This window comes from Rhodobacterales bacterium HKCCA1288 (genome assembly GCA_015693905.1).
GTDB lineage: Bacteria > Pseudomonadota > Alphaproteobacteria > Rhodobacterales > Rhodobacteraceae > M30B80.
Window position 1 is genome coordinate 967444 of record CP065161.1, and the last position, 57671, is coordinate 1025114.

The 57671-nt window shown below is 56.9% G+C and carries 52 protein-coding genes (2 of these 52 only partly in view); 14 read left to right on the forward strand and 38 right to left on the reverse strand.

Going from position 1 to position 57671, the window contains the following annotated elements; translation table 11 throughout:
- Positions 1-164, forward strand: the final stretch of a protein-coding gene (locus tag I3V23_04735; protein QPI86281.1) for a hypothetical protein. Its footprint begins 430 nt before the window's first position; the window shows 164 of its 594 coding nt (coding positions 431-594); its start codon lies beyond the left edge, outside the window; it ends in the stop codon at positions 162-164.
- 129 nt (positions 165-293) lie between these two features.
- Positions 294-2036: a hypothetical protein gene (locus I3V23_04740; GenBank protein QPI86282.1), complete on the forward strand. Its 1743-nt coding sequence runs from the start codon at positions 294-296 to the stop codon at positions 2034-2036.
- Here I3V23_04740 and mgtE read toward each other — a convergent pair.
- The 10 genes from mgtE to I3V23_04790 all read right to left on the reverse strand — a co-directional run bounded on the left by mgtE (position 2033) and on the right by I3V23_04790 (position 14755).
- Entirely contained in the window at positions 2033-3421 is a 1389-nt protein-coding gene (gene mgtE / locus I3V23_04745; protein QPI86283.1) for a magnesium transporter, read from the reverse strand. The two genes, I3V23_04740 and mgtE, sit on opposite strands and share 4 nt — an antisense overlap.
- Positions 3422-3529: 108 nt before the next feature.
- The gene (locus I3V23_04750; GenBank protein QPI86284.1) at positions 3530-4873 is read right to left on the reverse strand and encodes a phosphoglucosamine mutase; all 1344 of its coding nucleotides are present in this window, start codon (positions 4871-4873) and stop codon (positions 3530-3532) included.
- Between the two features lie 4 nt (positions 4874-4877).
- The gene (folP, locus tag I3V23_04755; protein ID QPI86285.1) at positions 4878-5897 is read right to left on the reverse strand and encodes a dihydropteroate synthase; all 1020 of its coding nucleotides are present in this window, start codon (positions 5895-5897) and stop codon (positions 4878-4880) included.
- A gap of 50 nt (positions 5898-5947) precedes the next feature.
- Positions 5948-6874 (reverse strand): dihydroneopterin aldolase, encoded by a 927-nt coding sequence (locus tag I3V23_04760; GenBank protein ID QPI86286.1) that lies wholly within the window; start codon positions 6872-6874, stop codon positions 5948-5950.
- A 115-nt stretch (positions 6875-6989) separates the two neighbouring features.
- The gene (locus tag I3V23_04765; protein ID QPI86691.1) at positions 6990-7586 is read right to left on the reverse strand and encodes a cell wall hydrolase; all 597 of its coding nucleotides are present in this window, start codon (positions 7584-7586) and stop codon (positions 6990-6992) included.
- 287 nt (positions 7587-7873) lie between these two features.
- Positions 7874-10405: a pyruvate, phosphate dikinase gene (locus tag I3V23_04770; protein ID QPI86287.1), complete on the reverse strand. Its 2532-nt coding sequence runs from the start codon at positions 10403-10405 to the stop codon at positions 7874-7876.
- Positions 10406-10488: 83 nt separating this feature from the next.
- Positions 10489-12567, reverse strand: a complete 2079-nt coding sequence (locus I3V23_04775; GenBank protein ID QPI86288.1) for a glycine--tRNA ligase subunit beta — start codon at positions 12565-12567, stop codon at positions 10489-10491.
- 24 nt (positions 12568-12591) lie between these two features.
- Complete coding sequence (locus tag I3V23_04780; protein QPI86289.1) at positions 12592-13284, reverse strand: FkbM family methyltransferase; 693 nt, start codon at positions 13282-13284, stop codon at positions 12592-12594.
- The gene (locus I3V23_04785) at positions 13281-13805 is read right to left on the reverse strand and encodes a histidine kinase (protein ID QPI86692.1); all 525 of its coding nucleotides are present in this window, start codon (positions 13803-13805) and stop codon (positions 13281-13283) included. Before I3V23_04785 ends, I3V23_04780 begins: the two co-directional genes overlap by 4 nt.
- Positions 13806-13816: 11 nt before the next feature.
- On the reverse strand, positions 13817-14755 hold the full coding sequence (locus tag I3V23_04790) for a glycine--tRNA ligase subunit alpha (protein ID QPI86290.1): 939 nt from the start codon (positions 14753-14755) through the stop codon (positions 13817-13819).
- A gap of 184 nt (positions 14756-14939) precedes the next feature.
- On the opposite strand from I3V23_04790, the gene I3V23_04795 reads away from it, so the two are divergent.
- The 5 genes from I3V23_04795 (at position 14940) to I3V23_04815 (ending at position 21992) form a co-directional block, all read left to right on the forward strand.
- Positions 14940-16718, forward strand: coding sequence for a peptidoglycan-binding protein (locus I3V23_04795; GenBank protein QPI86291.1), 1779 nt, complete (start codon positions 14940-14942; stop codon positions 16716-16718).
- 128 nt (positions 16719-16846) lie between these two features.
- Positions 16847-17833 (forward strand): cobaltochelatase subunit CobS, encoded by a 987-nt coding sequence (gene cobS, locus I3V23_04800; GenBank protein ID QPI86292.1) that lies wholly within the window; start codon positions 16847-16849, stop codon positions 17831-17833.
- A 17-nt stretch (positions 17834-17850) separates the two neighbouring features.
- Positions 17851-19761, forward strand: a complete 1911-nt coding sequence (gene cobT / locus I3V23_04805) for a cobaltochelatase subunit CobT (GenBank protein QPI86293.1) — start codon at positions 17851-17853, stop codon at positions 19759-19761.
- Positions 19685-21577, forward strand: a complete 1893-nt coding sequence (locus I3V23_04810; protein ID QPI86294.1) for an aminopeptidase P family protein — start codon at positions 19685-19687, stop codon at positions 21575-21577. The genes cobT and I3V23_04810 overlap by 77 nt, the downstream gene beginning before the upstream one ends.
- 70 nt (positions 21578-21647) lie before the next feature.
- On the forward strand, positions 21648-21992 hold the full coding sequence (locus I3V23_04815) for a DUF427 domain-containing protein (protein QPI86295.1): 345 nt from the start codon (positions 21648-21650) through the stop codon (positions 21990-21992).
- A gap of 11 nt (positions 21993-22003) precedes the next feature.
- Here I3V23_04815 and I3V23_04820 read toward each other — a convergent pair whose 3' ends face one another.
- From I3V23_04820 to I3V23_04830, 3 genes are all read right to left on the reverse strand, one after another.
- Entirely contained in the window at positions 22004-23671 is a 1668-nt protein-coding gene (locus I3V23_04820; protein ID QPI86296.1) for a chloride channel protein, read from the reverse strand.
- 113 nt (positions 23672-23784) lie between these two features.
- Entirely contained in the window at positions 23785-25497 is a 1713-nt protein-coding gene (locus I3V23_04825) for a methionine--tRNA ligase (protein QPI86297.1), read from the reverse strand.
- 82 nt (positions 25498-25579) lie between these two features.
- A complete protein-coding gene (locus tag I3V23_04830; GenBank protein ID QPI86298.1) occupies positions 25580-26239 on the reverse strand; it encodes a hypothetical protein in 660 nt (219 codons plus the stop codon).
- Positions 26240-26354: 115 nt separating this feature from the next.
- On the opposite strand from I3V23_04830, the gene I3V23_04835 reads away from it, so the two are divergent.
- From I3V23_04835 to I3V23_04850, 4 genes are read left to right on the forward strand one after another with little or no spacing between them, the layout of a single operon-like run.
- Entirely contained in the window at positions 26355-27401 is a 1047-nt protein-coding gene (locus tag I3V23_04835) for an aldo/keto reductase (protein ID QPI86299.1), read from the forward strand.
- Positions 27401-27892 carry a lipocalin family protein gene (locus I3V23_04840; protein ID QPI86300.1) on the forward strand — a complete coding sequence of 164 codons (492 nt, stop codon included), beginning with the start codon at positions 27401-27403 and terminating at the stop codon, positions 27890-27892. Before I3V23_04835 ends, I3V23_04840 begins: the two co-directional genes overlap by 1 nt.
- A 42-nt stretch (positions 27893-27934) precedes the next feature.
- Positions 27935-28846 carry a DMT family transporter gene (locus tag I3V23_04845; GenBank protein QPI86301.1) on the forward strand — a complete coding sequence of 304 codons (912 nt, stop codon included), beginning with the start codon at positions 27935-27937 and terminating at the stop codon, positions 28844-28846.
- Positions 28847-28855: 9 nt separating this feature from the next.
- The gene (locus I3V23_04850; protein ID QPI86302.1) at positions 28856-29803 is read left to right on the forward strand and encodes an AEC family transporter; all 948 of its coding nucleotides are present in this window, start codon (positions 28856-28858) and stop codon (positions 29801-29803) included.
- Here I3V23_04850 and I3V23_04855 read toward each other — a convergent pair whose 3' ends face one another.
- From I3V23_04855 to I3V23_04880, 6 genes are all read right to left on the reverse strand, one after another.
- Positions 29804-30646, reverse strand: coding sequence for an ATP-binding protein (locus tag I3V23_04855; protein QPI86693.1), 843 nt, complete (start codon positions 30644-30646; stop codon positions 29804-29806).
- 15 nt (positions 30647-30661) lie between these two features.
- The gene (gene tatC / locus I3V23_04860) at positions 30662-31555 is read right to left on the reverse strand and encodes a twin-arginine translocase subunit TatC (protein QPI86303.1); all 894 of its coding nucleotides are present in this window, start codon (positions 31553-31555) and stop codon (positions 30662-30664) included.
- Positions 31552-32157: a twin-arginine translocase subunit TatB gene (gene tatB, locus I3V23_04865; protein QPI86304.1), complete on the reverse strand. Its 606-nt coding sequence runs from the start codon at positions 32155-32157 to the stop codon at positions 31552-31554. Before tatB ends, tatC begins: the two co-directional genes overlap by 4 nt.
- A gap of 83 nt (positions 32158-32240) precedes the next feature.
- On the reverse strand, positions 32241-32462 hold the full coding sequence (locus I3V23_04870; protein QPI86305.1) for a twin-arginine translocase TatA/TatE family subunit: 222 nt from the start codon (positions 32460-32462) through the stop codon (positions 32241-32243).
- A gap of 204 nt (positions 32463-32666) precedes the next feature.
- Positions 32667-33770 carry an ABC transporter ATP-binding protein gene (locus tag I3V23_04875; GenBank protein ID QPI86306.1) on the reverse strand — a complete coding sequence of 368 codons (1104 nt, stop codon included), beginning with the start codon at positions 33768-33770 and terminating at the stop codon, positions 32667-32669.
- An 87-nt stretch (positions 33771-33857) separates the two neighbouring features.
- Positions 33858-34637 (reverse strand): SDR family oxidoreductase, encoded by a 780-nt coding sequence (locus I3V23_04880; protein ID QPI86307.1) that lies wholly within the window; start codon positions 34635-34637, stop codon positions 33858-33860.
- Positions 34638-34808: 171 nt separating this feature from the next.
- Between I3V23_04880 and I3V23_04885 the strand changes: the two genes are divergently transcribed.
- From I3V23_04885 to I3V23_04895, 3 genes are all read left to right on the forward strand, one after another.
- A complete protein-coding gene (locus I3V23_04885) occupies positions 34809-35828 on the forward strand; it encodes a Hint domain-containing protein (GenBank protein QPI86308.1) in 1020 nt (339 codons plus the stop codon).
- A gap of 68 nt (positions 35829-35896) precedes the next feature.
- A complete protein-coding gene (locus tag I3V23_04890) occupies positions 35897-37516 on the forward strand; it encodes a peptide chain release factor 3 (GenBank protein ID QPI86309.1) in 1620 nt (539 codons plus the stop codon).
- 139 nt (positions 37517-37655) lie between these two features.
- Positions 37656-39341, forward strand: a complete 1686-nt coding sequence (locus tag I3V23_04895; GenBank protein ID QPI86310.1) for a DEAD/DEAH box helicase — start codon at positions 37656-37658, stop codon at positions 39339-39341.
- A 26-nt stretch (positions 39342-39367) separates the two neighbouring features.
- On the opposite strand, the gene I3V23_04900 is transcribed toward I3V23_04895, so the two are convergent.
- From I3V23_04900 to I3V23_04990, 19 genes are all read right to left on the reverse strand, one after another.
- Positions 39368-41047: a ribonuclease J gene (locus I3V23_04900; protein QPI86311.1), complete on the reverse strand. Its 1680-nt coding sequence runs from the start codon at positions 41045-41047 to the stop codon at positions 39368-39370.
- The gene (locus I3V23_04905) at positions 41047-41823 is read right to left on the reverse strand and encodes a type III pantothenate kinase (protein QPI86312.1); all 777 of its coding nucleotides are present in this window, start codon (positions 41821-41823) and stop codon (positions 41047-41049) included. Before I3V23_04905 ends, I3V23_04900 begins: the two co-directional genes overlap by 1 nt.
- 12 nt (positions 41824-41835) lie before the next feature.
- The gene (locus tag I3V23_04910) at positions 41836-42534 is read right to left on the reverse strand and encodes a biotin--[acetyl-CoA-carboxylase] ligase (protein ID QPI86694.1); all 699 of its coding nucleotides are present in this window, start codon (positions 42532-42534) and stop codon (positions 41836-41838) included.
- Positions 42535-42580: 46 nt separating this feature from the next.
- A complete protein-coding gene (gene nuoN, locus I3V23_04915; protein QPI86313.1) occupies positions 42581-44017 on the reverse strand; it encodes an NADH-quinone oxidoreductase subunit NuoN in 1437 nt (478 codons plus the stop codon).
- A 10-nt stretch (positions 44018-44027) separates the two neighbouring features.
- The gene (locus I3V23_04920) at positions 44028-45572 is read right to left on the reverse strand and encodes an NADH-quinone oxidoreductase subunit M (protein QPI86314.1); all 1545 of its coding nucleotides are present in this window, start codon (positions 45570-45572) and stop codon (positions 44028-44030) included.
- Positions 45573-45581: 9 nt separating this feature from the next.
- Positions 45582-47723, reverse strand: coding sequence for an NADH-quinone oxidoreductase subunit L (gene nuoL, locus I3V23_04925; GenBank protein ID QPI86315.1), 2142 nt, complete (start codon positions 47721-47723; stop codon positions 45582-45584).
- A 4-nt stretch (positions 47724-47727) separates the two neighbouring features.
- On the reverse strand, positions 47728-48036 hold the full coding sequence (nuoK, locus tag I3V23_04930; protein ID QPI86316.1) for an NADH-quinone oxidoreductase subunit NuoK: 309 nt from the start codon (positions 48034-48036) through the stop codon (positions 47728-47730).
- A gap of 68 nt (positions 48037-48104) precedes the next feature.
- Positions 48105-48719 carry an NADH-quinone oxidoreductase subunit J gene (locus I3V23_04935; protein ID QPI86317.1) on the reverse strand — a complete coding sequence of 205 codons (615 nt, stop codon included), beginning with the start codon at positions 48717-48719 and terminating at the stop codon, positions 48105-48107.
- Positions 48720-48722: 3 nt separating this feature from the next.
- Entirely contained in the window at positions 48723-49139 is a 417-nt protein-coding gene (locus I3V23_04940) for a carboxymuconolactone decarboxylase family protein (protein ID QPI86318.1), read from the reverse strand.
- Positions 49140-49162: 23 nt separating this feature from the next.
- A complete protein-coding gene (nuoI, locus tag I3V23_04945) occupies positions 49163-49657 on the reverse strand; it encodes an NADH-quinone oxidoreductase subunit NuoI (GenBank protein QPI86319.1) in 495 nt (164 codons plus the stop codon).
- A gap of 3 nt (positions 49658-49660) precedes the next feature.
- Entirely contained in the window at positions 49661-50698 is a 1038-nt protein-coding gene (gene nuoH / locus I3V23_04950; GenBank protein QPI86320.1) for an NADH-quinone oxidoreductase subunit NuoH, read from the reverse strand.
- Positions 50699-50705: 7 nt separating this feature from the next.
- Positions 50706-51092 (reverse strand): hypothetical protein, encoded by a 387-nt coding sequence (locus tag I3V23_04955; protein QPI86695.1) that lies wholly within the window; start codon positions 51090-51092, stop codon positions 50706-50708.
- A 49-nt stretch (positions 51093-51141) separates the two neighbouring features.
- Positions 51142-53163 (reverse strand): NADH-quinone oxidoreductase subunit G, encoded by a 2022-nt coding sequence (locus tag I3V23_04960; GenBank protein ID QPI86321.1) that lies wholly within the window; start codon positions 53161-53163, stop codon positions 51142-51144.
- A 70-nt stretch (positions 53164-53233) separates the two neighbouring features.
- Complete coding sequence (locus I3V23_04965; protein ID QPI86322.1) at positions 53234-53677, reverse strand: DUF5333 domain-containing protein; 444 nt, start codon at positions 53675-53677, stop codon at positions 53234-53236.
- A 117-nt stretch (positions 53678-53794) separates the two neighbouring features.
- Positions 53795-55081, reverse strand: coding sequence for an NADH-quinone oxidoreductase subunit NuoF (gene nuoF, locus I3V23_04970; GenBank protein ID QPI86323.1), 1287 nt, complete (start codon positions 55079-55081; stop codon positions 53795-53797).
- A 3-nt stretch (positions 55082-55084) separates the two neighbouring features.
- The gene (locus I3V23_04975; GenBank protein QPI86696.1) at positions 55085-55339 is read right to left on the reverse strand and encodes a DUF5337 domain-containing protein; all 255 of its coding nucleotides are present in this window, start codon (positions 55337-55339) and stop codon (positions 55085-55087) included.
- Between the two features lie 144 nt (positions 55340-55483).
- The gene (locus tag I3V23_04980; protein ID QPI86324.1) at positions 55484-56173 is read right to left on the reverse strand and encodes a hypothetical protein; all 690 of its coding nucleotides are present in this window, start codon (positions 56171-56173) and stop codon (positions 55484-55486) included.
- Positions 56174-56364: 191 nt separating this feature from the next.
- Positions 56365-57222 (reverse strand): NADH-quinone oxidoreductase subunit NuoE, encoded by an 858-nt coding sequence (gene nuoE, locus I3V23_04985; protein QPI86325.1) that lies wholly within the window; start codon positions 57220-57222, stop codon positions 56365-56367.
- 66 nt (positions 57223-57288) lie between these two features.
- A protein-coding gene (locus I3V23_04990) for an NADH-quinone oxidoreductase subunit D (protein QPI86697.1) crosses the window boundary here: on the reverse strand, positions 57289-57671 show its end. The gene runs 838 nt beyond the window's last position; only the last 383 of its 1221 coding nucleotides appear in the window; its start codon lies beyond the right edge, outside the window; it ends in the stop codon at positions 57289-57291.

Consider the following 57671-nt stretch of genomic DNA (forward strand, 5'->3'; position numbering starts at 1 on the left):
GTGCAATTTTGATGATCTGTGCATGGGTGATAGCGCCCAACGCAGAATTTGGGCTTTCAGCACTTTTTGAATTGGCGGCTGTCGCACTGTTTGATGCATGCCTGCTGATGAGTGTGCTGTTGATCGCCCTGGCCCTGACACGCGCCTACGAGCAATGGCGCTGATCTCGTTCAAATTTTTATAAATATAGCGCTTATCTGGTTTATGCCCCCTGCAACTATCGTATAGAGTTGGGCGCAAGGAGGGAAAAATACCTCCCCTTTGGCCCACTTAACGAGAAGCGCATCGGTATTTTGAGCACGGAGTTCACGCTACACCTGTCGCCCGAGGCCATTAGCCTTGCTTCACGCCGCTCTGATGATGCGTGGGAGGTAGTCGTTCGCACCGCGCCAGATGCAGAGGATCTCAGCGCCGCTTTCGCGCAGATGAAATCTCTGATTGAGGCCAAAGACAACGCCCAAGTTTTGGTGATTGTCCCGCGCGAGCAAGTTCTGTTTACAAGCTGCGAAGCCCCTGATGAGGCCACCCCCGCCGCTGAGCGGCGCGCAGTCGAGGCTAAACTGGATGGCCTCACCCCCTATGAATTGTCGGAATTGCAATATGATTGGCTGCGCACGGATTCCGTGATCCAAATCGCCGCCATTGCAGCGGAAACCATCCAAGCCGCGCAAGAGTTTATAAAATCCTACGGGATCACGGCTGTGGCATTGACCGTGGAAACACTGCCAGATGATTATGATGGAACGCCCATCTTTCGTTTGGCAAAGCGCCCCAAACCGACACCGCATGTGCAAAACCTTGCGACCATTCCTGCCCCCAAGCGCAAAATTCGCCTGGAGGACATCGCGCTCTTCGTGCCGCGTTTTCGCAAAGGAATGGCCCTTGGTCTTGGCGGGGGGCTTGCCGTGATTGTTGCGGCATTTCTCCTGATGCCTTCTGTCCCAGAGCAGGATGTGACGCCTGAAGCCCCCGCTGTTGTCGCAGCAACGCCCACAGTTACCGAACCAGCCCCAAGCGCGCCTGCGGCAAGCGGCCTGCCTGCGCCCGATGTGGCACTTATGGCGACAGCGCCTACCCTGACTGCGCCAAGGCCACGGCGTGACGGCACCATCCTTGCCGCGATTGACCCGATCTTGACCCAACAAGATGCACTGGCCCTACGCCCCCCCTTGGGCGGTATCGGCGATGATGCCCCGCCGCCAATCCTCTCGCCGATCCCCTTTGGCGCGGGCAGCGTTTTGAACAGCGCGGGTCTTGTCGATCCAACCCCTGAGGGGGCGTTGAACCCCGATGGTGTATTGGTCTTTGATGCGGCGCCCCCCGTTGCGGCAATCCCGCGCCCCGATGCCATCCTAGAGGCGGCCCGTGCAGCACGGCTTGAACAAATCGAAACATTGGCAGCCACACTGCCGCGCCTCAGACCTGAGAATTTCGCAGAAATCCTTGAGCGCCAGCAATTAAACGGCTTTACGCGCAGCGAATTAAGCAGCATCACGCCGCAACTGCGCCCTGCATCGCTTCAAGAAATTGCCGAAGCGGCCCGCGCCGCCGAGGCAGCAGCCCTCGCCGTCAGTGAAGGACGCAGCGCCAATCAGGCCTTGATCAGCAATTTGGCTGTCGCACGTTCGCTTTTGCCACAGGCCCGCCCCTCGGGCTTTGAGGCGGTGGTGGCCGCTGCAACACCTGCAAGCGCCGCTGCACCAAATGGTGTTGCTGCAGAGGCTGCGGCACAATCAGGCGCAGATGAGGAAATTGAGGCGGAAATTGCCGCCGTCAGCACCGACACCCCATCCGGCGAACGGGTGACCCGCGCCGCGACCAATCGCAATGCCATAAATTTGCGCGACACGAATTTGATTGGTGTCACTGGCCCTTCGAGCAGCCGCCGCGCCTTGGTGCGCCTGCCATCGGGTCGGTTTGTTACGGTCGAAGTTGGAGATCGTCTTGACGGGGGGCGGGTCGCCGCGATTGGCGATGACAGCCTTCAATACATCAAGGACGGCGAAAACATCACGCTAGAGGTGCCAAACGGCTAAATCAGGACAAGTGCTGCGAGGCCAAGAAAGGCGAAGAAGCCCACAACATCGGTGACCGTGGTCACGAATGTGCCAGAGGCGAGCGCAGGATCCGCGCCAAAGCGTTCTAACGCAACGGGGATCAATATCCCCGCCAATCCCGCCACAACAAGATTAACCACCATTGCGCCTGCAATCACGCCGCCCAAGAGAACGGAATCGAACCAAACATAACCCACAATGCCCATCACAAGGGCAAAGGCGAAACCGTTCAAAGCCCCCACGCCCGCCTCACGCATTACAACCCGCCACAGGTTGGCGGAGGTGAGGTCGCGTGTTGCAAGCCCACGCACAGCCAAGGCAAGGCTTTGCGTTCCGGCATTGCCGCCCATAGAGGCGACAATCGGCATCAACACGGCCAAGGCCACCAATTGCGCAATCACCGCTTCGAATTGTGCAATCACCACCGAGGCCAAAATCGCCGTGCCCAAATTGACAAACAACCAAGGAAAACGTTGACGCACAGTTTCAAAGGTCGTGTCGCTAAGGCTTTCATCCACGCCCAAACCTGCAAGGCGGCGCAAATCCTCTTCATTGACCTCATCAAGAACGCTCATCGCGTCATCAATGGTGATCACGCCCACCAATCGCCCATCATCATCGACAACGGGCGCAGAGATCAGGTGATACTGGTTAAAGGCGTAGGCGACATCATCCTCATCCTGCTTGGCAGGGATGGTGCGAAAGCTGTCTTCCAGAATGTCCTTCAATGATGTTGCCCGCGCACTCGACAACAACCGCCCAAGCGAGACATAACCCACAGGTTTCATCGCAGGGGTCACGAGGATGATGTGATAGAATTGTTCGGGCAATTCCGCTTTTTCGGAACGCAGATAGTCAATCATCTGCCCGACATTCCAATGTTCGGGCGCGCGCACCACCTCGCGCTGCATAAGACGCCCAGCAGACCCTTCTGGAAAACTCAGCGCCTGTTCAACCGCGACCCGATCCGCATCGTCAAGCGCGCCAAGAATGGCCCCTTGCTGATCTTCTTCTAGGTCTTCGACCAGATCAACAACATCATCCGAGTCCAACTCGCGCACAGCATCGGCCAGAACATCGCTTGGCAAAAGCGGCAAAATGTCTTCGCGGATTGACCAATCAAGTTCAGAGAGAACCTCACCATCAATCCCTCGCGACCAAAGCGCCAGAAGGGCTGCGCGCTCACCGCTGGAGATTTGTTCAAGAATATCAGCGATGTCAGCAGGGTGTAGCGGCTCCATCAACGCATCGATGGCGTCTACATCCTCGGCACTAACCGCACGCCGCAATTGCGCGCGCAAACTATCGTCCAACGCATAAGCGTCACGATCATCATCTAGATGGAGGTCTTGTTCGTCCAACATGATCCACCTCGCGCAACAAGATCAGGCGTTGCGCGGGGTATGACATTGCAAAGCCGATCTGAAAAGGTGGTTTTGCGAAAAATCCCAAAAGGGACAGTCAGCGCGGGGTTACAGCTCGGCGCGAATGGCCGCTGCAATATCCCCCACCACAGCCGCCATTAGCCCCTCATCCTCGGCTTCGGCCATAACGCGAATAAGGGGTTCTGTGCCTGATTTACGGATCAAAATACGCCCCGCCTGCCCCAATCGGGCTTCTGCCTCGGCGATGGCGGCCTTGACGGATGCTGCCTCTAACGGGGCTTTGTCGGGTGAAAAGCGCAGATTCTCTAACATCTGCGGAACGGGATCAAAGCTGCGGGCAAGCGCGCTTGCAGGTTTGTTCTGGCGCACCATTTCAGCCAAGAATTGCAAACCTGCCATCAACCCATCACCCGTGGTGGCATGGTCGCTCATGACGATATGGCCTGATTGCTCACCGCCAAGATTGTAGCCACCTGCGCGCATCGCCTCGACAACATAGCGATCCCCAACAGCCGTGCGGTGTAGGCCAATCCCGCGCCCGCCCAAAAACCGTTCCAATCCCAAATTTGACATCACAGTGCTCACCAATGCACCACCTTTGAGACGGTTCTCATCCGCCCATCGCGCCGCCAACAGCGCCATGATCTGATCCCCATCCGCAACTTGGCCCGCCTCATCAATGATCACAATGCGATCAGCATCGCCATCAAGGCACAAGGCCACATCGGCCCCTGTTTCCTTGATCTTGGCAATCGCGGCTTGCGGCTTTGTTGACCCGACATTTTCGTTGATATTGAACCCATCAGGGCTCACGCCAATCGCCACGACTTCGGCGCCCAATTCCCAAAGCACTTCGGGGGCGGCGCGATATGCGGCACCATTGGCGCAGTCGATGACAACCTTCAAACCTTCAAGGCTTAGACCGTGGGGGAATGTGCCTTTGACGCGTTCGACATAGCGGAAACGACCATCATCAATGCGCCGCGCGCGCCCGATATTGCCCGCTTGTGCAGGTTGAATATCCCCAAACACAAGGGCTTCGATCTCGGCCTCTGCCTCGTCTGACAGTTTGAATCCATCAGGGCCAAAAAACTTAATCCCATTATCTGAGGCGGGGTTGTGGCTTGCGGATATCATCACACCAACATCCGCCCGCATGGAGGGGGTCAAAAGGCCCACAGCAGGGGTTGGCACAGGCCCCAGCAACAGAACATCCATGCCCGTGGAGGTGAAGCCCGCCGTCAGCGCATTTTCCAACATATAGCCCGACAGGCGCGTGTCTTTCCCGATCACAACACGATGGCCGCGCTCCATATCGCGGCGGAAATAGCGCCCCGCCGCCGCCCCCAATTTCAGCGCCATATCGGCGGTCATGGGATAGCTGTTTGCCTGACCCCGCACCCCATCTGTGCCAAATAATTTTCGTGCCATTTTATTACCCCTCCCCAAGGGTCAAACCGCTTGCTGCCATATAGGCAGAAATCATCGCTTGATGCACGGCTATATCATGGACACGCAGCATCTGAACCCCCTGCGATATGGCCCATAGGCCGATTGCCGCCGATGCGGCATCACGCTGATCTGCCTGTTTGATCCCCGTCACATGGCCCACAAACCCTTTGCGCGATACGCCCAAAAGCAACCCACAGCCAAGCCCGTGGAACAGGCTGATGTCACGCAACAACGCGCGGGTTTGCGCAAAGGTCTTGCCAAAGCCCGCCCCAATATCAAGCAGGATTTGGTCATGCGTCAGCCCCACAGAAAGCGCCTGATCGCGCATCGCAGCAAGCCCATCGTAGATATCGAGAACGACATCTTGATAGGCATCGGGGGCCAAATCTTGCATGGTCTCAGGCGTGCCAAGCGAATGCATCAGGATCACGGGCGCGCGGCTCTCGCGCAGAACCTCAATCATATTTGTATCAAAGCGCAGCCCCGAAACATCGTTGATCACCTGCGCGCCCGCAGCAAGGCCCGCACGCGCCACATCGGCCTTGCGTGTGTCAAGCGAGATCACGCCAGAGCCGCGCAAGGCCTCCAGCGCAGGCATCAGGCGCGCGATTTCTTGTTGTTGCGGCACTTCTTTGGCGCCTGGCCGGGTGCTTTCTGCGCCCAAATCCAAAATATCTGCGCCTTCCGCCACAAGACGATGGGCTTGCTCCAGCGCGGCTTGGATGTCCTCATGCCGCCCGCCATCGGAAAAGCTGTCTGGGGTGAGGTTCAAAATCCCCATAAGGCTTGGGCGCCCCATAGGCACAGTCGCAAAATCACCACGCGCTGCCGTCAAAGGCGCGCGCCATGCCGCGGGCAAGTCTGCGGCGGGCAAAATCTCGCGCGCGCCCGTGCGGTTTAACCGCTCAACATGCGTGAAATGGCACCAACCCCCTGCAAGGGGCACGGCCTCAGGCCCGATCGCGGGGCCCGTAACGGGTATGGGGCGATAATAATCAGTCATAGGATTAGCCCTACCCTGTGGCTCAGCGTCCATCAAGGTCACCGCCCAGATTAGAGATCAGGCATCACGTCAAACGGCCATGCCTGCACTGGGATAGACGATTTCAACGGCGGGTGGCCGCCCAAATAAACAATACGCTGCGCCTCAAATTGCTCGGCCAACCACAGCGCCAATTGCTCCCCCGTCACTTTTGCCCCTTTGGGTGGTTCGGCACTGTCCAAAACCAGTTTTGAGGGGGCCCAAACCGAAATTTGCCCTTGCCGCATGGCCCAGTCTAATTCTGTGCGACTGTCCACCACCACACAGCGATCATCGCAAGAGGCCAAGACCCAAGCGTTCTTTTCCATATCCAACAGATCAATCCGCCGCTGCGGCAGGCCGTGGCGGGCTTGAGGCTGCGCCAAGCCCGTGCTGCCCACGCACAGAATGACAGGGGCACCTGCCTGCTCAAGGTGATCCAGAAGCTGCGCCAAATCAGGGCGCGCAATTGCATCATTGGCCAAATACACGATCAAAGGATGCGGGCCATCATCCGCAAGAAGACTAAGGCGCTGATTGGCCTCTGCTTCGCGCATAATCTCGACCCCCAAAACATAGGGCCCGCGATCCAATTTCTCAATTCGCACGAAACAGCGCGCAGCCAATGGGTGGCTCAAGACCCGCTCTGCAATTCGCACCGAGAGCGTTTCCAGCAAATTGACACGGCCCTGCGCAAGCTCGGCATCAATCGCCTCGACAATGCGGTCATAGGACAAAATGCGATCCACATCATCCTCGGCGCTTTCCGCCTGAGAGCGCACCTCTACGACCACATTAAAACGGATACGCTGCAAAATCCCGCGCTCGGCCTGAAAGGCGCCGATTTCAACATCCCGCTCATGATTGGACATCGAAATACGATCAAGCGGGGCATCTGTGGCGGTCGCCTTGGCCCGCTCGGACGGGTGGGCAAAAGCAAGTCGAATATCATCCGTCATAGGCGTAGGCTTTCGTGATCGTCTTTTTGCAGGTTGCATAGCCCAAAACACAGCAAAAGACAGGCGTCAAAACCGCCGCAACCCGCGCTATCAGCGACCCGTTCTTGCGCTGCGATTAATATTGCTGACGATAGAACAGATGCTGCCCAATCGTGGCAGTGCGCGGATAAACCCGCGCCCAGTCAGGATGGACATAATCCGCATGATAATGCGTAGCCCCCGAGGTGAGGGTGCGCGGCGCGCCATCCATCATCAAACGGGCGATGCGCGACAGGCGGTCCCATGTGGCACGATCCGTCACATTTTCGGGGATGCCATCACAGGCATAGGTGAATTGGCAGGCCAAGTGCCGATGTGCGTTTTGATAGACGACATCGCAAATGTTATCTGGATAATTGTCGTTATCCACGCGGTTCAAAATCACTTCGGCCACGGCATATTGACCGCGGATCGGCTCGCCGCGCGCCTCGAAATAAAGCGCCTCGGTGAGGCATCGATGCTGCGCGTTACTGCGTGGACGGGGCAAGGACATCAATTGGGCTTCGTTATAAATCTGACGCGGCGCCCCATTTCGACCAAAGGGGGAGCGCACAGCCGCACCCAAACGGGCAACTTGTGAGGGGCTGATGCCGCGCAACGCAGCGCGCTCATCAAACATCAAAGACGATAGGCGCAATTCCATCGAACCCGCTTGCGGCTGCGAAGATGACATAACAACGGGATAATCCCCATCATAGATTGAGGACGTTTCCGCCAAGGCGGCATGTGACATAAATAACAAGGAGGCCGCAATCGCAGCGCATGCCTGTTTGAAACCCATTACCTCTGCTCCTTGGGGTTGATCCCCAATGTCGCAATCCGTTGATCAGAATGCGACAGAGCCATTAGCACGGTTTTCTAAAACCGACAACTTGACCCGCGTTTTTGTGTTTGACGCGCAGCACACCGCATCATTTAGACGTAGGCCTTGGCAAATCAGATGGCAGACTCAACGCAATATCAACGCTTTGCGGGGAGAGTCTCATCCTCCAACACCCATTGTGCCGCCGACAGCTTGGCCAAGGGAACACGGAAAGGTGAACAAGACACATAGTCGAAACCAGCTATCCGCGAAAAGCGGATCGAATCTGGATCACCGCCATGCTCCCCACAGATGGAGAGGGTCACTTCGGGGCGGACAGCGCGCCCACGTTCTGCGCCGATGAGCAGCAATTCACCCACCCCTTCCGTGTCCAAGCGGGTGAACGGGTCTTCCACAAACACACCTTGCTGAACATAGGCCGACATAAAGCGCCCCGCATCATCGCGCGACAAACCATAGGTCATTTGGGTTAAGTCGTTGGTTCCAAATGACAAAAAGGACGACGATTCCGCGATCTCACCCGCCCGCAACGCTGCGCGCGGCGTCTCAACCATCACCCCAAGGCGATAGGTGAAACTTTTGCCGTTTTGCGCGGCAACGGCGGCGGCGACCGCATCCACCCGTGATTTTACCAACTCAACCTCGCGCTTGGCCGAAACAAGCGGGATCATGATTTCGGGAACAACGGGGTTTTTCCCCTCGCTTGCAGCAATGGTTGCCTCAAAAATCGCACGGGCCTGCATGTCATAAATCTCAGGCACGGTGATCCCAAGACGCACGCCGCGCATCCCCAGCATTGGGTTATATTCTTGCAACGATTCAATGCGCGCGGCCACGCGGCTTACGGGCAAATCCAACGCTTCGGCCAAGGCGCGAATGCCATCGCGATCTGAGGGCAAGAATTCGTGCAAAGGCGGATCAAACAGTCGGATACACACGGGCTTGCCCTGCATCCGTTTAAACAGCTCGGTGAAATCGCCCCGTTGCATCGGCAATAATCGATCCAAGGCTGCCGCGCGGTCACTTTCGGTTTCGGCAAAAATCATTTCGCGCATCAAAGTCAGGCGATTTGGATCAAAGAACATATGCTCTGTGCGGCACAATCCGATCCCGTCAACACCGAATTGCTGCGCAGTTTCCACATCCTCAACTGTGTCCGCATTGACGCGAATGCCGATATCGCGAATTTCATCGGCCCATTGGATCAGCGTGGCAAAGGCCCCGCCAACAGCAGGCTCGATCATCTTGGCCGCCCCCACCAAAATATCACCAGAGGAGCCATCAACAGTAATCACATCCCCCTCATGGAACACGCGCCGCCCTGCGGTGGTGAGCGTTTTCTTGCGCATATCCAGTTGCAGGCTGCTTGCGCCTGTTACACAGGGCAAACCAAGCCCGCGTGCAATCACGGCGGCATGGCTGGTCATACCACCCCGCTCGGTCAAAACGGCCTGCGCGGCGTGCATCCCACGCACATCTTCGGAACTGGTTTCGCGCTTGACCAAAATTGTGGCTTCGCCTTGCGCGGCCAAGGCCTGGGCCGCGGTGGAGGAAAAGACAATCTTGCCGGTCGCAGCCCCAGGTGCGGCGGCAATACCACGCCCCAAAACATCACGCGGGGCCTCGGCATCCACCTGACGGTGCAACAATTGCCCCAAGGAAAAGGGCGGTATCCGCGACAAAGCCTCACCGCGCGAAATAACGCCATCATTGGCCAAATTGACCACCGTTGCGACTGCCGCGCGTGCAGACCGGGGCGCGCGCACCGCGTCAAGAATGTTCAGCTGACCATTCATCAAGGTGAATTCAATCTGCATTTCTTCGCGCAATTTCTCGCGCATCAAAGCGCCCGCAGCGATCAAATCATGATAGGCCTCTGGCGCCGCATCTTGAAGGGAATGGCCACGCGCATCACTGCGGATGTAGAGCGCATCATCATCACGCAATGCCACCCGGCCCTGCGCCTGCGGCACGAAACGACCGATCACATCGGCGTCTCCCGTGTCGGGGTCAATCATCTGAACGATACCAGAGCCCGAAACGCCCTCACCGACACCCAGTGCCATACGCTGCACCACAAGACCAAGCCCCGCATCAGCAGGTGCGCCTTGCGCCTGCCGCAACAGCCGCGCGGTTGTCCCCTCCCACGCCCGCGCCATAGAGCGCAGAACCTCGCGCAACTGCACGGCGGGGTCTTGGGGAAAGGCCTCCTCCGCTTCATCCTCGAAATGCTCTTTGGCAATCCGTGGGGTCAGCGGCCCCTCAAATTCATCGGCATCCAGACGCAAGACATCCACCGCATAGGCGCGGATGAAATTGACATAAAGCTGATCTGCCGCGCTGCGCCCATGAACCTTGGCCAAATGCTCAGCCAATTCGTCATTCATCCCGATATTTAGCACCGTGCCCGGCCCGCCCCAATCCGCAGCTTGGCTGCTGGAGCGCACAGAAACCAAGGCATGAGGGCCAAACTCGGCCCAAAGCGGGGCCAGATCAGGAACCACCCCTTGCGCGATTTGGCGCACAGCATCAAAGGACAAGGCCGCTGTCAAAGGCACGGGCAAACCCAAGCGCACCAAACGCTGCAAGCATTTGGCGCGATTGCCATGAGTGGCTGTGTGCATATCCGCCGTGGCGGTGATCAGCGTATAGTCGGGGCGATTTTTCATTTGCAATTCTTACTCTTAGCCGAAACTGGCCAAGACACTAAGATACAATCATAACGCGATCTGTAAAGCGCCGCGATGCAGCATTACCCCTCGATGCGCGACAAATCGGCGACCTTGCCACAAGTTTCCACGATTTCATGCAGCAAGTTCAGACGATTGCGCCGCACTATTTCACTATCCGCATTGACCTGCACCTTTTCAAAGAAGGCATCAATCGGGCCGCGCAGCGCGGCCAAAGCGGCCATGGCGGTCGCAAAATCCTCAGAAGCTAGGGCGGGGTTGGCCGCGTCCCGCGCCGCGGCAAGGGCCGCGAAAAGCGCGCGTTCTTCCTCGGTTTCTGCAAATTTCATATCTGCACCAAACCGATATTCCACCCCATCCTTAGCCTCTGCTTGCGTCAGGATGTTGTTGGCACGGCGATAGCCTTGGATCAGATTTTCACCATCATCGGTCGACAGCACCGCCTGCACCGCGCGCGCCCGCGCCACGACCAAGGCCAAATCATCATTGCCCGCCATCGACAGGCAGGCATCAATCACATCATGGCGAATGCCCTCATCGCGCAAATGCACCTTGAGGCGGTCGTGGAAGAACGAAAGGAGGTCTGCGGCCGCAGCCTCAGGTGCATCAGACCCAAAACCCGCACCACGCGAAACGAAGGGGACGGATAGGTTCAAGCGCACACCATTGTCCAAGATCAGGCGGATCACCCCCAAGGCCGCTCGGCGCAGCGCGTAGGGGTCTTTGCTGCCTGTTGGTTTCTCATCAATCGCCCAGAAGCCCGTCAGCGTGTCGATCTTATCGGCCAAGGCCACGGCAACGGACAAAGGCGCGTTTGGCACATCATCTGACGGGCCAAGGGGTTGGTAATGTTCCTGCGCAACCGCTGCAATTTCAGGCGCACAGCCTGCCTCAGCGGCGTAATAGCGCCCCATCAGACCTTGCAATTCAGGGAATTCGTAGACCATCTCAGAGGACAAATCCGCTTTGGCGATTTTGGCCGCTTGGCGCGCCTGATCTGCGTCCGCCCCCACAATTGGCGCCAGCTCCGCCGCCAACTCCGCAATCCGTTCGATCCGCGCGGCCTGCGAACCAAGTTTCGCCTGAAAGGTCACATTCTCAAGGCTTTGCGTCCATTGGGTGATATCCGATTTGGCAACGCGCAAATCATTTTCCCAAAAGAATTTCGCATCTGACAAACGCGCAGAAAGCACCTTTTGATTGCCCGCCAAAATGGTCGCACCCTCATCTGCGGTGATGCGGTTGGCCACAGTCACAAAGCGCTCAATCCGCCCTGTTTTGGGGTTCTTCACAGAAAAGAATTTCTGATGCTCTTTCATCGAGGTCTGCAAAACCTCTGGTGGCAGGTTCAAGAAATCCGCGCCAATCTCGCCCATCAAAACAACGGGCCATTCCACAAGGCCCGCCACCTCGGCCAAAAGACCGCGATCTTCGACCAATTCCAACCCCGCGGCGAAGGCCATTTGACTGGCCTCGTGCCAAATGGCATCTGCGCGTTCATTAGCGCGCAAGATCACATGGGCACGTTTCAGCTTGGCTTCATAATCCTCAAAACTGCTGACAGCAAAGGCATCAGGGGCCATGAAGCGATGGCCGCGTGTTTTGTCACCCGCCACAATATCATCAACCTCGAAGGGCACAACGCCTGCGCCCGCCTCATCGGTCAAGAGGCATAGGATAGAATGCAAAGGCCGCACCCACCGCAAAGACCCTGCCCCCCAGCGCATGGATTTCGGCCATGGGAAATTGCGAATGACTGATGGCACCAATTCCGAAATAATATCCGCAGCGTCACGCCCCTGATGGGTGATACGGGCGACATAAATCTCGCCCTTTTTATCTTCGCGTGTCTCAAGCGCATCGCGTGACACGCCTGCGCCGCGCAAGAACCCTTCGATCGCGGCCTCTGGCGCATCCACGCGCGGGCCTTTGCGTTCTTCTGTTGTGGTTGGGGAATTGGCGCTCAGCCCGTCCACCACCAAACACAGGCGGCGGGGGGTCGCGAAACTAGCCGCGGACGCATAGGTCAGCCCCGCCTCAACCAGACCATTGGTGACAAGCGATTTCAAATCCTCGGCCGCTTTGGCTTGCATACGGGCAGGGATTTCTTCGGAAAACAGTTCCAGCAGAAGATCGGGCATAGATTTCGTCCTATTGCGGTCGCGTTAGATCCAATCAAGGTTGACGCGGGTGATCGGATAGGCCTCGCTCAGGCGTTCGCGCAAAGCGCGGAAACGGGGGCGAAGCTCTTTGAATTTATTTTCATGGGTTTCAGCCACGGTCAGGCGGATTTTGTCAAACAGGCCCGCCGCCTCCATCGCTTCGAGAAGGTCAAGCTCAGCGCCCTCGACATCCATTTTGACAAAGGCAATTTCGCCATGCTCTGCGATGAGATCACGCAAAAAGGCCGGGAAATCCAACAGGCGCACATCTATCGCGTGCCCCAGATCCTGATCAATCATCCGCCCGCCCTCCAAGACAGTGGATTTAACGGATGCACCTTTTGGGTTTTCGTCAAAATTGACAGCCCGCATCAATTGGATCGTGCCTTCGCGCGTGCCGAGTGCCGCTTCGTGAATGTTTACGTTTGGCGCATCGGCAAAGCGTTTCTTCAACATATCAATACAATAGGGGTCAGGATCAAATGCGTGGACATGGGCGCCTGACGCGGCAAGCTGTGCGGTCACATCCCCAACATTCGCCCCACAATCGCAGACCACATCACGCGGGGTCAGCATCGACACAACCCCCATCAACAGCCCATCCGCCTGCGTCTTGCGCGCATTACGGCGCGCGCGGCGGCGGAACCGATCAAACTCGGCTTGCAGCTGTTCAAGTTCGGTGAGGGTTTCGGTCATTGCATCCCCTCAGGGACAGGGGGGCACCCTTCTGGCACAGGATCCCCGTTAAAGGCCGCTTCGCCGCACGGGTTGATCTGCCGCCAAGCATGGCCCTGCCCTACGTCATCCAAGGCAACCACGATATCGACCCCATAGACAAAATCGCGCGCGCCCAAATAGGCGGTTGCGCGTCCCGCCTCTAAGGCGGCACCAATCGCCTCGGCGTCAAAACATTGGAACCAAGATGGCGCGATCAAGGGCGTTGCCCCCTCGTAAGGTTCCGCTGCCGAAATCAGCGCCTCTTGGCCTGTCTCAAGATCAAAACAAGCGCGGAACCGAATGGGCGAGCTGTTGCTGTCAATGCCATCGAAGTTGGAAATAGCCAAAGACATGGGCGTGCCATCAACGCTGAGCGTGATCTGCCCGCGCGGATCATCGGGCATGACAGGGGCATAATAGGCGCGGGTCTGCGCATACCACATTCCCGCCCCTGCCGCCAAAGCGGACAGGGCAATCGCCGCCACCACAAAACGACCCACACGTTTATTGCTCATGCGTGCTGCCCCGCCTCAAATCCGCCCGCCTCAGTTTGCACGAAAGCGTCAGCGCAAAGTTTCGCCAATGCACGCACGCGACCGATGTAACCTTGCCGCTCCGTCACCGAAATGACCCCACGGGCATCCAACAGGTTGAACATGTGGCTTGCCTTGATGCATTGATCATAGGCAGGATGCGCCATGATGATCCGCTTGCCTGTTTTGGGATCAATATTTTCTGCGGCAAGGATGCGCTGGCATTCCGCTTCGGCCTCTTCGAACTGACGCAAAAGAATTTCTGTATTGGCCGTGTCAAAGTTAAAACGGGAATATTCTTCCTCGGTCTGACGGAACACATCCCCATATTTCAACGCAATCGGTGCATCTGGATCATTAAACGGCATCTCCATCACATGATCCACGCCCAGAACATACATCGCCAGACGCTCAAGACCATAGGTCAACTCGCCCGACACAGGGTGGCAATCATGCCCGCCCACCTGTTGGAAATAGGTGAATTGGCTGACCTCCATGCCATCACACCAAACTTCCCAACCAAGGCCCCAAGCGCCCAAAGTCGGACTTTCCCAGTCGTCTTCCACAAAGCGAATGTCATGCATCGCCATATCAATCCCAATGGCCTCGAGGCTACCAAGATAGAGATCTTGCAAATTGGGCGGGCTTGGTTTGATCAGCACCTGATACTGGTAATAATGCTGCAAGCGGTTAGGGTTCTCCCCATACCGGCCATCGGTGGGGCGGCGCGAGGGCTGCACATAAGCTGCCGCCCAAGGCCGCGAACCTAAGCTGCGCAAGGTTGTGGCAGGGTGAAAGGTTCCCGCCCCGACCTCCATGTCATAGGGCTGCATCACGGCACAGCCTTTCTGCGCCCAGTAGGTTTGAAGACGCAGGATGATCTCTTGGAAACTGCGGGGCTTTTCCATGCGCGACATTGATCGTTCCTTGGGCTTAACGAAAGTTGTCGTCCACATAGGACGCAGGATGCCGAGGGTCAATCACAGCTTATGAGCTGCGCGATGGGAAATTTAAGAAATTATTGATGAAAACGGGGTGCATCCCGTCCGTTTCGCGGATAACCTGAACAAAATCACCCTTAAGGTTACGGATTAGGGCAGTATGCAAAATCACGGGGTTCGGGCAGGTCAGACTGCGCGGTTGCGGGCGGCAATTGTGATCTCTTTGGCCATTCTATGCGCCGGTCTGATTGGCCATGCGCCACAGGCCCAAGCGCAGGCCCAAACAGATTTGGTTTGGGTGCAAATCGAAGCGCATCCTGATCTGGTTACGGCGCAATCGCGTCTGCGCGTCTATGAAAGCCGCAGCGCCACCATGGGGGTGGCAGGGTTCATGATGCGCACGGGCCTATATGCACTGGCCCTCGGCCCCTATCCGCGCGAGGTCGCACAGGAACGCCTGCGCGATCTAAGGGCCTCGGGTCAAATCCCTAGCGACAGCTATATGCAAACGCCGCAAAATTATACGCGCCAATTCTGGCCTATTGCGGCCCAAGCGACAGCACCGCAGGTGATCGCAATTGAACCTTTGCCCGAGATCGCGCCACAAGACGCGCCTGAAAAACCATCACAAACACCCGTGGAACCAAAAGCCGCCCCCGTAACCACGCCCCAAACAGATGCGCCACCGCGAGAAACCCTTGCCCAAGCGCGCGCAGGCGAAGCAGATCTTGATCCCGCCGCGCGCGATGATTTGCAGCGCGCGCTGCAATGGTTCGGGTTTTATGATGGGGCGATTGATGGGGTATTTGGCGCGGGCACGCGGGCGGCCATGGCGGCATGGCAGCGCAGGAATGACTGGCCCGAAACGGGGGTATTAACCACCGCCGAACGGTCAGATTTGATCGCGCAATGGCAAGCAGATTTGGGGGAACTTGGGCTAGAGCGGATCACGGACACCCGCGCGGGCATCGCAGCACTCTTGCCCATGGGATATGTGGAATTCGCGGCCTATGCCCCCCCTTTCGCGGTCTTTGCCCCGACAGATGCGCGCGGGGTCGAGGTCGTGCTGATCTCCGCCGAGGGGGATCAGGCGCGGCTGCAGTCTTTGTTCGAGATTGTAACGAATGCCGACATCATGCCCGAAGGGGGCTTGCGCGATATGCTGCGGGGCCGTTTTGATATTGCCGCCAGTGATGCAGCACGCTTTACCACAGGTTTTGCCCGCTTAGAGGGCGGCGCGATTAAGGGTTTAATCATCCGTGGCCCCGCTGCTGAATATACCCCCATCGCACGGCTGATGCCGCAGATTGAGGAAAATTTCTTGGCATTAGAGGGCGTGTTAGAGCGTGACACCGCACCAAGCGGCACATCACCCGCGCTGAATACATCGGAAACAGAGCCAAGCCCCCTTGCGCAACGCTCAGGCGTTTTTGTGACGGACACTGGCCATGTCCTAACCGATGCAAGCCTGCCGCAAACCTGCTCCAGCCTGCGCCTCAATGATGCGATTGCCGCGCGGGAGATTTACCGCGACAGCGCCCTTGGGATTGTGGTGATTGCGCCAGACACCCCGCTGACCCCACCAGATTTGGCTGAATTTACCGCAGCCTCGCGGATGGGATCGGCGCAATATATCGCTGGATTTGCCTATGAGGGCAGGCTTTCAGCGGCCACCTTGCGACCCTTGGAGGACGCAGGCCCCGCCTATCCAACCCCCTCGCAAACCGAGTTGGGCGGGCCCGTCCTTGATGCCACAGGCGGGCTTTTGGGGCTTTATCGCGGGGGGGCTGTCACGCCTGCTGCCGATATCACCACAACGCTTGCGGCGGCAGGGCTGCCTGCCCTGCCCCGTGTGGTCCGAGAGGAACCGCTGCGCGGCGAGAGCTTAGCGCGGCTTGCGCAGGCGATTACAGCAAAGGTGACCTGTCTTTCGCGTTAAGCGTGTAATTTGGCGGAAATCACCCCCAAATCGGAGACAAAATTCCTACGCCCCTTCCCCTTGCGGCGCGGCGCGATATGTTGCACCACCACAGGTGACGCATTTTAACTCCCCCGAGGTTTTACGATATGGCAGATGGCAGCTTGGCAATGGATGCAAAACCGACCGAAGAAATTTCGGTGCGGGATGTCTTTGGCATCGACAGTGATATGAAGGTTAAAGGCTTTGCTGACGCGACTGATCGTGTGCCTGAGATCGACTCGACCTATAAATTTGATCGCGACACGACATTGGCGATTTTGGCGGGGTTTTCTCATAATCGCCGCGTGATGATCCAAGGCTATCACGGCACAGGGAAATCGACCCATATCGAACAGGTCGCCGCCCGCCTGAACTGGCCCGCCGTGCGCGTGAACCTCGACAGCCATATTAGCCGTATTGACCTCATCGGCAAAGACGCCATCAAACTACGCGATGGTAAGCAGGTGACCGAATTCCACGAGGGTATCCTTCCTTGGGCTTTGCGCAATCCTGTCGCCATCGTATTTGACGAATATGATGCGGGCCGCGCTGATGTGATGTTCGTGATCCAGCGCGTGCTCGAGCATGATGGACAGCTCACCCTGCTTGATCAAAACGAGATCATTCAGCCGCATAAATATTTCCGTCTTTTCGCAACGGCAAACACAGTCGGTCTGGGCGACACCACAGGTCTTTATCACGGCACGCAGCAGATCAACCAAGCGCAGATGGACCGTTGGAGCCTAGTGGCGACCTTGAACTATCTCAGCCATGATGCCGAAGCCGCAATCGTTCTGTCAAAGGCCCCCCATTACAACACGGCAGAGGGGCGCAAAACGGTCAGCCAGATGGTCACAGTTGCAGATCTCACGCGCACGGCCTTTATGAACGGCGAATTGTCGACTGTGATGAGCCCGCGCACCGTCATCAATTGGGCGCAGAATGCCGAGATTTTCCGCGATACGGGCTATGCGTTCCGTTTGTCCTTCCTCAACAAATGTGACGAGCTCGAGCGCCAGACAGTGGCGGAGTTTTATCAGCGCTGCTTTGATGAAGAATTGCCAGAAAGTGCTGCAAGCGTCAGCCTTGGCTAAGGAAAGACCGACACCCAATGGGCAAGCCCACCGATAACCCAGCCGATCCGTTCAAAAAGGCGCTTGCCGATGCGACACGGGTTTTGGCCAATGACCCCGATCTTGGGGTCAGCTATTCGGTTGACCCGCCCGGCGCCAGCAATGACACGATCCGCCTGCCGCAAATCAGCCGCCGCATGAGCCGCGATGAGGTTCTGCTTGCGCGCGGCACGGCTGATGCGTTTGCACTGCGTCATCGCTTTCACAACCCCCGCATTGCCGCGAAATATGAACCCACGGGGCCTATTGCGCGCGATTTGATGACGGCGATTGAAACCGCACGTTGCGAAGCCATTGGTGCCCGCGTCATGCCTGGCACAGCTGGGAATATTGACGCAAAAATCGGCGCAGAGGCGCGGCGCAAGGCCTATGGTGAAATCACCGAGCGCAGCGATGCGCCGCTGTCGACCGCGGCGGGATATATGCTGCGCCAAATTGCAACAGGCCGCCCCCTGCCCCCTGAGGCGCAAAATATCGTAGAGCTGTGGCGCCCCTTTATTGAAGAACGCTGCGGCGAAAGCCTAGATGCCCTCAAAGGGTCACTGGACGATCAAGCCGCCTTTTCGCGCGTTGCACGGCAATTCATCTCTGATCTGGGATATGCTGACCAACTGGGCGATGACCCCGACCAATTGGACGACCAAGAGGACGAGGACAGCGCCGATCAAGATCAGGAGCAAGAAGAAACACCAGACAGCACAGGCGATAGCGAAAGTCAGGAAGATGACAGCGCCGATGCCGACCCAGAGCGTTCGCAAGAAGAACAGCAGGACGCCTCTCAGGCACAGGTGCAAATGGATGAGAACGGCGATGCCGAGGAGGGCGAGGAACAAGAGCTGCCCGATGGGGATGCGCCCGTTGAACCGCCCCAAGCGCCCCCTCATTCGGATGCTGATCCAGATTACACCGTATTCTCAACCGCCCATGACGAGGAAATTGCCGCCGAAGATTTGGCCGAAGCGCAAGAGCTTGAACGCCTGCGCGCCTATCTTGATCAGCAGTTGGAACCTTTGAAAGGCGCGGTCAGCCGCTTGGCAAATAAACTCCAGCGCCGCCTTCAGGCACAGCAAAACCGCTCGTGGGAGTTTGACCGCGAAGAAGGAATATTGGATGCAGGCCGCCTTGCGCGGGTTGTAGCAAATCCTACAACGCCTTTGTCCTTTAAGGTGGAAAAGGATACCGAATTCCGCGACACGGTGGTCACGCTTCTTTTGGACAATTCAGGCTCGATGCGCGGGCGGCCCATTTCCATCGCGGCAATCTGCGCCGATGTTCTGGCGCGCACGCTCGAGCGCTGCGATGTAAAGGTCGAAATCTTGGGCTTTACCACGCGGGCGTGGAAAGGTGGCCGCGCGCGCGAGGAATGGCTTGCACAAGGCCGCGCGCAGCAACCTGGTCGTCTGAATGATCTGCGCCACATCATCTATAAATCAGCCGATGCCCCATGGCGGCGGGTGCGCGACAATTTGGGCCTGATGATGAAAGAAGGCCTTTTGAAAGAAAACATCGATGGCGAGGCGCTGGAATGGGCGCATAAGCGGATGTTGGCCCGTACCGAAGCCCGCAAAATTTTGATGGTCATCTCGGATGGTGCGCCTGTCGATGACAGCACCTTATCCGTGAACCCCGCAAATTACCTCGAAAAGCACCTGCGCGATGTGATCAGCATGGTTGAACGCCGCCGTGCCGTTGAATTGCTGGCGATTGGGATTGGTCATGATGTAACCCGCTATTACGAGCGCGCCGTGACGATCACTGATGCCGAACAATTGGCAGGGGCAATCACCGAACAATTGGCGGCCCTCTTTGACAATGACCCACGGGCCCGCGCCCGCGTTATGGGACTGCGCAGCGGGGGCGCAAAATCAGGGTTATATCGGTTTGGATAAGCGGGCAGAGTTTCAAAGTTTTGATGCTGCCTCCCGCCCCGACCAAGGCGCCCCACGCGTGGCCGCTTTGCGTGATTGTTTCCCAAAACTTGGGGTCGATGGTGTTCTAGTGCCGCGCGCCGATGCCCATCAAGGCGAATATGTTGCGCCTTGTGATGCACGGCTTTTGTGGTTGAGCGGATTTTCAGGCTCGGCGGGGTTCTGTGCCGTTCTTAAAGATCAGGTTGGTATCTTTATTGATGGCCGTTACCGCCTGCAGGTGCGCGATGAGGTCGATTTGGACATCTTCACCCCTGTAGACTGGCCCAAAACCAAACTTGAAACATGGCTGCCCACAGCATTGCCGAAGGGCGGCGTGATCGGGTTTGATCCATGGCTGCACACAATGGCCGAGATTGATCGCTTGGCCGAGGCCGTTGCCGACCATCAGATCACCTTGCGCCCTCTTGCTGAAAACCCAATTGACGCGCTTTGGTCTGACCGCCCGCCGCCGCCTGATGGGAAGGCGAGCGCCTATCCGCTGCGCTATGCGGGCCGCAGCGCCGTTGAAAAATGTAGCGAAGTGGGGCTTGATCTCGCCGCCCAAGGCGTGAGCGCCGCTGTGCTCAGCCTGCCTGACTCCATCTGCTGGCTTTTAAACATTCGCGGCGCCGACCTGCCGCATCTTCCCGTGGTTCAGGCCTTCGCCACTCTCTCAAGCACAGGCAGCATCAGCGTATTTGCCGACCCTGCGAAATTCGCGGATGTTGATCTGCCCGATCGGGTCACGCTTTACCCGCTTGACCGCTTTGAGGAGCGGTTGCGCCAAGAGGCAAACTCTGGCCCCATCCGCCTTGATCCTAAGACAGCCCCCCATAAGCTGCGGATGATTTTGGCCGAGGCAGGGGCAGAAATTGACGAAGGCCCCGAGCCTTGCACCCTGCCCAAAGCGCGCAAACATCCCGCCGAGATTAACGCAACCCGTGCCGCACATCTGCGCGATGGGGCCGCCATGGTGCGGTTTTTGCATTGGTTTGATGACCGCGCCCTTCAAGGCGGGTTGACTGAAATTGAGTGCGTCTGTGCGCTTGAACGCTTTCGCCGCGAGACAGGCGCGCTGCAAGATATCAGTTTTGATACAATCGCAGGCGCAGGCGCACATGGCGCGATTGTGCATTATCGCGTGAGCGAGGCCACCAATGCGCCACTTGCGCCAAACACGCTGTTTTTGATCGACTCAGGCGGGCAATATCTTGATGGCACCACCGACATCACCCGCACCCTGCCCGTGGGGGATGTGGGGCCTGAGGAAAAACAGGCCTTTACCCAAGTGTTGCGCGGCATGATTGCGCTGTCGCGCGCGCGCTTCCCCAAAGGATTGGAAGGGCGGGATTTGGATGCTTTGGCCCGCGCGCCCCTCTGGGCCGCTGGACGCGATTATGACCACGGAACAGGTCACGGTGTCGGGGTCTATCTCAGCGTGCATGAGGCCCCACAACGGATCAGTCGCGCCTCGGATGTGCCCCTTGAGGTTGGGATGATTTTATCAAATGAGCCAGGCTTCTACAAAGAGGGGGCTTATGGGATCCGCATTGAAAACCTGATTGTCGTCCAAGAGGCCGCCCCAATTGCGGGGGGGGATGCACGGGCGATGTTGGAATTTGAAACTTTGACCCTTGCCCCCATTGATCGGCGCTTGGTGGTCAGTCATGACATGACGGCGGCGGATATCGCATGGCTGAACGAATATCACGCCCGCGTGGCCGAAGCCCTGATGCCGCTTGTGCCGCCTGAGACGCAAGCATGGCTGCGGCAGGCCACTGCGCCCATCGCGTAGTCTTTCCGTTACCTTCCCTAGCTATTCTCCGACCAAGCCTGTATGAGAGGCCCAAGAAGGAGATCTATTCATGACCAACACAATGTCGATTCGCCCTGCATCGGGGAAATATGTTGTGCGCGCAGGTGGCGCGATCGTAGCGGAGTCTGCTGCGGCATTGGAATTGAGCGAGGGCGATCTGCCCGCTGTGATCTACTTTCCGCGCGCAGATATCGCCATGGCGCTTTTGGAAAAGACCCAAAGCACCACCAAATGCCCCAAGAAGGGAATGGCCAGCTACTATGCCATTTCAACGGCATCAGGGCAGATTGATGATGCGGCGTGGTCTTATGAAGACCCAAAAACGGACGAAGCCCGAGCCATTAAGGGCCATATCGCTTTCTTTACCGACCGCGTCACAGTCGAGCGTATTTAACAGCGCGTCCGTCAGCTGTGCTCTTCAGCGGCAGTGTCCGCCATCGCACGGGTATAGGCTTTGAGCGCATCAATATGGAACACCGCCCCCTCTAGCGCGGGCGGGCCGTCCTGTGGATTTTCTTTGATCACGGGAATGTAATCCGCTTCGGTTTTTTCAAAAATCGGCATGATGGTTTCAAGCGTATCCTCAAGCGTCACGAACACCCCTTCCGCAACCTGCGCCAAGAGGGCATCAGCCGGCGCGGCACGCGGATCGGTCATGGGCCGCATGATCCGCCCTGCCCCCACCATGGCCAAAAGATAGGCCTGTGGCCCTGCCGCCAAATGGATGTTTCGCCGTTCAAGTTGGGTCAAAAAGAACGAGCGATCCACAAGGCGGCTGGCAAGCGCCGTGGAAAGGGACACGGAAACCATCACCGCAAGGCCCGTTTGCCAGTCGCCTGTCAGTTCAAACACGATCAACGTAGTTGAGATGGGCGCGCCCAAAACAGCGGCGGCAACCGCCCCCATCCCTGCCAAAGCGTAGAGCGTCACCGACCCTGACATTTCAGGCAGGATTGCGGTCGCGATCAAACCAAAGGCAAGCCCCGTCAGCGCGCCAATCATCAATGAGGGCGAAAACACCCCGCCCCCCATACGCCCCGCAACCGTGATTGCCACGGCAACCGTCTTGAGAATGGCGAAGATAATCGCCTCATGCAGCACCAATTGCCCCGTCAGAGCGGCGCTTGTGGTTTCATAGCCCACGCCAATGATATGGGGGAAGAAAATCGCCAAACCGCCCAGTAACGCCCCCGCAATCGCAGGGCGCAGGAATCGCGGCAAGCGTAAGAGATTTTGCACCCGAGTGCCTTGGTCATCGGCCCAAAAGGCCGCGCGGATAAACACCACCGCAACAAGCCCACAGATCAATCCCAACATAAGATAGGCGGGCAGTTCCGCGTAAAAGCCCAAGGCGCTTTCACGACCCAATGTGAACTCGGTCACATCGCCCAAGGTAAGGCGACTGATCACTGTGCCTGCCACACTGGCAATGACAATGGGCGCAAATGCATGCACCGCGAAATGGCGCAAGATCACCTCAAGCGCGAAAAGCGCCCCTGCAATCGGTGCATTGAACGAGGCGGAAACAGCCGCAGCCACCGCGCAGCCCAACAAATCCCGCCCCGTGATCCCATCGGCGCGAATAAGCGCGGAGATTTTACTAGAGATTACGGCAGCCAAATGCACCACAGGCCCCTCTCGACCCGTAGAGCCGCCTGAGCCAAGCGTGATCAAGGACGCCGCAGCCGAGGCAAGGCCCGCGCGGATCTCAACACGGCCTTCATTCAGCGCGGCCCCCTCAATCACATCCGCCACAGAGCGCACCCGCCCATCAGGCGTAAAGCGATGCAGGATCAGCCCCACCGAAAGCCCCCCTAAAATGGGGATCAGCAAAATCAGATACCACGGCAAACTTTCGGCGTAGCTGTGCAAATGACGGATATCTTCGGTGCCATAAAGCGTGGCTTGCAAGCGATCCACACCAAGGCGGAACAAAACCGCCGCACTGCCTGCTGCCCCCCCAAGCACAAGCGCGATAAACCAAAACTGAATTTGGCTTGGGCCTTTGCGGCGCAGGATAAACCATGCCTCCGACAACAAGGCGCGCTGCTGGCGCCATGTTGCTGCCAACATCGCCTTAAGGGGGTGTTGCCCAGATCGGGACGGGTCTTTATCCAACTTACCAGCCTTTGCGCCGCGCCTCTATCACCACCAAAGGCCCAAAGAGGTTGAAATTCAACCCTCTATCAGCTGCGCACCCCCGCAAAGCGGGCTTGCCATTCTTCGCGCTGCTCGTCACTGATCTTTGCGAAAAGAACCTCAGGCACAGTGAAGCTCTGCCCCGCTGGCAGCCGCGAGAGGCCTTCTGCGACATCTTCGGGCCATGCGTAATCTTTGCACCCCATCGCATCCAACATTGCCTGTGCGGCATCTGGGATGAACGGCGCGGACAAGAGCGCATAAAACGGGATGAGGTTCAGAGAAAACCGCGTGATGGCCGCGGCGCGATCTGGATCTTCCTTGAACACAGTCCAAGGGGCTGCAGATTGCAAATATTCATTCCCCAAAACCCAAATTGCGCGCAACTCGGCGGCGGCTTTGCGAATTTCAATCGCCTCCATATGCGCCTGATAGGCCGCAAGGCGGGCCTGTAAATCAGCCATCAATTGGGCCTCTTGTGCGCTGTAGTCGCCCGCCTCAGGGATCACTTCACCGAATTTCGAGCGGCAGAATTTGGTGATCCGACTGACAAAATTGCCCAGAACATCGGCCAAATCCTTGTTCACGCCTGCTTGGAAATTCTCCCAAGTGAATTCGCTATCCGAGGTTTCTGGCGCATGGCTCAGCAACCACCACCGCCAATAATCCGAAGGCAGGATCGACAAAGCCTGATCCATGAACACGCCACGCCCTTGGCTGGTCGAGAATTGGCCACCATCATAATTGAGATAGTTGAAGGATTTGATGTAATCCACCAGCTTCCATGGCTCGCCAGAGCCTAAGATCGTTGCAGGAAAGCTCAAGGTGTGGAAGGGCACGTTATCCTTGCCCATGAACTGGACGTAACGCACATCTTGGGCGCCCTTGTCAGTACGCCACCACCGCTCCCAATCATCTCCCTTGCCTGCGTCAACCCATTCTGCGGCGCAGGCGATATATTCAATCGGGGCATCGAACCAAACATAGAAGACCTTGCCCTCCATCCCTGGCCATTCATCCTTGCCCTTTTTAACAGGAATGCCCCAATCCAAATCGCGCGTGATGCCGCGATCTTGCAACCCGTCCCCGTCATTGAGCCATTTTTTGGCGATAGAGGTGGTCAGAATTGGCCAATCTGTCTTGCTGTCGATCCACGTGTTCAATTGATCCCGCATAGAGGATTGGCGCAGATAGAGATGCTTGGTTTCACGCGCCTCCAAATCTGTTGAGCCAGAAATCGCGCTGCGCGGATCAATCAAATCGGTCGGGTCAAGCTGCTTGGTGCAGTTCTCGCATTGATCCCCACGGGCCTTGTCATAGCCGCAATTGGGGCATGTGCCCTCAATGTAGCGATCAGGCAAAAAGCGGCCATCGGCGTTGGAATAGACCTGCCGCTCGCTCACCTCAGAGATCAGCCCTGCCTCGGCCAAACGGCCTGCGAAATGCTGGGTCAATTCGTGGTTCTGCGGGCTAGAAGACCGGCCAAAGTGATCGAAACTCAGGCGAAAACCCTGTGCAATCTCAGCCTGAACTGCGTGCATTTTTGCGCAATATTCCGCGACATCCATGCCCGCTTTGGCGGCGGCTAATTCGGCGGGCGTGCCATGCTCATCCGTGGCACAGAGAAATAAAACCTCACGGCCCCGACCGCGGTTGTAACGGGCGAAAAGATCAGCAGGCAATTGGCTGCCTACGAGATTTCCCAAATGCTTGATCCCATTGATATATGGGATCGCCGAAGTGATCAGAACACGCTCCATCACGCCCGCCTTGTCTTAGATGATTTCCTTCGCTCTCGCGTCTAACCCAAAGCAAAGCGGATGGCTAGACGGTGCAAAGATGTCAAACAAAACTGGGCGCTATGGATTTCGCACAAAGGCCTGAGGATGCGCGCGTCACGCGCCATGCGGCGGGCGGGGCAAGGCGCGCGCGCAAACGCTGCATATGCCATGCGCGCCCCTCCAGACCTGCGGGCAGATTTCCTGCAAGCGCCCCTTGCATGGATAAGGCCCCATGATTGGCCGCCAAGGAAAAGCGCGTCTCAACCCCAGCCGCGCCCCCATGATGCGGTGTTAAAATCGCGGCGAAAGGCTGCTTTCCCGCATGTTCAGCCGCCAGATGCAAACGGCGGATCGCGGTCAGGTTGGGTGGCTCTAGAACTTCGGCCACCACGGTTTCACAGGCCCCGCTGCGCAAAGCCTCCTCCATGCACCATAACAGGTCTTCGCGCCGCTCAGGCGCGACAAAGATCATGCGGGCGGGGTCAATTTCCTCCGCCACGGCTTGCATATGCAGATGATCAGGGTGCCACGCAGGGCGGATCCAAAGCACCGCCCCCTCCATCCGCGCCGCCGCCCAAAGCGCCAGACGCCGCCGTGCGGGGCCGCAAAACTCATGCACCCGCCCAAGCCGCAAATCACACCCCTCGAAAAGGCGCAAAGACGGGTTTGCGCGCGCCACAGAGGCCGTAATGTGATCAAAAGAGGCATGGGTGATTTGCATAAGGCGAGACTAAGTGTTCTTCTTTTGTTCTGCAAGAAATTTTCGCACTCCCCTTGCCCTTCTTGGGCATCTCGCTACCAATAACGCCGAAGATAGCAGCGAAGGATAGGATGGGATGCGCAAAATTCAGCTTGGCACCACAGACACAATGATCACCGATTACTGCCTCGGCACGATGACATGGGGCAACCAAACCCCAGAGGCAGACGCACATCGTCAAATGGATATGGCGCTTGCGGCGGGGATCAATATTGTCGACACCGCCGAGATGTATCCCGTTAACCCTGTGCGGGCGGAAACAGTCGGCAATACCGAAACCATTCTTGGCAATTGGAACCGCGCCAACCCTGCGCGGCGCGGCGATTATATCTTGGCCACCAAAATCACGGGCAAAAACGCCGCGTTTGTGCGCATGGGTGAGGATATAACAGCCGCAAGTTTTACCGCAGCACTCGATGCCTCGCTCGCACGACTGGGCACAGAATATATCGACATTTACCAAATGCATTGGCCCAATCGCGGTTCATATCATTTCCGCCAAAACTGGGGCTATGATCCTTCGGCACAGGTGAAATCCGTGACACTGGCCCATATGGAAGAGATTTTGGATGCGGCAGATCGGATGATCAAAGCAGGCAAAATGCGCTATTTCGCGCTGTCCAATGATACGGTCTGGGGCGTTGCGCAATGGATGCGCCTTTCCGAAGAGCGCGGCCTGCCGCGTGTGATTTCCTTGCAAAATGAATATTCGCTCCTGTGCCGCCTCTATGACACAGATTTTGCGGAACTGGCCGTGAATGAGCAACTGACCCTGCTGGCCTACTCACCGCTTGCCGCGGGCCTTTTGACGGGGAAATACCAAAACGGGGCCATTCCAGAGGGCTCGCGCATGGCGGGTAACGGGGATTTGGGCGGACGCAAAAGCCCGCGCGTCTTTGATGCGGTCGCAGCCTATCTAGACTTAGCGCAAAAGCACGGGATTGACCCCGTTCACATGGCTTTGGCCTTTACGGTGCAGCGCCCTTTCCCTGTCTCGACCATCTTTGGCGCAACCACAAGCGCCCAGCTTACCCGCATTCTAGATGGCTTAGATGTGACCCTATCGGGCGACATTCTGGACGAGATAGACGCGATCCATCGCGCCCATCCGTTGCCCTATTGATGCGCCTGCGCCTCACCCAAACCGCGCTCGTCTTGGCCCTGTGTTTGATCACAGCCTGCAGCCCCCCCATGGTGGGGGCAAGACGGGCGGATGCACCGATTGCCTCGACCACGCGGTTTGAAGCCTCTCGATTTGCGGGGCCATGGGTGATGCGCCACGCCATTGATAGAACCGCCCCGCGCAACCTCAGCTTTGAGGAAGGCGGCGGCCAAATCATAGGTTTGCATTATGTGGATGGGTCTGGCCAAAGGATGGCGCTGACCTCGGACGGCCCGCACCCTGCCCGCTTTACAGATACGCGCGGGCGGGCGCTTTGGGTGCTTTGGGTTGATGATGACTATCGCACCGCATTGCTAGGCGCGCCTGACGGGCGCTTGGCGTGGATCATTGACCGCAGAAAAACGGGGGGCGCTGATCGCATTGACGCTGCAGTGCGCCTTGCTGCGGCCAATGGTTACGACCCGAATGATTTTATCGCGCTGAACCCATGACTGCGCGCTTGCCCTTTCACAGGAAAGGCGCAATCTGATCGCATGCCAATTTGGATCGCCGCCACCATCTTTGCCGCCTTCATGCAGAACCTCAGGTTTCTGTTGCAGCATCACTTGCGCAAAAGCGCGCTGTCAACCGCAGGCGCCACTTGGGCGCGGTTTCTTTACAGCGCGCCCATCGTGGCCTGTGGCGTGATCCTATATGCCCGCCTACGCGGGTTTGATTTGCCGCAGATCCAACCCCAGTTCTGGGCCTATATCGTTCTTGGATCATTGGCCCAAATTCTGGCCACAGCCTGTGTTGTGGCGCTGTTTGGGTTTCGCAACTTCGCAATTGGCGTAACCCTGAAAAAGACGGAAACCATCCTGACCGCCTGCCTCGGTTTGGTGGTTTTAGGCGAAGGCGTATCAGTATGGGTTTTTGCCGCCATCGTGGTTGGGGTGATCGGCGTCATTTTGATCTCAGACGGGGGGCAAAAGGGCGATGGCCAAACCCTACTCCCACGCTTTGCCACCAAGGCCGCATTTTTCGGGCTGGCCTCTGGCGGGCTATTCGGGGTGTCTGCCGTGACCTATCGCGGCGCGATCCTCAGCCTTGAAGGGGGGGATGCGCTGCTGCGATCTGGATTTGCCCTTGCAGTGGCCTGCGCCATCCAAGCCAGCAGTTTGGGCCTTTGGATCGCTTGGCGCGAGCGCGCACAAATTGGTTCTGTGCTGCATCAATGGCGCATTGGACTTGCCACAGGGGCCACCTCACTTTTGGGTTCACTTGGATGGTTCTTGGCCTTTGGCCTACAAAATGCGGCATTGGTCAAAGCGGTCGGGCAAGTGGAATTGGTCTTTACCTATCTCTTTTCCATCTTCTGGCTCAAAGAACGAAGCACCAAAAAAGAGGTTATGGGATTGGTTCTGATCCTCGCCGCGCTGCTCGCCATTATCCTGCAAGAGGCGTAAGACAGCGCCATGTTCACAATACCCCTCGCCATTGCGCCGATTTTCGTTCTAATTGCCACAGGCTACGGCCTGCGCCGCGCGGGCCTGCCCTCGGCCGAGTTTTGGAACCTCAATGATCGTCTGGTCTATCTGGTTCTGATGCCTGCCATCTTCTTTGATAGCATTTCTACAGCCGATTTGGGCGCCGCTGCGTTGGGTGGCTTTTCGGCATTGCTCTATGCGGGATTTTTCGTGGGCATCCTTGCGGGGCTCATCGGGGCAGGCTTAATGCGCCACCATGGGCGCGCCGCAGGCAGTTCTTTGGTGCAAGGGGCGGGACGGTTCAACACGTTCATCGCCCTTGCGGTTGCAGGCGCCCTCTATGGGCCTGAGGGATTAGAGCTTGCGATTTTAGGCGCGGCCATTCTGGTGCCTGTGGTCAACCTCACTGTGGTGACCACGCTTGTCCTCATGTTGCCACAAGAGCGCGGCACGGGGATTGGCGGCCAGATCACCGCCACGCTGAAAAATCTTGCGAAAAACCCTTTGATCCTGTCGATTGCCGCCGCCTTAGCATGGAACCTTGCAGGGTTGCCGCGCGTGCCAGTTTTTCATGACAGCCTCGAAATTCTGGGCCAAGCGGCCCTGCCCATCATGTTGCTATGCGTTGGGGCAAACCTCAAACTGCGCGGTCTTTCGGCGGAGGCGGGGCCATTATTTCTTGCAGCCATCGCAAAGCTTGGCTTGTTTCCTGCAGCAATTATGGGGTTGGCTTTGATCCTCGATGTGCCGCCCCTACAGGCACAAATCGCGCTGACCTTTGGCGCGCTGCCAACAGGCGTGGCCGCCTATACATTGGCCCGACAAATGGGGGGGGATGCGCCGCTTATGGCCGCAATGATCACGGTGCAAACGCTGCTCTCCTTCGCAACCATGCCATTGTGGCTGAGCCTTGGGGAGCGGGTTTTCGGCCTATAGTTATTTCAGCGCAACGCCGTGTCGACCTGCCAAATCAGTGAAAAATTGCCATGCCACGCGGCCTGACCGCGCCCCGCGTGTTGCAGTCCACTCAATCGCCTCGGCACGCAACTGATCTTGGGGCACAGCCACACCATAGGCACGGCAATAGCCGTCAATCATCTCGAAATATTCGTCTTGCGTGCAAGGATGGAACCCAAGCCACAGCCCAAACCGATCCGAGAGCGAGACCTTCTCCTCCACAGCCTCAGATGGGTTTATAGCACCGCTGCGCTCATTCTCGATCATATCACGCGGCATCAGGTGACGGCGGTTAGAGGTGGCATAGAAAATTACATTTTCAGGGCGGCCTTGCACACCACCATCCAAAACCGCCTTAAGCGATTTATAATGCTGATCATCATGGCTGAAGGATAGATCATCACAAAACAGGATCACGCGTGCAGGGGCCGCGCGCAACAGCGTCAAAAGCCTGCCAATCGTGGGCAAATCTTCGCGCTGCATTTCTACCAATTTGAGCGGCAGACCCTCGGCCACCACAGCCCCATGTGCGGCCTTAACCAACGAGGATTTCCCCATCCCCCGCGCGCCCCATAAGAGCGCGTTATTGGCGGCATAGCCGCGCGCAAATTGGCGCGTATTGGCCATAAGCGTGTCGCGCGCGCGATCCACGCCCACCAACATTTCAACACCCACGCGCGAAATCTGTGCGACAGGTTCCAAATGATCAGGATCTGCATGCCACACAAAGGCATCAGCCGCATCCCAATCAGGGGTTTGCGCGGCGGGCGGGGCCATCCGTTCTAACGCATCCGCAATTCGGGCAAGCTGCTTTTTCGCCATAGCCATTACTACCGTTTACTCTTTCTTCGCCGCGTCCTCTGCGGGCGCTTCATCGGCCTCGTCTTCATCCCACAGGCCTTCGGCCTGTAGGCGCTCCTTGCGCTTTTTCTCAACCATGGCGACCAAGAAAATGGAAATCTCGTAAAGCCCATAAACGGCGCTGAAAAGGATCAGCTGCGTGACAACATCGGGCGGGGTCACTAAGGCCGCAACGACCAAAATGCCCACAATCGCATATTTGCGCACATCGCGCAGACCTGCGGCTGAAACCAAACCCGCCTTACCCATCAAGGTCAAAAGCACGGGCAGCTGAAAGCACAGCCCGAAGGCAAAGATAAACTTAAGCGCCAGATCAAGCGACTCGCGCACCGAACCGAGAAAGACCGTTTGCAACTCTTGTGAGGGCGCGGAGGGTTGGAATTCCCCCTCCCCTGCAATCAAATTGGCCAAGGCAGGGATCGCATCGGAAAACCCGATGAAGAAATTCATGGCCAAGGGCGTGACGATGAAATGCGCGAAGGCAGCCCCCAATAGAAACAAAAGCGGCGAAGCAATCAAGAAGGGTAAAAACGCATTTTTCTCGGTCTTGTAGAGACCAGGTGCTACAAAGCGCCAAAGCTGATGCGCGATCACAGGGAAAGAAATCGCAAAGCCCGCGATCACCGAAATACGGATCAAGACAAAGAATTTCTCTTGCGGGGCGGTGAAGATCAAACGTGCATCTTCGCCCCGCGCGCGCAAGACATCGGCCAGAGGTTGCGAAATGAATTCAAGCAATGGCTCGGCTACAGTGAACATAATCACCATACCCGCCACAAAGGCCAAAACCGAGCGGATCAACCGCGTGCGCAATTCCGCCAAATGCTCAATCAATGGGGCGGAATGATCTTCAATCTCGTCTTCGCTCATGCCTCATCCGCCTTTTTCGCGCGGGGTTTAGGGGCCGCTTTGGGCGCAGTCGTCTTGGCCTTTGCAGGCGCGGCCTTGGCCCGTGTCGTTTTTGCGGGTTCGGCTTTTTTCACAGGTGCCTTTTTAGGCGTAGCCTTCGGGGCCGCTTTTGCTTTGGGCGCCGTCTTTTTGGCAGGCGCGGCTTTAGCCTGCGCTGGCACCTCGCTTGGTGCCTCTGCAGGCTCACTGCGCTTAACGGCAGGTGCGGGGGCTTGTGTCGGATTTCCTTGCGCGCCCGCAGGTTTACCCTGATTGCCCGTCTTCAGCGGCTTGTCGCTATTGAAATCTGCATCGAGATCAAGATCCGCGTTGAGAGATTGCTTGACCTTATCCAGACCATATTGACGCGGATTGGTCAGGGCTTTCATCTCGCGGTTCATTTCGCGCATGCCCGTTTGATCGGCCGCATCATTCATAGCCGAGGTAAACTCGCGCGCCATGCCTTTGATGCGGCCCACAAACAGACCCGCTTTGCGGAACATAACAGGCAAGTCTTTTGGCCCGACAACGATCAAGGCAACAATGCCGATCACCATCAATTCCATCCACCCGATATCAGGCATGGCGTCCCTCTCGTGACAAACCGCGATTAGCGCAGGGTTTCATGATCCCGCCCCGCGCCAAGGCGCAAGGCCAAAGACGATCATTAGGCCTTGTCACGCTCGTTTTCAGGGGTGACATCGCGCGCGCCCTCACCATCGGCAGCTTTATTTTCAAGCTCCTCGGTGCTGTCTTTGACGCCGCGCTTAAAGGCGGTGATACCTTTCCCCACTTCGCCCATCAGGCCCGCAATTTTGCCGCGCCCGAAGAGAACCAGCACGACCACCGCAATCAGCAAAAGCCCTGCAGGGCCAATATTGTTGAACATTTCGCTCTCCCATTTCAGCGCCGACTGATGCAACACTCCGCACATCAACCGCGCCGCGTTTATATCTTGGCCTCAACGCCATAGCCCCCAAAGGCCAATGCCGCTTGCCCACCAAGGGAATGTCGCGAAATCCTGCGCCGCCTGCAAGGGGCAAAACGACCCTGCACGCGGGAAACTGATCACGATTGTATAATGAAGGCCCGTTTAGGATGCTTTGGCCGCGGGAAAGACAAAACATTTCTCGCGGCGCAGGCTCAACCACATCGCGGTGCCTTTCTTGGGCAAAAATACGCCCGGCACCGTGGCACGGATCACCTCGCCGTTGAAATCCATGCGAAACTCAACAAGGCTTTCATGGCCCATGAAGCGCGCGCGCTCGACCATGCCGCGTGCTGGCACACCATCGCTGACAGTCGGGTTTGGGCCACGACCGCCCCGATCAAAATCAATCTTCACATGTTGGGGGCGAAAGACAATCTCAACTGCCGTGCCATCGGCGAAACCTGGCGCCAAGAATTGCCCAAAGGCGGTGTCGGTCAGCGCCCCGTCCACACGGCCAGAGATGACATTCACATCCGAGAAAAACGCCGCCGCCGCCTTGTCCACGGGGGCGTTGTAAATATTATAAGGCGCGCCCTGTTGCACGATCTGACCGTTGCGCATCAAGGCGATTTGATCTGCCATGCGCATCGCTTCCTCGGGCTCATGGGTGACAAGAACGACCGCTGTGCCCTCTTCTTTCAGCAATTCCAATGTTTCATCGCGGATGCCATCGCGCAGACGATTGTCCAATCCCGAAAAGGGTTCATCCATCAGCATCACTTTCGGGCGCGGTGCTAGCGCGCGGGCCAAGGCCACACGCTGCTGCTCGCCGCCCGACAGCATATGGATGCCTTTTTCCCCGTAGCCTTTGAGATCGACACGAGCGAGCAAGTCCTCAACCCGCGCGCCCACTTCAGGGCCGCGCCCCTTTAGACCAAAGGCAATATTTTGCGCCACGTTGAGATGCGGAAAAAGCGCGAAATCTTGAAAGATCAAACCGACCGACCGTGCCTCGGGGGGCAGATGCAGCCCTGCATCGGAGACAGTGACACCATCAAGCGCAACCGTTCCACCCGTTTGACGCTCGACCCCCGCGATGACACGCAAGGTGGTGGATTTTCCGCATCCCGAAGGGCCAAGCAAACACATCACCTGCCCAGCCGCCACCGACAAGGATATGCCCCGCACCACTTCCGTCCCATCAAAGACGCAAGAGAGGTTGCTTACCTCAAGCCGCGGGGAATTTTGGCGCGGGACTTGGTTCATAGGGCGCTTACATCCTGATAAAAACACTCAACTTGGTCAGCTATCAGGCACAAGCCCCCCTTTCAAGCGCCGCTTTGCTGCGGCCTCTCAAATGGTTATGGCGTTCTGACCACCATCCAAGAGCACATTTTGCCCCACCATGAAGCCCACATGTTGCGAGCATAGAAAGGCACAAGTAGCGCCAAATTCCTGCGCCGTGCCATAGCGCCCAACGGGTAGGGTGCCAAAGCGGCGGGTGCGTGCCTCCTCAACACTGATCCCCTCGCGTTCCGCCACACCCTTATCAAGCGCATCGGCGCGATCCGTGGCGTGAATACCAGGCAAAAGATTGTTGATGATCACCCCTTTGGCAGCAACCTGACGGGCTGTGCCCGCAACATAGCCCGTCAAGCCTGCGCGTGCAGAATTGGACAAGCCCAATTGTGGGATCGGTGCCTTGACCGATTGCGAAGTGATATTGACCACGCGGCCCCATGATTTTTCCATCATCTGCGGCATGTAATGTTTCATCAGCGCAATTGGCGTCAGCATATTGGCATCCAGCGCCTTGATGAAATCCTCACGCGTCCAATCCGACCACAAACCTGGTGGGGGGCCGCCTGCATTGGTCACAAGAATATCAATCGCACCCGCCCCCGCGATAACATCGGCGCGCGCTGCCTCATCGGTGATATCGGCGGCAATCGCGGTGACTGAAACACCATAGGTGTCGCGAATATGCGCGGCAGTCGCCTCAAGCGCCTCTGCCCCGCGGGCGTTGAGCACCAGATCAACCCCTGCCTCAGCCAAGGCTTCGGCGCAGCCGCGCCCCAAGCCCTTGGACGATGCACAAACCAATGCGCGTTTTCCCTTGATGCCCAAATCCATGATCTGCTCCCTCGCATTCCTTAATATCTTTCCTAGCGCGCAAGCGCGCCTCTGGGGGCAAGTTAGGTGCCTGTTGCCGCCAAATCCAGTCTTGCGCTAGATTTACCTTTCACCAAAAGCGCCGCTTGACCGCGCCCTGCCCCGTTTCTATTGAGAAAAAGGGAGGGTGAAATGGCCAGCTTACCCGCGCAATTAAAATTCGATGTTTATCCTGCCACGCAGTTCTGCGTGGATCGCGGCGCCAATGAAGGCGATGCGCTTGGCACCTTTGACGAGGTGGAAGCAGGCGATATCTACCGCATGCGCAAAGATGCCAGCGCCCTCACCCTTGCCATGCGGGATGATGCCGATGGCACGCAGTTGGTGGCCGAAGGCAGTCAATTGGGCCGTGCAGGCGACAAGCTGACGATTGCAGCCTGTCACCAATTGATGACCCCAGACGGGACTTTGGCCGAAATCCTGACCCTGACAATCTGGCCCGCGGGCCAACCCGCCCATTACATCCTGCCGCTGTGCAACCTTGAGCCGGGCGAAGATTATGAATTGGTGGGCTCTGAGGCCGAAACAGCATCGCTGCGCTTTGCTGATATTGCCTGCCTGTCCTTTTTGGCGGGCACACACCTTACCCTTGCCTCTGGCGCACAAATTGCCGTTGAGGCGCTGCAAGAAGGCGACCTGCTGCTGACCCGCGAAAATGGGGCGCAGCCTATTCGATGGATTGGGCGCACTGTGTTGCGCGGCACAGGCAGCACAGCGCCCGTGCTGATCCGCCAAGGCGCGTTAAACACGGCGCGAGATTTGGTTTTGATGCCGAACCATCGCCTCTTTGTGTGGCAGCGCCAAGATATGCTTGGCACAGGCCGGGCTGAGGTCATGGTGAAGGCCGCCCATTTGATTAATGGCAGCACGATCACACGGCTTGAGGGCGGCTTCTTTGATGGGTTCCAAATCCTACTTGATCGTCACGAAATCCTCTATGCCGAGGGGATCGCGGTCGAAAGCCTGATGGTTACAGGGCAAACCCGCCCTGCCTTGCCCGAAGCGATACTTGCAACCGCCGCGCCCGATCTAAGCCCCGAATTACGCACCGCACTTGAGCTTGACGCGCTGGCGCTTGCCCGCGCAGGGGGGGATCCCGCCAAGGCGCTTTATGAGGCCTCACTAGGTGGCAAAAAACGCCCCAACCCATAGCACATTCTGATCGCCTTGCCGCATCATCCCCCTTTCCAAAGGGCGCATCGCGCCATATACCGCGCCCCATGTCCGATATATCGCCTTCACCCCTCGCCAATCGCCCTGCCCTGCCGCCTGAAATCGGGCGCAGACGCACCTTTGCGATCATTTCACACCCAGACGCGGGCAAGACCACGCTGACCGAGAAATTCTTGCTCTATGGCGGTGCTATTCAAATGGCGGGTCAAGTGCGCGCCAAAGGCGAAGCACGGCGCACGCGCTCGGACTTTATGAAAATGGAACAGGATCGCGGCATCTCGGTCTCGGCATCGGCCATGTCCTTTGACTACCGCGAGTTCCGCTTTAACCTTGTGGACACCCCCGGCCACAGCGATTTCTCAGAGGATACCTACCGCACGCTTACGGCGGTGGATGCCGCCATCATGGTGATTGATGGGGCCAAGGGCGTAGAAAGCCAGACCCAAAAACTCTTTGAGGTTTGCCGCTTGCGCGATTTGCCCATCCTCACCTTCTGCAACAAGATGGATCGCGAAAGCCGCGACACATTCGAAATCATTGACGAAATCCAAGAGAACCTCGCGATTGATGTGGCCCCCGCCAGTTGGCCCATTGGGATGGGGCGCGATTTCTTGGGATGCTACGACCTGATCCATGATCGGCTTGAATTGATGGATCGCGCAGATCGCAACCGCGTTGCCGAAACGGTCAAGATGAGTGGGCTAGATGACCCCAAACTGGCCGATCACATCCCCGAAGCACAGTTGGCCAAGCTGCGCGAAGAAATCGAGATGGCGCGCGAATTGCTCCCCGCCTTTGACCGCGCCACATTCCTTGCGGGTGCGATGACCCCGATTTGGTTCGGCTCGGCCATCAACTCATTTGGGGTGCGGGAATTAATGGAAGGCATTGCCGAATTCGGCCCCGCGCCACAGGTGCAAACGGCCGATCCGCGCGAAATTGCGCCAGAAGAAGGCAAGGTTACGGGCTTCGTGTTCAAAGTTCAGGCCAATATGGACCCAAAACACCGCGATCGCGTGGCCTTTATTCGTTTGGCGTCAGGACATTTTGAGCGGGGCATGAAACTGCATCATGTGCGCTCTAAGAAACCGATGGCTGTATCCAACCCTGTGCTCTTCCTCGCCGCTGACCGCGAATTGGCAGAAGAGGCATGGGCAGGCGACATCATCGGCATTCCCAATCACGGGCAGTTGCGCATCGGGGATGCCCTGACCGAAGGGGAGGCGCTACGCTTTACAGGGATACCCAGTTTCGCGCCTGAATTGTTGCAAGTGGCGCGCGCAGGCGACCCGATGAAGGCCAAACACCTTGAAAAGGCGCTTATGCAATTCGCCGAAGAAGGGGCTGCAAAAATCTTTAAACCACAGCTTGGCTCAGGTTTTATCGTGGGTGTCGTGGGCGCGCTGCAATTTGAGGTTCTCGCCAGTCGGATAGAACTGGAATATGGCCTGCCCGTGCGCTTTGAAGCCAGCCAATTCACATCGGCCCGTTGGGTTCATGGCGCGCGCGACAAGGTCGATGCATTTGCGACCGCCAATAAACAACATATGGCGGTCGATAATGATGGCGACCCTGTGTATCTGACGCGCCTGCAATGGGACATTGATCGTGTCGAACGCGACTACCCCGATGTGCGGCTCTCGGCGACCAAGGAATTGATGGTTTAACACCCCGTTTGACCCTTGCCGTGGTTTCAGCTAAATGCTTGTTCATTCTTGGCAATCTGGCCAAGGATCACGCCGCGGAGCGCGCGAGGATATGCGCTCCTTCACATATGCCAGTTGAGACTGGCCAGAACGGACGCATATGACCAAATTCACCGATCTAAACCTCAATCCGAAGGTTCTGAAAGCTATATCTGAAGCAGGGTATGAAACCCCAACCCCCATTCAGGCAGGCGCGATCCCCCCCGCATTGGAAGGGCGCGATGTTTTGGGGATTGCCCAGACGGGCACAGGCAAAACCGCCAGTTTCACATTGCCCATGATCACGCTTCTGGCACGGGGGCGGGCACGGGCGCGGATGCCACGCAGCCTTGTTCTTTGTCCCACCCGCGAATTGGCGGCACAGGTGGCCGAAAATTTCGACACCTACACCAAGCATCTGAAACTGACCAAGGCGCTGCTGATTGGCGGCGTATCATTTAAAGAGCAAGACCTTCTGATTGATCGGGGTGTCGATGTTCTGATCGCCACACCAGGCCGTCTGTTGGATCATTTCGAGCGCGGCAAACTGTTGTTGACGGGCGTTCAGATCATGGTGGTGGATGAGGCCGACCGCATGTTGGATATGGGCTTTATCCCCGATATTGAGCGGATTTTCTCGCTGACGCCCTTCACGCGCCAAACTTTCTTTTTCTCTGCCACGATGGCCCCCGAGATTGAGCGTATCACATCAACATTTTTGTCGAATCCCGCGCGGATCGAAGTGGCGCGCCAATCCACGACATCCGACACAATCACGCAGGCGTTGTTTTCTTTCAAACCCACCCGCCGCGACACAAGCGCGAAAGAAAAGCGCACCATGCTGCGCGCCGCGATTGCCGCAGAGGGCGAGGGCTGCACAAATGCCATCATCTTCTGCAATCGCAAGGTGGATGTCGATATAGTCGCAAAATCTTTGAAGAAACACGGGCTGGATGCCGCCCCTATTCATGGCGATTTGGATCAATCGCAACGCATGCGCACCTTGGATGGGTTCCGCGAAGGAAGCCTTCGCTTTCTTGTGGCCTCAGATGTGGCCGCGCGTGGGCTTGATGTGCCAAGCGTAAGCCATGTGTTCAATTATGATGTCCCTTCCCACGCCGAGGATTACGTTCATCGTATTGGCCGCACGGGCCGCGCGGGGCGTAAGGGCCGCGCAATCACCATCGCGGTGCCTGCAGATGAAAAATATCTCACGGCGATTGAGGCCTTGATTGGCAAGCCCATTCCGACTGATGAGCCCCTGCCATGGAGCCCCACAAGCGCGCAAAAGCCGCATGAAGCGGACGCGGCGAATGATGACCGCGACAAGCCACGCCGCAGCCGCGGGGGGCGTGGTCGCCGCAAGCCGCACGAGGGCGATGAGGGCAGCACAGCAAAGACTGAAACAAAGACCGAAGCGCCCAAAGAGGGCCCCGAAGACAACACCCCGCCCCAGCCAACGCCGAGCAGCACGGCGCCGCGCCCCGAGCGCAACCATGACCGCCATGAGCGCGGCGGACGCAATCGCGGCGGACAAGGTGGCGGACATCGTGTTGTTGGCATGGGTGAGCATTTACCAAGCTTTATCGCGCTCAGCTTTGAAGAACGCCGCGGGCCAAGCAGCAGCTATGTCTCTGCCGATGCAGAGGATGAGCAGAGCCAAGCTGAGGCGCAAGAGATAGAGACGCCAGTGGCCGCCACTGAGGAGGCCCCAAAGCCAAAGCGCAAGCGCAGCCCACGCAAACCTAAAGAAAAACCAGAGGCGGCAGGGACAGAAACCCCCGCCGAAGCAGTATCAGAAGAATAAAAAACGCCCCAGCTTGGGGCGTTTTTTTATTCCGCAACAAGGCGGCTGATGATCACGCTGACCTCTGGCTTTTTGCCGATTTCAGCCTGAACAGATTGGCGGATGGCGCGGCGCACCGCCTCTTCAATCTTGTCGTCATCACGGGTGATCTTGCGATCCAGACGCGGCAGAAGATCGGCCAATTCATCCTCGAGCATCTCGGTTAAACTGCCATGGCCATTGCGCAAATGATCTGGCAGACCACGCAGCTCGACCCATGCATCTTCAATCAAGCTGTCATCCTCATCGACAATCAGCGCCGCAATCACGAGGCCGTTTAGGGCCAGTTTCATGCGATCACGGATCACCCCGTCATAGGCGCCCACCCGTGTGCTGCCATCTAGGTAATCGCGCGCGACCTCGACATATTCCACCGCAGCGGGCGCATTGCCCGACAATTCCAACATTGTGCCATTTGGCGCTACAAGGCCAAGCATTCCCTTTTCCGTGGCAAGCCGCGCATGTTCGCGCAAATGGCGGAATTCACCATGATTGGGCACAAGGATACGTGGACGCAAAATATCATGCATCTTTTCCAAATCGGGGCGATTGGCATGGCCCGACACATGGAAAAAGCCTGATTGTTCATCCACAATCTCTACCCCGATTTCTGCAAGCGCGTTTTGAATACGCCCCACGGAAACCTCATTGCCCGGAATTGTTTTGGATGAGAACAGGAACATGTCGCCCTCTTTCAGCTCCATCCCCAAATAAGAGCCGCGCGATAGGGCCGCCGAGGCTGCCCGCCGTTCCCCCTGACTGCCTGTCACAATCAGCATGAGGTTTTCGCGTGGGATATCGCGGGCCTCCTCAACTGACACGGTCGAGGGGAAATCAGTCAGCACGCCCGCCTCGACCGAGGCGCGGATCATGCGTTGCATTGCACGGCCCAGCAGACAGACGGAACGGCCATTGGCCACCGCGGCATCGGCCAAGGTTTTCACCCGCGCAACATTGGAGGCAAAGGTGGTCGCCACCATCATACCCCGCGCGCGCCCAATCAGCGCTGTGATGGGTTCTGGCAACTGGCTTTCGCTGCGCCCCTCATGGCGCGAAAACACATTGGTGCTGTCGCAGATATAAGCCAAGACCCCCTTCCCTGCGATCTCGCCCCACATGGCTTCGTCAAAGGGTTCGCCGACCATCGGGTTCGTGTCGATTTTGAAATCACCCGAATGCACCACACGGCCATGTTCAGTGTCGATAACAAGGCCCGAGCTTTCAGGGATGGAATGCGAGACGGGGGCAAATTGCACCTTGAACGGGCCTGCTTCCACCACTTCGGGATAGGCCCCAACGACCCGCACCTGATCAGGGTCGTGACCCGCCTCCTCCAATTTGCGGCGCGCATGGATGGCCGTGAAATTACGGGCGTAAACAGGCGCGCGCAGGCGCCCCCACAAATGGCCAAGGGCGCCAACGTGATCTTCATGGGCGTGGGTGATGAAAATCCCCTCAAGGCGATCTGCGCGTTCTTCCAACCACGCGATATCAGGCAGGATCAGGTCAACGCCCGGTTGACCATCCATGTCGGGAAAGCTGACGCCGCAATCGACAAGGATTAAACGCTCCGCACCTTGTTCTCCAACACCATAGACATATGCGTTCATTCCGATCTCACCTGCCCCGCCAAGGGGAAGATAGATCAGCCTGTTTCGATCGCTCATCAGCTTGCCTGTTCCTCGTTATATTTATGGATCACGGTCAGACCATGCATGGTCAGATCATCTTCGATCCTGTCAAACAACACATCGCCCGTAGAGAAGAGCGGCGCAAGCCCCCCTGTCCCAACTATCCGCATCGGGCGGTCGCGCTCGGCGCGAATGCGGTCACAAATACCACGCACAAGGCCCACATAGCCCCAAAACACGCCCGACTGCATGCAGGCCACCGTATTGGTGCCAATCACCGATTGCGGTTTTGTCACATCCACATGGGGCAAGGCGGCGGCTGCGTGATGCAATGCTTCAAGGCTAAGGTTTACGCCAGGCGCGATAACACCACCCACATAAGCGCCATCTTCGGCCACAACGTCAAAGGTGGTTGCTGTGCCAAAATCCACCACAATCAAATCGCCGCCATGGCGATCATAGGCGCCCGCGGTATTGACCAAGCGGTCAGGCCCCACTTGCGTGCCTGCATCCACCCGTGGCAGCACAGGCAAGAGACACTCAGATTTACCAACCACAAGCGGGCGGCAGTCGAAATAGCGATCACACAACACGCGCAAGTTAAAGACCACGCGTGGCACAGTTGAGGAGATAATCACCGCGTCAATCTTGGGTTTTAGCCCATAATGATCCATCAGGGTCGAATACCAAACGTAATATTGATCTGCGGTGCGTTGATGCTCGGTTGCGGTGCGTAATGTGCACAGAAATTGCGCGCCATCCCATAGGGAAAACACTGTATTCGTATTGCCGCAATCCACGCAAAGAAGCATCTCGCACGCCCCCTAAAAATAAATATCCGCCGCCGCAATGGCACAAGGCCCGCTTGGCGTGGTTAATATCAGATTACCAGTTTCATCGACATCGTCAAAAACACCACGAATGTCCCGATTGGGCAAACGCGCCAAAATGACTTCGCCGCGCTTGGCGGCGTGGGTCAACCATGCGGCGCGCACAGGGGCAAAACCCTGCTGAGAGATCTGCGCCTCCCAGTGAGCCATGCGCGGGGTCAGGTGATCTAAAAATGTTTCAGGGTCTGGGCATTGGCCTGCAACGCTGAACAGATCAATAGGCGCAAGCGCGCCCTCCTCAAGGCCCGCCACATCTGGGCTGTGCCGAAGGTTCACACCGATGCCAATCACCAAATGCCCCTGCTGGCCCGCAGCGACCCCGTGGCTTTGCAGCAGGATGCCCGCGATTTTCTGACCATGAAGCAGCACATCATTGGGCCATTTTAAGGTCAATGCGTCAGGCGCCACATAACTGGCCAAAGCATCGCGCAAGGCCAGCGCCGCGGTGAACGAGCGCAAAGCTGCCTCTTGCGGGGGGCAGTTGAGTGGCAGGATGAGTGAGGCTGTGAAGTTACCACGGGGGGCGCGCCATGCCCGCCCCCGCCGACCATATCCCGCGTCTTGGGTATGGGCCAAAATCCATGTGGGTCGCTCTAGCGGCGCTGCGCGCAAGCGCCGCTCCGCTTCGGCCATGGTGCTGTCGACACGGGCCAAAATGACCCGTTCAACCGCCGTGCTGTCAGCGCACAAGTGCCTGCGCCGCGTTGGCCGCCAAGTGGTCAATCCCGAACAAATTCACAATGCCCGCAATCATGACCACAGCGGAAATCGTCAGGCCCAAGAATTGGATGATCGACATCCGCCCATCTAGGCCTTCGCGCGGTTCGCCAAAATACATGAAATAGACGATACGCAAATAATAGTAGGCGCCTATTACAGAGGCGATGACCCCTGCCACGGCCAACCAAACCAAGCCTGCATCAACAGCCGCGACCAAGACCGCGTATTTCGCGAAAAAGCCCAACATGGGTGGGACACCCGCGAGACTGAACATCAGCACCAAAACCGCCAAGGCCTGACCCGATTGCGCGGTGGCATAGCCATTCAAGGCAGAGATATCGGTGACGGGGTATCCATCTTTCTCCATCGACATGATGAAGGAGAACACACCAATATTCATGGTCACATAGATCGCCATATAGATCAGCATCGCCTCGACACCCTGCCCCGTGCCAGACGCCAGACCCATCAGGGCAAAACCCATATGCCCGATGGAAGAATAAGCCATCAGGCGTTTGATATCGGTTTGGCCAATCGCTGCAATGGCCCCGACAAACATCGACAAAACCGCCAAGGCCGCAACGATCTGCTGCCAATCGGAAATGGCCATGCCAAAGGCATCGTAGACGACACGGGCAAATAGGCCCATTGCGGCCATTTTCGGGGCAGTTGCGAAAAGGGCTGTCACAGGTGTGGGTGCGCCCTCATAAACATCAGGTGTCCACATATGGAACGGGGCCGCTGATACTTTGAAGGCCAGACCTGCCGCCATAAAGACAAGGCCAAACACCATGCCCAAAGACATACCCCCCATCGAGGCCTCGATGATGCCCGCAAAAAGCGTAGTTCCCGCAAAGCCGTAAACGAGGGACGCGCCATAGAGCAAAAGACCCGAGGAAAGAGCGCCAAGCACGAAATATTTAAGGCCTGCCTCGGTTGAGCGCACGCTGTCACGGCGCAAGGCGGCAACCACATAAAGGGCTAGGGATTGCAGCTCCAACCCCATGTAAAGCACGATCAAGTCGCCAGCGGACACCATGATCATCATGCCAACAACCGCCAAGGTGACAATCATCGGATATTCAAACCGACCAAGGCCCGATTTCTGCATCGCCTCTTGGCCTACGATCAAAATTACCGCCGCGGACAAAAGGATCACAATTTTGGCAAAGCGCGCAAAATCATCAACCACGATCATGCCACCAAAGCTGCTTGCATCGCCTTGACCTGTTGCCGCGACATAGAGCGCCATAATGGCGAAAACTGCGGCGGTCGCGTAGGTTAACGCAGGCGCCATGCCATCTTTGGTGGTGTAAACAGCCAACATCAGCCCCGCCATCGCATAGATGGACAGGACAATCTCTGGGATCAAAACTGCGAGGTCTGCGCCGATCATTAGAAATTCCTCAATGGCTGGCTGCAAGCGCAGTTGCGGGGGCAAACTCCGCAACGCTTGTGTGATAATTCGACAAAAGCGCCTCTACCGAGGGGCCAATAATATCGGTGACGAGGCTCGGATAGACACCCAATAGAATGGTCATCACCACCAATGGCGCGAAAATCGCCTTTTCGCGCGCGGTCATGTCGGTGATGGATTTCAGGCTTTCCTTGATCAGGTCACCAAACACCACGCGGCGATAGAGCCATAGCGCATAGGCCGCCGACAAGATCACGCCTGTTGCCGCCAAAAGCCCAATCAGCGTGTTCACATGGAAAACACCCATCAAGGTCAGGAATTCGCCGACAAAGCCCGATGTGCCAGGAAGGCCCACATTGGCCATGGTGAACAGCATGAACACCGCCGCATAAGCGGGCATCCGATTTACCAGACCACCATAAGCGTCAATCTCACGCGTGTGCATGCGATCATAGATCACGCCAACACAGAGGAACAACGCCCCCGAAACAAAGCCGTGGCTGATCATTTGGAAAATGGCGCCATCTACACCTTGTTGATTGGCGGCGAAAATCCCCATCGTCACATATCCCATATGCGCAACCGATGAGTAAGCGATCAGCTTTTTCATGTCTTCTTGCACCATCGCGACCAGTGAGGTGTAGATGATCGCAATCACAGACATCCAAAGCACCAATGGCGCCATGATGTCAGAGGCAACTGGGAACATTGGCAAGCTAAAGCGCAAGAAACCGTATCCGCCCATCTTCAGCAGGATTGCCGCCAGAACCACAGAGCCTGCGGTTGGCGCCTGAACGTGCGCATCGGGCAACCATGTATGGACAGGCCACATTGGCATTTTGACCGCAAAGGACGCGAAGAAAGCAAGCCAAAGCAACATCTGCATCCCACCTGCAATCTGCCATCCAAAGAGGCTGATGCCTGCCGCCGAGAATTCATGTGTCAGCAATGTTGGGATATCGGTGGTGCCGGCATCGATATACATCGCCACCATCGCCACCAGCATCAGCACCGAGCCAAGGAAGGTGTAGAGGAAGAATTTGAACGCCGCATAGATGCGGTTTTTGCCGCCCCAAATCCCAATAATCAGGAACATCGGGATCAGGCCCGCTTCGAAGAACAGGTAGAACAGCACCAAATCCAATGCCACAAAGACGCCGATCATCAGGCTTTCGAGAACCAAAAGCGCGATCATGTATTCTTTGACGCGATGCTCTACGCCCCAACAGGCAGCGATTGTAATGGGCATCAAGAATGTGGTCAGCAGAACGAATAGCACGCTGATCCCGTCTACGCCCAATTTATAGCTGAGGCCAAAGAGCCATTCGCGTTCTTCCACCATTTGGAAGCCCGTGTCATTCGCATCGAATTGCACAAGGATCGCCAAGGAGATCAGGAAGGTTGCGGTCGTGGCTGCCAGCGCCAAACGCTTGGCTCCAAGCTGTGCCGCCTCATCCTCGCCGCGCAAAAACAGCGCAAGGATGAGGGCCGCAACCATAGGCAGGAAGGTGACGATGGAAAGTAAGTTGTCCATGGAAATCCCTTAGCCTCCGATCGAAAGGCTGATCCATGTGATCAGTGCTACCACACCGACCACCATGGCAAATGCATAATGGAAAACGTAACCCGACTGCGCACGCCCTGCGAGGCGGGTTAGGAAGGGGATGATCCCAAGGGCAAGGCCGTTGATCCCCCCGTCAATGATTTTGGTATCGCCAAGCTTCCAAAAGACACGGCCAATCGCCTGAGCAGGGCGCACAAAGACCGCGTCATAAATCTCGTCAAAATACCACTTGTTCAGCAAGAACAGATAAAGCGGGCGGTTGACCGCTGCCCAACGGGCAGGAAGGCTTGGGACAGCGATGTAAAAGATATAAGCCACAAGAAGCCCGCCCAACATCGCGATAAACGGCGCAACTTTGACCCATTTGGGCACTTCATGCGCGTCACTGAGAACCGTGTTATCCGGGGCTTGGTGAATGGCCCCTTCACCAGGTGCGCCCGTAAAGACGTAGTGATGTTCAGCTTCGGCTGTGCCCTCATGCGTGGCGGCATGGGTGGCATCATGACCTGCTTCGGCCATGGCCGCATCGGTGTGACCTTCGGTGCCATGGGTTGCATCCCCTTCACCATGGGCCATCGCCTCAGCATAGGGGACGCCAAAGAATTTACCGACCTCATCTGGATGCCCAAAGAACGGCTTCAGCCAGATCATACCGGCAAACACCGCACCAAAGGCCAGAACGCCAAGCGGGATCAACATCACCACAGGGCTTTCATGTGCGTGATCATGCGTGTGCTTGTCACCCCGCGGAGTGCCAAAGAAGGTGAGGAACATCAAACGCCATGAATAGAAGCTGGTGAAGGCAGCAGCGATCACCAACATCCAGAAGGCGTAATGGCCCAAACCACCGCCAAAGGCATAGGCGCTTTCAATCACCGCGTCTTTGGACAGGAACCCTGCAAAGCCATAATAGGTCAGCGGGATACCAACGCCCGTGATAGCCAATGTGCCAATCAGCATGGCCGCGAATGTATAGGGGATCTTCTTCCGCAATCCGCCGTAATTGCGCATATCCTGCTCATGATGCATCGCGTGGATGACCGAGCCCGCGCCAAGGAACAGCATGGCCTTGAAGAATGCGTGGGTAAAGAGGTGGAACATCGCCACCGAATAAACCCCAACCCCTGCCGCAACGAACATATATCCCAATTGCGAACAGGTGGAATAGGCGATGACGCGCTTGATATCGTTCTGCACCAACCCAACCGTGGCCGCAAAGAACGCGGTCAGCGCGCCAAGGATGATGATGAAGTTTGTAGCATAGGGGGCGTATTCCATAATCGGCGACATACGGCAGACCAAGAAGACCCCCGCCGTCACCATGGTTGCAGCGTGGATCAGCGCGGATACAGGGGTCGGGCCTTCCATCGCGTCAGGCAACCATGTGTGCAGCAAGAGCTGCGCCGATTTCCCCATCGCGCCGATGAACAACAGCATTGCGATTGTATTGGCGGCATTTACCTCAAAACCGAGGAAGGCAAAGCTTTGCTCTGCCAATTCCGCACCCATCGGCAAAATCACATCGAATTGGATCGAGTCCGCCATCCAATACAGACCGAAGATCCCCAACAGGAAGCCGAAATCGCCAACGCGGTTGACGATAAAGGCCTTCATCGCCGCCGCACCTGCGCTTGGCTTGCGGAAGTAGAAGCCAATCAAAAGATAGGAGGCGACCCCGACCCCTTCCCACCCGAAAAAGAGTTGCAACAGGTTATCCGCGGTCACCAGCATCAGCATGGCAAAAGTGAAGAACGACAGATAGGCAAAGAACCGCGGGCGATAACTTTCGCCTTCGCGGAAATTGTCGTCATGCGCCATGTAGCCAAAGGAATAAAGATGCACCAGCGCCGAGACAGAGGTGATCACAATCAACATAATCGCCGTCAAGCGATCAATGCGAATGGCCCAATCCGTGAACAGGCTGCCTGATTCCACCCAACGCAGGATTGAGATGGAATAGGTTTCGCCATCAAACCCGATGAACACGGCCCAAGACAGGATCATCGACAAGAACAAAAGCGCGGTTGCAATGATGCAGGCGAGTTGTTCACCAAACCACCGCCAGCCAAAGCCAGCCAAAAGCGCGCCGATGAGCGGTGCAAAAAGCAGGATCGTTTCCATCGGCTCAGCCCTTCATATTCGAAACATCTTCAACCGCGATGGTGCCACGGTTGCGGAAGAAACAGACAAGGATCGCAAGACCAATCGCGGCCTCTGCCGCGGCGACTGTCAGGACGAACATGGTAAAGACCTGACCCGTCAAATCCCCCAAATAGGAGGAAAAGGCGACAAGGTTGATATTCACCGATAGCAAAATCAATTCGACTGACATCAGGATTACGATGACATTCTTCCGATTGAGGAAGATGCCAAAAATCCCGATCACAAAGAGCGCAGCCGCCACCGTCAGGTAGTGTTCCAGTCCGATCGTCATCTCGTCCCTCCGAGGGGGTTTCCCTCATGGTCATTCAATATTCTGCGGGGCCAAAAGCCCCGCTTATGTCACAGCCCTTGACCAGGCTTTACGTCTTTTAGTTCCATCGCTTTCGCAGGATCACGATACATTTGTGCCAAGACATTCTGGCGTTTGACGTCTACGCGGTGGCGCAGCGTCAGAACAATCGCGCCCACCATCGCAACCAACAAAACCAAACCTGCCAATTGGAACACCAACAGGTAATGATCATAAAGGATCATCCCCAAAGCTTTGGTGTTGTGCATCTGATCAATTGCGGGGGTTGGGTTGCCAAGGCGAGTATCAATCCCGTCTGAAAAGGCCCATGTGCCATAGGCAAGGCCCAGTTGGATCAACAAAACCACACCAATCAAAAGCGCGAGTGGCATATATTGCGCCATTCCCGCCTTAAGTTCGGCGAAATCGACATCCAACATCATCACCACAAAGAGGAACAACACCGCCACCGCGCCCACATAAACAATGATCAGCAACATCGCGACAAATTCAGCGCCCAAAAGGACGAACAAACCCGCCGCAGACAGGAAGCTGAGGATCAGCCACAGAACCGAATGCACGGGGTTGCGGGCCAGCACCACCAAAAGTGCTGCGGCAACCAGAACGGTTGAAAACGCATAGAAGGTGATATCGGCCACGCCCATATTTCAGTCCTCGCCTTCGTCAATGGCCGCTTTGGCCAGTTCCATCGCTTTGTTCATCGCAGGCACACCGCCAAACATCGCGGCCATGCCAATGGTCTCAGCAATCTCTTGCGGGCTTGCCCCTGCCTCGACCGCGTGGCGCACCGTCATACGGATTTGCGCCTCGGCCAATGCGCCCTGAACGGTCAGACCATGCAGGGTCAAAAGCAGCCGCGTTTTCGCGTCCAAACCCCCAGGATTGAATTGCTTTCCAAAGAAAGCCTCCATCATTTCGGCGGGCATGGTGGGCCACAGTTTATCAAGATTTGACGCAGTAATATTCGCCATGGCGGGGTTAACCGCCTTGAGGAAGTCCTGTGTCATCTCTTGCGTTTGGCGCATAAATGCCTCGAAAGGGTTCTGGGGGGACTCGTTACTCATTTTACACACTCACAGGTTCGGACTTACCGATACGGCGCGTCCAACTCTAGGTTGCGGGCAATTTCCGCTTCCCATCTCTCACCATTGGCCAGAAGTTTGGCCTTGTCGTAATACAGTTCTTCACGGGTTTCCGTGGCGAATTCGAAATTCGGCCCTTCAACAATCGCATCCACAGGGCAAGCCTCTTGGCAGAAACCGCAATAGATGCATTTTGTCATATCGATATCGTAGCGCGTGGTGCGGCGGCTGCCGTCCTCGCGGGGTTCAGCGTCAATCGTAATCGCCTGTGCGGGGCAAATCGCCTCGCATAATTTACACGCGATGCAGCGTTCTTCGCCATTAGGATAGCGGCGCAGCGCATGTTCACCGCGAAAACGCGGCGACAACGGCCCCTTTTCATGCGGATAATTGACGGTCGCTTTGGGGGCAAAGAAATACTTAAAGCCCAGCTTGAAGCCCTTAAAAAAGTCGACCAGCAAGAAATATTTTGCAGCGCGGGTATAATCGATCTGTGTCATCGTTCAGCCCCCAATTGCCCAACGGGCATATGCCCCACCAAAGAGTTCAAACTTTGCGAGGAAGGCGACCAAAACGACCCAAGCCAAAGACATAGGCAAGAACACTTTCCAACCGATGCGCATCAATTGGTCATAGCGGTAGCGCGGCACAACCGCCTTTACCATCGCGAAGAAGAAGAAGAATACGGCCATCTTGGCGACCATCCACAGCGCGCCATCTGCGACCCCTGGAATGGGCGACAGCCAACCGCCGAAGAACAACAGCGTCATCAGCGCGCACATCAAGAAAATTGCGATATATTCGCCGGCCATGAACAGCAAGAATGGTGTCGAAGAATATTCAACCTGATAGCCCGCGACCAGTTCCGATTCCGCTTCGGGCAGATCGAAGGGCGGGCGGTTGGTTTCGGCAAGCGCCGAGATGAAGAACAAAAACACCATCGGCAAATGCGGCAACCAATACCACGAGAACAGGCCGAAATCCCCGTCCTGCGCGCGCACGATATCGCCAAAGTTCAGCGATCCAGTCGAAATGATCACCCCAACGATGATCAGACCAATCGACACCTCATAAGAGATCATTTGCGCTGCCGAACGCAAAGAGCCAAGGAACGGATATTTCGAGTTGGACGCCCATCCCCCCATGATCACGCCATAAACCTCAAGCGAGGAAATCGCGAAAACATACAGGATTGCCACGTTCAAATCGGCCAAAACCCATGTATCGTTGAACGGGATCACCGCCCAAGCAATCATGGCCAAGACAAAACTGGTCATTGGCGCCAGAAGGAATACGGGGCGATCCGCACCTGCGGGGATCACGACCTCCTTCACGACATATTTCAGCGCATCGGCCACGGTCTGCAACAGGCCGAACACACCCACCACATTGGGGCCGCGGCGCATCTGAACAGCCGCCCAGATTTTGCGGTCGCCATAAACAAGGAAAAGTAGCGAAACCATCACAAAGCCGATCACAAGCAAACATTGTGCTGCGATGATCAGCATCATTCCGGGCGTGGTTGATAAGAAACCGTCCATGTCGTCCTCAAACCGTCGGTATGCCGTTATCCTGACAGGCCGCAACGATGACTTCTGCATCTATCGTCTGCGACCCGAGCGGGAGCGATGGCGAGATGGTGTAAACCGCATCTCCGCGCCAAATGCCACCCTCTTCGTATACATTTGTGCGCACATGTCGCGCAAAACCATATCCGCGGATCAGCGCATATTGCGCTGCCGCACATTTGGCATAGTCCTCGACATTACTTGTCGTGGCCGCGCCTGACATTTGCACGATGAAATTCACCAAGTCGTCGTCCAGTAGTCTTGTCTCTACACCGTCATAAAAAGCGGGTGGCCCTTGATCGTAACGCGGAATGGTCTGGCATCCCGCAAGGCCTAAGCCCGCCCATATCAGCCCCGCGATCATCATAGAACCCCGTTTCGAGATAATATGATGTAAATCGCGGAACATCATTTCTTCATTCAGCCGCCAGTGCGGCCGCATTACGCGCCTTTGCATTCGCCGATAGCTCGGCCATCAATTGGCTGGCACGGGCAATCGGGTTGGTTAGGTAATGATCTGCAATGGCCGATTTGAAATCTGCCTTGCCCAAGGCCTTTTGCGTCAGAGCCGCGCCTGAATTTGCGGGCAACTCGTCCACCATAGCCAAATGCGGCACGGCTTTCACCAAGGCCTGACGCAATTGGGTTTGGGTGTCGTAAGGCAATGTCGCGCCCAATTCAGCGGAAAGCGCGCGCAAAATCGCCCAATTTTCCTTGGCCTCATTGGGCGGGAAATTCGCGCGCAGCGCCAATTGCGGACGCCCCTCGGTGTTTACGAAGAGGCCATTTTCTTCGGTATAAGCCGCAGCAGGCAGAATGACATCCGCACGATGCGCGCCACGATCCCCATGGCTGCCTTGATAGATAACAAAGGCACCATCGGCGATCTCAACCTCATCTGCGCCGAGGTTATAGATGACATCCGCATCTTTTACCGCGGCGGTCAGCCCCCCCTTGGTAACAGCGCCCACATCCATCGCGCCCACGCGGGCCGCGGCCGTGTGCAAGACCAAGAGGCCCGATTTGGTTTTCTCAGCCAAGGCTTGCGCTGCGGCCAAAACCGCCTCGCCATCGGCCTCGCGCAGGGCGCCTTGGCCGATGATGACCAGTGATGCCTGCTTTGCGACCGCCCCTGCCGCACGGGACAAGGTTTTCTCCAAGGCCGCACGATCTGTGCCAAGATGTGCATAGTCATAGGTCAGATCAGCCGCTTCGCCGATCACCTCGACATTTGCGCCGCGCGCCCATGCTTTGCGAATCCGCGCATTGAGCACGGGGGCCTCGAGGCGGGGGTTGGTGCCAATGAGGATGATATGATCTGCGTGATCAATATCTTCAATCGCCGCTGTGCCCACATAGGCCGCGCGATTGGCTTCGGGCAATTTCGCGCCATCGGTGCGGCATTCTACAACGCCACCTTGACCCTCGATCATCTGTTTCATTGCGAAAATCGCCTCAACGGGGGCCAAATCACCCACGAGACCCGCAATTTTCTTAGCGCCTTTCAGCGCCTCGGCGGCTTTGGCCAAAGCCTCGCCCCACGTTGCTTTGCGCAATTTACCTTTTTCGCGGATATAGGGCACATCAAGCCGCTGGCGGCGCAGGCCATCCCACACAAAGCGGGTTTTATCCGAAATCCATTCCTCGTTCACGCCATCATGGTTGCGCGGCAGGATACGCATCACTTCGCGCCCTTTTGTATCCACGCGGATGTTGCTGCCAAGCGCGTCCATGACATCGATTGTCTCGGTCTTGCTCAACTCCCAAGGCCGCGCGGTAAAGGCATAAGGCTTGGAGGTCAGCGCGCCCACGGGGCACAGGTCGATAATGTTGCCCTGCAAGTTCGAATTCAGCGTTTCCCCAAGATAAGAGGTGATCTCTGCATCCTCGCCACGGCCTGTCTGGCCCATTTGGGTGATCCCTGCCACCTCAGTGGTGAAGCGCACGCAGCGCGTGCAGGAAATGCAGCGCGTCATATGGGTTTCGACCAAGGGGCCCAAATCCAAATCTTCTGAGGCACGTTTGGGTTCGCGATACCGGCTGAAATCCACGCCATAAGCCATGGCCTGATCTTGCAGATCACATTCACCGCCTTGGTCACAGATCGGGCAATCCAGCGGGTGGTTGATCAGAAGAAACTCCATCACCCCTTCGCGGGCCTTTTTGACCATAGGCGAATTGGTTTTCACCACAGGCGGCTGACCTTCGGGGCCAGGGCGCAAATCGCGCACCTGCATCGCGCAAGAGGCCGCAGGTTTGGGGGGGCCGCCTACAACCTCAACCAAACACATCCGGCAGTTGCCCGCGATGGAGAGGCGCTCGTGATAGCAGAAGCGCGGGATTTCGATTCCTGCCACTTCACAAGCTTGGATCAGGGTCATCGCCCCTTCCACCTCGATCTCATTCCCATCAATTACGATTTTTCTCAGGTCGCTCATGCGCGCGGTCCTTCGTTGGCCTCAGGGCGGGTCTGGAATTTATGCCCTGCAAATTCGCTTTTGGTGCCTTCTAACCCTCAATAAGCAATCTGCCAACGGCTGACTGCGAAGAAATTTCGTCGCGGCCCAATCTGCACATAGATTGGGCATCTTCGACAGTTGCTTCGCGCTCTGCCAGATAGGCCGCTGCTAGGGCACGGTATCGTGCTTTGTCAGCATCGCTATCGAGATAGTCTTCTAGCTCAGCACGCGAATAGCCCAAGGATATGCCGCGATCAACCAAGCTTTGTGCAAAAGCCCAAGCGCGCAGAATCCGCGCATTGATACTGTCACAATGATTGCGCACCAATCGCCCGATTGAGATGACCAAAAGACCCTCATGAATTTGGGGATCGTTGCGCAAGGCATCAAAGCGATCCTCAGCCCTTGCAGGCATCGCCGCAGCCCCCAAAAGCAGCGTAACGGCCAAGGCACGCATCATTGCGCGCGGGCCATTTCGTGGGGATTTGTGCATCTGCGTCACCATATTCAAATCAGGCCACATCGGGTGCCAGAGCGCAATTCACAAGCCCGTGCAGGGCTTAGGCCAAAGATAGATACAAAAACGGGGCCCCAAGGGCCCCGTTCTCTATCATTCTGCTGCAATCGCGGCACCGCGTTTTGATTTGATGCGATCTTCAATTTCATCACGGAAATTGCGGATCAAACCTTGGATCGGCCATGCAGCCGCATCGCCAAGCGCACAAATTGTATGACCTTCAACCTGCTTGGTCACATCAAGCAGCATATCGATTTCTTCAACCGATGCCTCGCCTTTGACCAAACGATCCATCACGCGCATCATCCAGCCCGTGCCTTCGCGGCAAGGCGTGCATTGGCCACAAGATTCGTGTTTGTAGAATTTCGACAAACGCCAAATCGCTTTGATGATGTCTGTGGATTTATCCATCACGATCACCGCTGCTGTGCCAAGGCCAGAGCGCTGTTCGCGCAGATAATCAAAATCCATGATGGCCTCGCGCATATCCTCACCACGGATACAGGGCACAGATGATCCACCTGGAATGACCGCCTTAAGGTTATCCCAACCACCGCGAATGCCGCCGCAATGACGCTCGATCAATTCCTCAAAGGTGATCGACATCGCCTCTTCCACGACGCAAGGGGTGTTCACATGGCCAGAAATCGCAAAAAGTTTTGTCCCCGCATTATTGGGGCGCCCAAAGCCCGCAAACCATTCAGCCCCACGGCGCAGGATGGTCGGCACAACTGCGATTGATTCGACATTGTTCACCGTGGTCGGGCATCCATAAAGACCCGCCCCCGCAGGGAAGGGTGGCTTCATGCGTGGCATGCCTTTTTTGCCCTCAAGGCTTTCAAGAAGTGCGGTTTCCTCGCCGCAAATATAGGCCCCTGCCCCGTGATGCAGGTATAGATCAAAATCCCAACCCGATTTCGCGGCATTTTTGCCCAGAAGGCCCGCATCATAACATTCATCAATCGCGGCCTGCAGGGCCTCGCGTTCGCGGATATATTCACCGCGGATATAGATGTAGCAGGCATGGGCCCCCATCGCGAAAGAGGCGATCAAACACCCCTCAATCAGCGTATGCGGATCATGGCGCATGATCTCGCGGTCTTTACAGGTGCCAGGCTCAGATTCGTCTGCATTCACCACCAAGTAGGAGGGGCGACCATCGCTTTCCTTCGGCATGAAGGACCATTTCAGACCTGTGGGGAACCCTGCCCCGCCACGGCCCCGCAATCCCGATGCTTTCATGATCTCAATGATTTTGTCACGGCCCAGCGCAATCAGGTCTTTGGTGCCATCCCAATGGCCCCGCGCCTTTGCGCCTTTCAGGCTGCGCTCATGCATCCCATAGATGTTGGTAAAGATGCGGTCTTTATCCTGAAGCATGTCCTAGTCCTTGTCGTTCTGGCGATGTCCGTGCCCCGCACGGAGTTTTTTACGGCCTTGCCATACCTGATACGTTACCACAAGCGCCCAGAAAAGGGCCGCAATTGCCGCAAGGTCAAACAAAAAAGCCAGTCTCGCAGGCCACCCAAGATGGGCACCAATGGCCTGCATCAACATCCACAACAGCATTGCCCCCGCAATAACCAAGGCAGCCACCCGCCCCTTGCGGTCGAGCGCGGCATCTTCAGCGTTTTGCATGGGCAGTTTGCGGGTCATTCATTTGGTCTGCAACATGGCATGTCATTTGCTCGGGGTTGTAACGGGGGTGGCTGCAAGCTGCAAGAAAAAGCGGCCCCGCATCTGGGATGCAGGGCCGCCTTTTGCAGGAATTCGCATTAGGACTTAGTAGACATCCCCATCGCCAACGCGTTTTGAGAATTCCGTTTGCCCACCTGTGGCCAAGGTTTTGGCTTGCGCAACCCAATTATCGCGGCTGACGCGGCCCTTGAACCCTTCGAGGTTCTGATCAACCCATGCGACCTCATCCGCCGTCCAAGAGGCCACTTGGTCAAAATGGTAAAACCCTAGACGATTGAGCAACGCCTCCAGTTTCGGGCCAACGCCTTTGATCATTTTCAGATCATCCGCGCCCGAGGCGCGCGCGGCGCTCAAGGCGGCAGGGCGCGTGCCTGCGCCTGTCGTGGCCGCAGGCGCGGCGGCTTTGGCAGGCGCTTTGGGTTTTGCTGCGGCTTTGGATTTTGCCGCTGCTTTTGGCTTGGGGGCGGCTTTAGGTTTTGCAGCAGGTTTTGTGGTTGCGGATGCTGCAGGTGCCGCCGCCTTCGGGGCCGCGGGTTTTGGCGTTGCGGGCTGTGGCGCAGACACACTCTTATTGGCGGGCTCAGGCAAGCTGCGACACAGCGTGAGCATCAAAAACAATCCCACACCAACTGCCACGATCACGGCCGCAAACACGGCTTGCATAAAGCTCCAATCACCAAGGACTGCCACAAGCACCCCTGCAAATGCGCCGACCAATGCCGCCAAGCCCCATGACACAGCTGCACAGGTCAAACCCCCTGAATTCTCGCTCATTTATTTTCCCCCGTCTGATCGTAGATTTTTGATCACTGATTTCGACATGCGCCTGTCGCGCCTTAATGCCCCGCAACTTACCCTATCTTTTCACATATAAAAAACATCTTTTCATGGGGTAAGATGTAAAAAACCCGCCATAAAAGCGGGTTTTTTGTGGAATTGATCCGAATTTTACGTGGTTCAGCCGCTTATTCGCTCGACTTTGGCTTGCGCGATGTGGGCTTTGCTGCCGCCTTTTTGGCGGCTGGTTTCTTCGCAGCAGGCTTTTTCGCAGGGGCTTTCTTCGCCGCATTTGCGGGTTTAGGCCGCGCGGCCTCCTTGGGAAGGCCAGCCGATGACTGCTTACCCCAAGGGGCCAGCAATGGCACCTCGGTGCCATCAATCCGCTTGACCGTATCACCGATATCCGCCGCCAATCGCGCGGAGGCATTCAGCGGATCGCGGCCCTTTTCATGTGCGGCCAAACTGGTCAGACCCGATGCAGGCTCGGATGTGTAGCGGCCATTTTGTGGCCCCGGTGTCGGCACCTTGCCTGCCGACAATTCATCAATAATCTCAGACAGGCGCGCCGCCGTCAGGTCTTCGTAATAGTCCTTGCCGATCTGCGCCATCGGCGCGTTGGAACAGGCGCCCAAACATTCGACCTCTTCCCACGAAAACTTACCATCTTTCGACAGCTCATGCGGGTTGGGGGCAATTTTCTCGCGGCAAATGCCAATCAAATCTTCCGCGCCACAGATCATGCAGGAGGTGGTGCCGCAAACCTGAATGTGCGCCACGCTGCCCACGGGCTGCAATTGGAACATGAAATAGAAGGTCGCGACTTCCAAGGCACGGATATAGGCCATGCCGAGCATATCAGCGACATATTCAATCGCAGGCTTGCTGAGCCACCCTTCCTGTTCTTGTGCGCGCCACAACAGGGGAATAATCGCCGAAGCCTGACGTCCTTCGGGATATTTGGTGATCTGCGCCTGAGCCCATGCCTGATTTTCAGGGGTAAAGGCAAAGCTATCTGGCTGTTCCGAATGAAGGCGTCTGAGCATCGTAAAGTTTTCCGTCAACAGGTTGAACGCGGCGGTGATCCCGCCGCTGCAAAGGCCGATACAGGATCAGCGGTCAATCTCACCAAACACAACATCAAGCGACCCAAGAACAGCAGAAACATCCGCCAATTGGTGGCCGCGGCATAGGTGATCCATCGCCTGAAGATGCGCAAATCCAGGGGCGCGGATCTTAGAACGGTAAGGTTTGTTGCTGCCATCAGAAACCAGATAGACACCAAACTCACCTTTCGGGGCCTCGACCGCGGCGTAAATTTCGCCCTCAGGGACGTGGAAGCCCTCGGTGTAAAGTTTGAAGTGATGGATCAGCGCCTCCATCGAGGTTTTCATCTCACCGCGTGAGGGCGGGGTGATCTTGCCGCGTGCCAGAACATCGCCCTGATTTTCAGGCATTTGCAACTTGGCACAAGCTTGGCGGATGATCGAAATGG

Bases quoted from the DNA above. Each gene is read 5' to 3' on its own strand.
- I3V23_04775 (QPI86288.1), bottom strand. From the start codon at position 12,567: ATGCCCGATCTTCTGCTGGAACTGTTTTCCGAAGAAATCCCTGCCCGT.
- I3V23_04815 (QPI86295.1), top strand. From the start codon at position 21,648: ATGACCAACACAATGTCGATTCGCCCTGCATCGGGGAAATATGTTGTG.
- nuoL (QPI86315.1), bottom strand. From the start codon at position 47,723: ATGGAAACGATCCTGCTTTTTGCACCGCTCATCGGCGCGCTTTTGGCT.
- I3V23_04885 (QPI86308.1), top strand. From the start codon at position 34,809: ATGGCCAGCTTACCCGCGCAATTAAAATTCGATGTTTATCCTGCCACG.
- nuoF (QPI86323.1), bottom strand. From the start codon at position 55,081: ATGCTTCAGGATAAAGACCGCATCTTTACCAACATCTATGGGATGCAT.
- I3V23_04980 (QPI86324.1), bottom strand. From the start codon at position 56,173: ATGAGCGAGAATTCAGGGGGTTTGACCTGTGCAGCTGTGTCATGGGGC.
- I3V23_04935 (QPI86317.1), bottom strand. From the start codon at position 48,719: ATGGGCGTGGCCGATATCACCTTCTATGCGTTTTCAACCGTTCTGGTT.
- cobS (QPI86292.1), top strand. From the start codon at position 16,847: ATGGCAGATGGCAGCTTGGCAATGGATGCAAAACCGACCGAAGAAATT.
- cobT (QPI86293.1), top strand. From the start codon at position 17,851: ATGGGCAAGCCCACCGATAACCCAGCCGATCCGTTCAAAAAGGCGCTT.
- I3V23_04845 (QPI86301.1), top strand. From the start codon at position 27,935: ATGCCAATTTGGATCGCCGCCACCATCTTTGCCGCCTTCATGCAGAAC.
- I3V23_04940 (QPI86318.1), bottom strand. From the start codon at position 49,139: ATGAGTAACGAGTCCCCCCAGAACCCTTTCGAGGCATTTATGCGCCAA.
- I3V23_04790 (QPI86290.1), bottom strand. From the start codon at position 14,755: ATGTCGCGCATGGAAAAGCCCCGCAGTTTCCAAGAGATCATCCTGCGT.
- I3V23_04870 (QPI86305.1), bottom strand. From the start codon at position 32,462: ATGTTCAACAATATTGGCCCTGCAGGGCTTTTGCTGATTGCGGTGGTC.
- mgtE (QPI86283.1), bottom strand. From the start codon at position 3,421: ATGTTGGACGAACAAGACCTCCATCTAGATGATGATCGTGACGCTTAT.
- I3V23_04890 (QPI86309.1), top strand. From the start codon at position 35,897: ATGTCCGATATATCGCCTTCACCCCTCGCCAATCGCCCTGCCCTGCCG.
- I3V23_04850 (QPI86302.1), top strand. From the start codon at position 28,856: ATGTTCACAATACCCCTCGCCATTGCGCCGATTTTCGTTCTAATTGCC.
- I3V23_04855 (QPI86693.1), bottom strand. From the start codon at position 30,646: ATGGCGAAAAAGCAGCTTGCCCGAATTGCGGATGCGTTAGAACGGATG.
- nuoK (QPI86316.1), bottom strand. From the start codon at position 48,036: ATGACGATCGGACTGGAACACTACCTGACGGTGGCGGCTGCGCTCTTT.
- I3V23_04900 (QPI86311.1), bottom strand. From the start codon at position 41,047: ATGAGCGATCGAAACAGGCTGATCTATCTTCCCCTTGGCGGGGCAGGT.
- I3V23_04955 (QPI86695.1), bottom strand. From the start codon at position 51,092: ATGATGATCGCGGGGCTGATATGGGCGGGCTTAGGCCTTGCGGGATGC.
- I3V23_04960 (QPI86321.1), bottom strand. From the start codon at position 53,163: ATGAGCGACCTGAGAAAAATCGTAATTGATGGGAATGAGATCGAGGTG.
- I3V23_04965 (QPI86322.1), bottom strand. From the start codon at position 53,677: ATGCACAAATCCCCACGAAATGGCCCGCGCGCAATGATGCGTGCCTTG.
- I3V23_04875 (QPI86306.1), bottom strand. From the start codon at position 33,770: ATGAACCAAGTCCCGCGCCAAAATTCCCCGCGGCTTGAGGTAAGCAAC.
- I3V23_04750 (QPI86284.1), bottom strand. From the start codon at position 4,873: ATGGCACGAAAATTATTTGGCACAGATGGGGTGCGGGGTCAGGCAAAC.
- I3V23_04765 (QPI86691.1), bottom strand. From the start codon at position 7,586: ATGTCATCTTCGCAGCCGCAAGCGGGTTCGATGGAATTGCGCCTATCG.
- I3V23_04820 (QPI86296.1), bottom strand. From the start codon at position 23,671: ATGTTGGCAGCAACATGGCGCCAGCAGCGCGCCTTGTTGTCGGAGGCA.
- I3V23_04920 (QPI86314.1), bottom strand. From the start codon at position 45,572: ATGGACAACTTACTTTCCATCGTCACCTTCCTGCCTATGGTTGCGGCC.
- I3V23_04780 (QPI86289.1), bottom strand. From the start codon at position 13,284: ATGACCGAAACCCTCACCGAACTTGAACAGCTGCAAGCCGAGTTTGAT.
- I3V23_04895 (QPI86310.1), top strand. From the start codon at position 37,656: ATGACCAAATTCACCGATCTAAACCTCAATCCGAAGGTTCTGAAAGCT.
- I3V23_04770 (QPI86287.1), bottom strand. From the start codon at position 10,405: ATGAAAAATCGCCCCGACTATACGCTGATCACCGCCACGGCGGATATG.
- I3V23_04795 (QPI86291.1), top strand. From the start codon at position 14,940: ATGCAAAATCACGGGGTTCGGGCAGGTCAGACTGCGCGGTTGCGGGCG.
- I3V23_04830 (QPI86298.1), bottom strand. From the start codon at position 26,239: ATGCAAATCACCCATGCCTCTTTTGATCACATTACGGCCTCTGTGGCG.
- tatC (QPI86303.1), bottom strand. From the start codon at position 31,555: ATGAGCGAAGACGAGATTGAAGATCATTCCGCCCCATTGATTGAGCAT.
- I3V23_04910 (QPI86694.1), bottom strand. From the start codon at position 42,534: ATGGCCGAAGCGGAGCGGCGCTTGCGCGCAGCGCCGCTAGAGCGACCC.
- I3V23_04825 (QPI86297.1), bottom strand. From the start codon at position 25,497: ATGGAGCGTGTTCTGATCACTTCGGCGATCCCATATATCAATGGGATC.
- I3V23_04905 (QPI86312.1), bottom strand. From the start codon at position 41,823: ATGCTTCTTTGCGTGGATTGCGGCAATACGAATACAGTGTTTTCCCTA.
- nuoN (QPI86313.1), bottom strand. From the start codon at position 44,017: ATGATCGGCGCAGACCTCGCAGTTTTGATCCCAGAGATTGTCCTGTCC.
- nuoI (QPI86319.1), bottom strand. From the start codon at position 49,657: ATGACACAGATCGATTATACCCGCGCTGCAAAATATTTCTTGCTGGTC.
- I3V23_04835 (QPI86299.1), top strand. From the start codon at position 26,355: ATGCGCAAAATTCAGCTTGGCACCACAGACACAATGATCACCGATTAC.
- I3V23_04975 (QPI86696.1), bottom strand. From the start codon at position 55,339: ATGCAAAACGCTGAAGATGCCGCGCTCGACCGCAAGGGGCGGGTGGCT.
- tatB (QPI86304.1), bottom strand. From the start codon at position 32,157: ATGCCTGATATCGGGTGGATGGAATTGATGGTGATCGGCATTGTTGCC.
- nuoH (QPI86320.1), bottom strand. From the start codon at position 50,698: ATGGACGGTTTCTTATCAACCACGCCCGGAATGATGCTGATCATCGCA.
- folP (QPI86285.1), bottom strand. From the start codon at position 5,897: ATGACTGATTATTATCGCCCCATACCCGTTACGGGCCCCGCGATCGGG.
- I3V23_04760 (QPI86286.1), bottom strand. From the start codon at position 6,874: ATGACGGATGATATTCGACTTGCTTTTGCCCACCCGTCCGAGCGGGCC.
- I3V23_04840 (QPI86300.1), top strand. From the start codon at position 27,401: ATGCGCCTGCGCCTCACCCAAACCGCGCTCGTCTTGGCCCTGTGTTTG.
- I3V23_04810 (QPI86294.1), top strand. From the start codon at position 19,685: ATGACCCACGGGCCCGCGCCCGCGTTATGGGACTGCGCAGCGGGGGCG.
- I3V23_04880 (QPI86307.1), bottom strand. From the start codon at position 34,637: ATGGATTTGGGCATCAAGGGAAAACGCGCATTGGTTTGTGCATCGTCC.
- nuoE (QPI86325.1), bottom strand. From the start codon at position 57,222: ATGCTCAGACGCCTTCATTCGGAACAGCCAGATAGCTTTGCCTTTACC.